At 64.5% G+C, this 56324-nt stretch carries 53 protein-coding genes and 2 tRNA genes (1 of these 55 running past the window's edge); 23 read left to right on the top strand and 32 right to left on the bottom strand.

Annotated elements, in window-relative coordinates; all coding sequences use genetic code 11:
• Positions 1-175, bottom strand: partial view of a hypothetical protein gene (locus tag FG486_RS17790; RefSeq protein ID WP_206678415.1) — the 5' portion only. It extends 830 nt beyond the left edge of the window; 175 of the gene's 1005 nt are visible here — the first part of the coding sequence; the start codon lies at positions 173-175; its stop codon lies beyond the left edge, outside the window.
• Positions 176-466: 291 nt separating this feature from the next.
• On the opposite strand from FG486_RS17790, the gene FG486_RS17785 reads away from it, so the two are divergent.
• Positions 467-2410: an alkyl/aryl-sulfatase gene (locus FG486_RS17785; RefSeq protein ID WP_181268555.1), complete on the top strand. Its 1944-nt coding sequence runs from the start codon at positions 467-469 to the stop codon at positions 2408-2410.
• A gap of 3 nt (positions 2411-2413) precedes the next feature.
• Here the strand turns inward: FG486_RS17785 and FG486_RS17780 are convergent, their stop codons facing one another.
• Positions 2414-3397, bottom strand: coding sequence for an NAD(P)H-dependent glycerol-3-phosphate dehydrogenase (locus tag FG486_RS17780; RefSeq protein WP_181268554.1), 984 nt, complete (start codon positions 3395-3397; stop codon positions 2414-2416).
• Positions 3394-4557 carry a tRNA (adenosine(37)-N6)-threonylcarbamoyltransferase complex transferase subunit TsaD gene (gene tsaD / locus FG486_RS17775; protein WP_181268553.1) on the bottom strand — a complete coding sequence of 388 codons (1164 nt, stop codon included), beginning with the start codon at positions 4555-4557 and terminating at the stop codon, positions 3394-3396. The genes FG486_RS17780 and tsaD overlap by 4 nt, the downstream gene beginning before the upstream one ends.
• A 40-nt stretch (positions 4558-4597) precedes the next feature.
• On the opposite strand from tsaD, the gene hemC reads away from it, so the two are divergent.
• The 5 genes from hemC (at position 4598) to FG486_RS17750 (ending at position 10064) form a co-directional block, all read left to right on the top strand.
• Positions 4598-5578, top strand: a complete 981-nt coding sequence (gene hemC, locus FG486_RS17770) for a hydroxymethylbilane synthase (RefSeq protein WP_181268552.1) — start codon at positions 4598-4600, stop codon at positions 5576-5578.
• Positions 5578-6303, top strand: a complete 726-nt coding sequence (locus FG486_RS17765; protein ID WP_181268551.1) for a uroporphyrinogen-III synthase — start codon at positions 5578-5580, stop codon at positions 6301-6303. The genes hemC and FG486_RS17765 overlap by 1 nt, the downstream gene beginning before the upstream one ends.
• The gene (locus tag FG486_RS17760; RefSeq protein WP_181268550.1) at positions 6300-7205 is read left to right on the top strand and encodes a mitofilin family membrane protein; all 906 of its coding nucleotides are present in this window, start codon (positions 6300-6302) and stop codon (positions 7203-7205) included. Before FG486_RS17765 ends, FG486_RS17760 begins: the two co-directional genes overlap by 4 nt.
• A gap of 9 nt (positions 7206-7214) precedes the next feature.
• Positions 7215-7844 carry a molybdenum cofactor guanylyltransferase gene (gene mobA / locus FG486_RS17755; RefSeq protein ID WP_181268549.1) on the top strand — a complete coding sequence of 210 codons (630 nt, stop codon included), beginning with the start codon at positions 7215-7217 and terminating at the stop codon, positions 7842-7844.
• 84 nt (positions 7845-7928) lie between these two features.
• A complete protein-coding gene (locus FG486_RS17750) occupies positions 7929-10064 on the top strand; it encodes a transglycosylase domain-containing protein (protein WP_181268548.1) in 2136 nt (711 codons plus the stop codon).
• Positions 10065-10147: 83 nt separating this feature from the next.
• Here the strand turns inward: FG486_RS17750 and FG486_RS17745 are convergent, their stop codons facing one another.
• The 4 genes from FG486_RS17745 to petA all read right to left on the bottom strand — a co-directional run bounded on the left by FG486_RS17745 (position 10148) and on the right by petA (position 14564).
• The gene (locus tag FG486_RS17745; RefSeq protein ID WP_181268547.1) at positions 10148-10624 is read right to left on the bottom strand and encodes an FAD dependent oxidoreductase family protein; all 477 of its coding nucleotides are present in this window, start codon (positions 10622-10624) and stop codon (positions 10148-10150) included.
• A 1204-nt stretch (positions 10625-11828) separates the two neighbouring features.
• The gene (locus FG486_RS17740) at positions 11829-12671 is read right to left on the bottom strand and encodes a cytochrome c1 (RefSeq protein ID WP_060979240.1); all 843 of its coding nucleotides are present in this window, start codon (positions 12669-12671) and stop codon (positions 11829-11831) included.
• Between the two features lie 30 nt (positions 12672-12701).
• Positions 12702-13997: a cytochrome b gene (locus FG486_RS17735; RefSeq protein ID WP_066277526.1), complete on the bottom strand. Its 1296-nt coding sequence runs from the start codon at positions 13995-13997 to the stop codon at positions 12702-12704.
• 12 nt (positions 13998-14009) lie between these two features.
• The gene (gene petA / locus FG486_RS17730; protein WP_420542539.1) at positions 14010-14564 is read right to left on the bottom strand and encodes a ubiquinol-cytochrome c reductase iron-sulfur subunit; all 555 of its coding nucleotides are present in this window, start codon (positions 14562-14564) and stop codon (positions 14010-14012) included.
• 271 nt (positions 14565-14835) lie between these two features.
• Between petA and FG486_RS17725 the strand changes: the two genes are divergently transcribed.
• Genes FG486_RS17725 through FG486_RS17715 form a run of 3 tightly spaced genes read left to right on the top strand, consistent with a single transcriptional unit; the run spans position 14836 to position 16582 of the window.
• Positions 14836-15297: a tRNA (cytidine(34)-2'-O)-methyltransferase gene (locus FG486_RS17725; protein WP_181268546.1), complete on the top strand. Its 462-nt coding sequence runs from the start codon at positions 14836-14838 to the stop codon at positions 15295-15297.
• A 27-nt stretch (positions 15298-15324) separates the two neighbouring features.
• Positions 15325-16179: an oxygen-dependent coproporphyrinogen oxidase gene (gene hemF / locus FG486_RS17720; RefSeq protein WP_066277533.1), complete on the top strand. Its 855-nt coding sequence runs from the start codon at positions 15325-15327 to the stop codon at positions 16177-16179.
• 4 nt (positions 16180-16183) lie between these two features.
• Complete coding sequence (locus FG486_RS17715; RefSeq protein WP_181268545.1) at positions 16184-16582, top strand: VOC family protein; 399 nt, start codon at positions 16184-16186, stop codon at positions 16580-16582.
• Between the two features lie 63 nt (positions 16583-16645).
• Here FG486_RS17715 and FG486_RS17710 read toward each other — a convergent pair whose 3' ends face one another.
• Positions 16646-17326, bottom strand: coding sequence for a YiaD family glycine zipper/OmpA-like lipoprotein (locus tag FG486_RS17710; protein ID WP_137775727.1), 681 nt, complete (start codon positions 17324-17326; stop codon positions 16646-16648).
• Between the two features lie 216 nt (positions 17327-17542).
• On the opposite strand from FG486_RS17710, the gene FG486_RS17705 reads away from it, so the two are divergent.
• Positions 17543-18856 (top strand): hemolysin family protein, encoded by a 1314-nt coding sequence (locus FG486_RS17705; protein ID WP_181268544.1) that lies wholly within the window; start codon positions 17543-17545, stop codon positions 18854-18856.
• 15 nt (positions 18857-18871) lie between these two features.
• Here the strand turns inward: FG486_RS17705 and FG486_RS17700 are convergent, their stop codons facing one another.
• Entirely contained in the window at positions 18872-19372 is a 501-nt protein-coding gene (locus FG486_RS17700; protein WP_060979261.1) for an outer membrane protein assembly factor BamE, read from the bottom strand.
• A 175-nt stretch (positions 19373-19547) separates the two neighbouring features.
• Between FG486_RS17700 and FG486_RS17695 the strand changes: the two genes are divergently transcribed.
• Both FG486_RS17695 and FG486_RS17690 read left to right on the top strand, forming a co-directional pair.
• Positions 19548-20075, top strand: a complete 528-nt coding sequence (locus FG486_RS17695; protein WP_137775729.1) for a ubiquinol-cytochrome C chaperone family protein — start codon at positions 19548-19550, stop codon at positions 20073-20075.
• Positions 20075-20617 carry a YceD family protein gene (locus FG486_RS17690; protein ID WP_181268543.1) on the top strand — a complete coding sequence of 181 codons (543 nt, stop codon included), beginning with the start codon at positions 20075-20077 and terminating at the stop codon, positions 20615-20617. The genes FG486_RS17695 and FG486_RS17690 overlap by 1 nt, the downstream gene beginning before the upstream one ends.
• Positions 20618-20680: 63 nt before the next feature.
• Here FG486_RS17690 and FG486_RS17685 read toward each other — a convergent pair whose 3' ends face one another.
• The 4 genes from FG486_RS17685 to FG486_RS17670 form a co-directional block, all read right to left on the bottom strand.
• Positions 20681-21973, bottom strand: a complete 1293-nt coding sequence (locus FG486_RS17685; protein WP_181268542.1) for a YfiM family lipoprotein — start codon at positions 21971-21973, stop codon at positions 20681-20683.
• A gap of 100 nt (positions 21974-22073) precedes the next feature.
• Positions 22074-22436 (bottom strand): 50S ribosomal protein L20, encoded by a 363-nt coding sequence (gene rplT, locus FG486_RS17680; protein ID WP_023837523.1) that lies wholly within the window; start codon positions 22434-22436, stop codon positions 22074-22076.
• Between the two features lie 43 nt (positions 22437-22479).
• Positions 22480-22683 (bottom strand): 50S ribosomal protein L35, encoded by a 204-nt coding sequence (rpmI, locus tag FG486_RS17675; RefSeq protein ID WP_023837522.1) that lies wholly within the window; start codon positions 22681-22683, stop codon positions 22480-22482.
• A gap of 142 nt (positions 22684-22825) precedes the next feature.
• On the bottom strand, positions 22826-23203 hold the full coding sequence (locus tag FG486_RS17670; RefSeq protein WP_181268541.1) for a VOC family protein: 378 nt from the start codon (positions 23201-23203) through the stop codon (positions 22826-22828).
• A 161-nt stretch (positions 23204-23364) separates the two neighbouring features.
• Between FG486_RS17670 and FG486_RS17665 the strand changes: the two genes are divergently transcribed.
• Positions 23365-25500, top strand: coding sequence for a PQQ-dependent dehydrogenase, methanol/ethanol family (locus FG486_RS17665; protein WP_181268540.1), 2136 nt, complete (start codon positions 23365-23367; stop codon positions 25498-25500).
• A gap of 34 nt (positions 25501-25534) precedes the next feature.
• Here FG486_RS17665 and FG486_RS17660 read toward each other — a convergent pair whose 3' ends face one another.
• The 4 genes from FG486_RS17660 to FG486_RS17645 all read right to left on the bottom strand — a co-directional run bounded on the left by FG486_RS17660 (position 25535) and on the right by FG486_RS17645 (position 30361).
• Positions 25535-28312, bottom strand: coding sequence for a bifunctional diguanylate cyclase/phosphodiesterase (locus FG486_RS17660; protein WP_181268539.1), 2778 nt, complete (start codon positions 28310-28312; stop codon positions 25535-25537).
• Between the two features lie 109 nt (positions 28313-28421).
• A tRNA-Ala gene (locus FG486_RS17655) sits at positions 28422-28497 on the bottom strand.
• Between the two features lie 55 nt (positions 28498-28552).
• Complete coding sequence (locus tag FG486_RS17650; protein ID WP_181268538.1) at positions 28553-29359, bottom strand: hypothetical protein; 807 nt, start codon at positions 29357-29359, stop codon at positions 28553-28555.
• Positions 29360-29617: 258 nt separating this feature from the next.
• Positions 29618-30361, bottom strand: a complete 744-nt coding sequence (locus FG486_RS17645; protein ID WP_066274076.1) for a Bax inhibitor-1/YccA family protein — start codon at positions 30359-30361, stop codon at positions 29618-29620.
• 121 nt (positions 30362-30482) lie between these two features.
• Between FG486_RS17645 and thpR the strand changes: the two genes are divergently transcribed.
• Positions 30483-31028: an RNA 2',3'-cyclic phosphodiesterase gene (gene thpR, locus FG486_RS17640; protein WP_181268537.1), complete on the top strand. Its 546-nt coding sequence runs from the start codon at positions 30483-30485 to the stop codon at positions 31026-31028.
• A gap of 4 nt (positions 31029-31032) precedes the next feature.
• On the opposite strand, the gene FG486_RS17635 is transcribed toward thpR, so the two are convergent.
• The 3 genes from FG486_RS17635 to FG486_RS17625 form a co-directional block, all read right to left on the bottom strand.
• A complete protein-coding gene (locus FG486_RS17635; protein ID WP_137775736.1) occupies positions 31033-31425 on the bottom strand; it encodes an acyl-CoA thioesterase in 393 nt (130 codons plus the stop codon).
• A gap of 170 nt (positions 31426-31595) precedes the next feature.
• Entirely contained in the window at positions 31596-33935 is a 2340-nt protein-coding gene (clpA, locus tag FG486_RS17630) for an ATP-dependent Clp protease ATP-binding subunit ClpA (RefSeq protein WP_137775737.1), read from the bottom strand.
• Between the two features lie 271 nt (positions 33936-34206).
• On the bottom strand, positions 34207-34407 hold the full coding sequence (locus FG486_RS17625; protein ID WP_066043999.1) for a DUF1192 domain-containing protein: 201 nt from the start codon (positions 34405-34407) through the stop codon (positions 34207-34209).
• Positions 34408-34498: 91 nt separating this feature from the next.
• Between FG486_RS17625 and FG486_RS17620 the strand changes: the two genes are divergently transcribed.
• From FG486_RS17620 to FG486_RS17585, 8 genes are all read left to right on the top strand, one after another.
• Positions 34499-35521 carry an NAD(P)H-quinone oxidoreductase gene (locus FG486_RS17620; RefSeq protein ID WP_241695897.1) on the top strand — a complete coding sequence of 341 codons (1023 nt, stop codon included), beginning with the start codon at positions 34499-34501 and terminating at the stop codon, positions 35519-35521.
• 108 nt (positions 35522-35629) lie between these two features.
• Positions 35630-36574: a UDP-2,3-diacylglucosamine diphosphatase gene (locus FG486_RS17615; RefSeq protein ID WP_181268536.1), complete on the top strand. Its 945-nt coding sequence runs from the start codon at positions 35630-35632 to the stop codon at positions 36572-36574.
• A gap of 40 nt (positions 36575-36614) precedes the next feature.
• Positions 36615-37640: a glycosyltransferase family 4 protein gene (locus FG486_RS17610; protein ID WP_181268535.1), complete on the top strand. Its 1026-nt coding sequence runs from the start codon at positions 36615-36617 to the stop codon at positions 37638-37640.
• Positions 37641-37720: 80 nt separating this feature from the next.
• Positions 37721-38371: a hypothetical protein gene (locus FG486_RS17605; RefSeq protein ID WP_181268534.1), complete on the top strand. Its 651-nt coding sequence runs from the start codon at positions 37721-37723 to the stop codon at positions 38369-38371.
• Between the two features lie 4 nt (positions 38372-38375).
• Complete coding sequence (locus tag FG486_RS17600; protein WP_181268533.1) at positions 38376-39086, top strand: DUF4331 family protein; 711 nt, start codon at positions 38376-38378, stop codon at positions 39084-39086.
• Positions 39086-40423: a tetratricopeptide repeat protein gene (locus FG486_RS17595; protein WP_241695896.1), complete on the top strand. Its 1338-nt coding sequence runs from the start codon at positions 39086-39088 to the stop codon at positions 40421-40423. The genes FG486_RS17600 and FG486_RS17595 overlap by 1 nt, the downstream gene beginning before the upstream one ends.
• A 109-nt stretch (positions 40424-40532) precedes the next feature.
• A complete protein-coding gene (locus FG486_RS17590) occupies positions 40533-41234 on the top strand; it encodes a DUF1013 domain-containing protein (RefSeq protein ID WP_066274081.1) in 702 nt (233 codons plus the stop codon).
• A complete protein-coding gene (locus FG486_RS17585; RefSeq protein ID WP_181268532.1) occupies positions 41234-42370 on the top strand; it encodes an MBL fold metallo-hydrolase in 1137 nt (378 codons plus the stop codon). Before FG486_RS17590 ends, FG486_RS17585 begins: the two co-directional genes overlap by 1 nt.
• 18 nt (positions 42371-42388) lie before the next feature.
• Here the strand turns inward: FG486_RS17585 and FG486_RS17580 are convergent, their stop codons facing one another.
• Genes FG486_RS17580 through FG486_RS17570 form a run of 3 tightly spaced genes read right to left on the bottom strand, consistent with a single transcriptional unit; the run spans position 42389 to position 45274 of the window.
• Complete coding sequence (locus tag FG486_RS17580) at positions 42389-43618, bottom strand: SAM-dependent methyltransferase (RefSeq protein ID WP_181268531.1); 1230 nt, start codon at positions 43616-43618, stop codon at positions 42389-42391.
• A gap of 25 nt (positions 43619-43643) precedes the next feature.
• A complete protein-coding gene (locus tag FG486_RS17575; RefSeq protein WP_181268530.1) occupies positions 43644-44420 on the bottom strand; it encodes a molybdopterin-dependent oxidoreductase in 777 nt (258 codons plus the stop codon).
• Positions 44417-45274 (bottom strand): cytochrome b/b6 domain-containing protein, encoded by an 858-nt coding sequence (locus FG486_RS17570; protein ID WP_181268529.1) that lies wholly within the window; start codon positions 45272-45274, stop codon positions 44417-44419. Before FG486_RS17570 ends, FG486_RS17575 begins: the two co-directional genes overlap by 4 nt.
• Before the next feature lie 76 nt (positions 45275-45350).
• On the opposite strand from FG486_RS17570, the gene FG486_RS17565 reads away from it, so the two are divergent.
• Positions 45351-45749, top strand: a complete 399-nt coding sequence (locus FG486_RS17565) for a RidA family protein (protein ID WP_181268528.1) — start codon at positions 45351-45353, stop codon at positions 45747-45749.
• Between the two features lie 7 nt (positions 45750-45756).
• Here FG486_RS17565 and FG486_RS17560 read toward each other — a convergent pair whose 3' ends face one another.
• From FG486_RS17560 to FG486_RS17520, 9 genes are all read right to left on the bottom strand, one after another.
• Positions 45757-46842, bottom strand: a complete 1086-nt coding sequence (locus FG486_RS17560; protein ID WP_181268527.1) for a helix-turn-helix transcriptional regulator — start codon at positions 46840-46842, stop codon at positions 45757-45759.
• A gap of 7 nt (positions 46843-46849) precedes the next feature.
• Positions 46850-47194, bottom strand: coding sequence for a hypothetical protein (locus FG486_RS17555; RefSeq protein ID WP_181268526.1), 345 nt, complete (start codon positions 47192-47194; stop codon positions 46850-46852).
• 37 nt (positions 47195-47231) lie between these two features.
• Positions 47232-47990, bottom strand: a complete 759-nt coding sequence (locus FG486_RS17550) for a hypothetical protein (protein ID WP_181268525.1) — start codon at positions 47988-47990, stop codon at positions 47232-47234.
• A 1-nt stretch (position 47991) separates the two neighbouring features.
• Complete coding sequence (locus FG486_RS17545) at positions 47992-48684, bottom strand: hypothetical protein (RefSeq protein WP_181268524.1); 693 nt, start codon at positions 48682-48684, stop codon at positions 47992-47994.
• A gap of 69 nt (positions 48685-48753) precedes the next feature.
• Entirely contained in the window at positions 48754-50499 is a 1746-nt protein-coding gene (locus tag FG486_RS17540; RefSeq protein WP_181268523.1) for a hypothetical protein, read from the bottom strand.
• Between the two features lie 74 nt (positions 50500-50573).
• Positions 50574-53141: a beta strand repeat-containing protein gene (locus FG486_RS17535; RefSeq protein WP_181268522.1), complete on the bottom strand. Its 2568-nt coding sequence runs from the start codon at positions 53139-53141 to the stop codon at positions 50574-50576.
• Positions 53142-53432: 291 nt separating this feature from the next.
• Positions 53433-54422 (bottom strand): CsgG/HfaB family protein, encoded by a 990-nt coding sequence (locus FG486_RS17530; protein ID WP_206678414.1) that lies wholly within the window; start codon positions 54420-54422, stop codon positions 53433-53435.
• 3 nt (positions 54423-54425) lie between these two features.
• Positions 54426-54875: a curli assembly protein CsgF gene (locus FG486_RS17525; protein WP_338401639.1), complete on the bottom strand. Its 450-nt coding sequence runs from the start codon at positions 54873-54875 to the stop codon at positions 54426-54428.
• 1362 nt (positions 54876-56237) lie between these two features.
• Positions 56238-56314 (bottom strand) — tRNA-Met (locus tag FG486_RS17520).
• Positions 56315-56324: the final 10 nt, after the last annotated feature.

Genomic DNA, 56324 nt, shown 5'->3' with positions numbered 1-56324 from the left:
AGCCCACCGCGAACGATCCGATCACCGCCTGACGAATCCCGGCGAGCGCTGCCGGGTTCTTCACCGACACCGGCGACTTGGCCTTTTTCGCGGCCAGAACCGGCGAAGGCAGCGCAGCGAGCGCGGCAGCGCTCGCCGAAGCGATCAGAAAATGGCGGCGGTCGATCGTCATCATGTCCCCCTTGAGCGAAGCGACGATCCCGGCGGGCGCTGAACCCGCCGGGATCGCCTTTTCATCACCTGTCACCGGCCAGCAGGGTCGCGGTTTGCTGAATGTTCGGTGGCCGATGATGAAAAGCGGATGCTTCGTTGAAGACAGGCTTAAGCCGCTGTTTCCCATCGCCACACCCCGATTGGGGGGGATTTGATGTCGGGTGCGATCAATGGCTGACAGCGCATGGAGAATATGGCAGCATGACTGCCAATAATTCGCCGGACGCAAGGCGATCGAAACAGGAGGGTGCAGATGAAACGGGTTTTGAAAGCGGGCGCGATGGGGATCGCGCTGATCAGCGGCGCGGCCGCGCAGGCGCAGCTCAGCGATGCCGAGCGCGCGGCGGTGCTCGCGCGGCTTCCTGCCGACGACGGCAGCGACATGACCGACGCGACGCGCGGCAAGATCGCCGAAATTCCGGGCGGCGTGATCAAGACCACCGACGGCAAGACCGTGTGGGACGCATCCGCCTTCGACTTCCTCAACGCCGAGGCTGCGCCTGCGACGGTCCACCCTTCGCTCTGGCGGCAGGCGCGGCTCAATCATATCCACGGGCTGTTCGAGATCGTCCCCGGCAAGGTCTGGCAGCTGCGCGGCTATGACATTGCGGTGATGACGATCATCTCAGGCAAGACCGGCTGGATCGTGGTCGATCCGCTGCTGACCGAAGAGGCCGCCGCCGCCGCGATGCAGCTGGCCGAGAGCAAGATCGGCAAGCGCCCGATTTCCGCCGTGCTGTTCAGCCACAGCCATGCCGATCATTTCGGCGGGGTGGGCGGCATCCTTTCACCCGACGACGCAAAGAAGCGCAAGGTGCAGATCGTCGCGCCGCACGGCTTTGCCGAAGAGGCGGTGAGCGAGAATGTGCTCGCGGGCAACGCGATGACCCGCCGGTCGAGTTACATGTTCGGCACCGCGCTCGCGCCGGGGGCGCAAGGCCGGGTCGACAACGGCCTGGGCACCGGGCTGTCGATCGGCACCACCGGTTACATGGCCCCGACGATGCTGATCGGCCCCGAAGGCGGGCTCAAGGTGATCGACGGGGTGCGCTTCGATTTTCTGGACGCGGCAGGCACCGAGGCTCCGGCCGAATTCCTGTTCTACCTCCCCGATTTCAAGGTGCTGCACACCACCGAGGTTGCGGTGAAGACGCTGCACAACATCCTGACGCTGCGCGGCGCGCAGGTGCGCGATGCGCTGCGCTGGTCGAAGATCATCGACAAGGCGCTGGTAAAATGGGGGGGCGAGGCCGAGGTCCAGATCGCCTCGCACAACTGGCCGACCTGGGGCCAGGCGCGGGTGGCGGCCTATCTGGAAAACCAGCGCGATGCCTATCGCTATGTCCATGACCGCACCCTGGGACGGGCGAATGCGGGCATGACGCTGCACGAGGTCGCCGATGGCATTGCCGAACCGGCGGCGCAGCAGGCGGCTTATGCCGCGCGCGGCTATTACGGCACGATCAACCACAATATGAAGGCGACCTATCAGCGCTATTACGGCTGGTGGGACGGCGTTCCCGCGAATTTCAACCCGTTGCCCCCGGTCGCCGCCGGCAAGGGCTATGTCGAACTGGCGGGTGGCGCGGACAAGCTGCTCGAAGCGGGCAAAAAGGCGCAAGCGGCGGGCAACCATCGCTGGGCCGCCGAGCTCTTGAACCATCTGGTCTTTGCCGAACCGGGCAACGCCGCCGCCAAGGCCGCATTGGCCGACAGCTACGAGGCGCTCGGCTTTGCGGCCGAATCGGGCATCTGGCGCAATTACTATCTGGCGGGCGCGGCGACGCTGCGCGGGACCGAATTGCCGCGCAAGGGGGCAAGCACGCAGAGCCGCAGCTTCATCAGCGCCATCCCCACGGCGGAATTCTTCGATGCGCTGGCGACGCGCTTTGCCGCCGAGCGCGCGGGCAACATGCGCGCGCGCATCAACTTCATCCTGCCCGACACCAAGGAAACGCTCGGCATCATGGTCAATGGCGATGTCGAGGTGCCGCGCTATGGCGCGACGCTCGCCGATGCCAATGCCACGGTGACGCTCAATCGCAAGGATTTCGACGCGATCGTGATCGGCGAGACCGATTTCCCGACGCTGATGCGATCGGGCGCGATGAAGATCGACGGCGATTCGGGGCTGTTCCTGCGCTGGCTGATGCTGCACCCGCCGTTTGACCCGGCCTTCGCGGTGGTGACGCCCTGATCCCTATTCGGCAGTCAGCGGGCGGGCGAGCAGCGCGGCGACGGCATCGCCTGCCGCGACCTGGCCCGCGAGCAGCGCGCACACGGTATCGACGATCGGCATCGCGACGCCACGCGCTTTCGCCACGCGCTGCAGCACCGGCGCGGTGAACGCGCCTTCGGCCACCGTCGCGCGGTCGGCGAGCACGTCGGCGGCCTTGCGTCCCTCGCCCAGCGCCTTGCCGAGCGAGAAATTGCGCGAGCTCATCGACGAGCAGGTAAGCACCAGATCGCCGAGGCCCGACAGGCCCGAGAGCGTCTCGGCCTGCGCCCCGCAGGCGAGGCCGAAGCGCGTCATTTCGGCAAAGCCGCGCGCGATCAGGGCGGCGCGGGCGTTCTGGCCGAGGCGGAGCCCCTCGACCACGCCGCAAGCGATCGCGAGCACGTTCTTGACCGCGCCGCCGATTTCCGCGCCGATGATGTCGGTGCTGAAATACGGGCGGAAGGCAGGTCGCCAGATCAGCGGCGCGATCCGGTCCCATTGTGCTTCGCTTTCGCATGCCAGCGTCACGGCGGTCGGCTGGCCGTTTGCCACCTCATGCGCGAAGGTGGGGCCGGACAACACGGCAAGCGGGCGTCCCGGCGCAGCGGCGCGCGCGGCATCCACCATCAGCTCGCCGGTCGCTTCCTCGATGCCCTTGCAGCAGAGCACCAGATCCCCCTCGCCCTGCGGCAGCCCGGCGAGCACGCGGCGCATGTGCTGCGCGGGCGTGACCACCAGCAGCATCGGCAGATCGGCAAGGTCGGCCAGATCGGTGGTGGCGCGGATGCCGGGATTGAGGTCAATCCCGGCGAGATAAGGCGTATTGCGGTGCTGCGCGTTGACCTCTTCGACCACCGGCGCTTCGAACGCCCAGAGCCGCACCGCGCGCCCGTCGCTCGCCAGCATCTGCGCCAGCGCGGTGCCCCAGGCACCGCCGCCGATCACGCCCACCGCCTGCTTGCTCATGCCTTCACCCCCGCGCCGCGCGCGGCTTCTGCTTCGGGATCGAGCGGCCAGCGCGGACGTGCGGGCAGATCGAGCGGATCGGTCAGCCCCAGCGCGAACCGCTCCGCCCCTGCCCAGCCGATCATCGCGGCATTGTCGGTGCACAGCCAGAGCGGCGGGGCGACAAAACCCATATCGTGCCGGGCGGCGAGGGATTCGAGCGCGGCACGGATCGCGCCGTTCGCCGCGACTCCGCCTGCGACGACGAGGGTCTTGGGTTTGCCTGGCGTGGCACCAGCAAATGCGGTCTCAACATTCTCCGCGTTCCCGAGCGAAGTCGAGGGACGCATGCGCGACCCTTTGCGATCACGTCCCTCGACTTCGCTCGGGACAAACGGGGAATGGGTTGAACTGGACTGGGAAAGCGCTCGCTCCAGCCGATCGACCAGGCAATCCACGACCGCCTGCTGAAACCCCGCCGCAATGTCCTCGGGCCGGTGCGTGCCGCTCTGCACCGCGCGCAGCACTGCACTCTTCAGGCCCGCGAACGAGAAATGCGGCTCGGCGCTGCCCAGCAGCGGGCGTGGCAACGGCACTGCCTTCGGATCGCCCTGCCTGGCCAGCGCCTCGACGCGCGGCCCGCCCGGATAGCCCAGCCCCAGTATCTTGGCCGTCTTGTCGAACGCCTCTCCCGCCGCATCATCGATCGTCGTCGCCAGCCTGCGATACTGGCCCACGCCATCGACGCGCAGGATCTGGCAATGCCCGCCCGAGACGAGCAGCAGCAGATAGGGGAATTCAAGGCTCGCGTCGGCGAGGCGCGGCGAGAGCGCATGGCCTTCGAGATGGTTGACCGCGATCAGCGGCTTGCCCGCCGCCATCGCCAGCGCCTTGGCAGTGACCAGGCCGACCATCACCCCGCCGATCAGCCCCGGCCCTGCGGTCGCGGCGATCGCGTCGACATCGTCAAGCACCAGCCCGGCATCCTTGAGCGCGGCTTCGATCAGCGGGGTCAGCACCTGCACATGCGCGCGCGCCGCGATCTCGGGCACCACGCCGCCATAGGGCTTGTGCGCCTCTTCCTGCCCCGCCAGCCGGTGCGCCAGCACCGTGCGGTCCGACCCGATCAGCGCCGCCGCGCTCTCGTCGCAGCTCGATTCGATGCCCAGGATGATTGCCATAAGGCTTCCCCTTATCGGCATACGCCGCTAGCACAAGGGCATGGGTAACGAGACACATGCGGGCCTGCCCGAGGGGATAGCGGAAATTCTGGAACAAAGGCCGATCCGGCTGGGCACGCGCGCCTCGCCGCTGGCCATGGCGCAGGCGCGGATGACCGCCGCTGCGCTTCGCGAGCGTTGGGGCTTGACCGAGGATCAGGTCGAACTCTCCCCCGTGGTGGCGAGCGGGGACCGCATCACCGACCGCCCGCTTGCCGATGTCGGCGGCAAGGCCTTGTGGACGCGCGAGCTCGACTGGTCATTGGGCGGCGGCGCGATCGACCTGTCGGTGCATTCGATGAAGGATGTCGAGACCGTCCGGCCCGATGCTTTCCACATCGCCGCAATGCTGCCGCGCGCCGATGTGCGCGACGTGCTGCTGGGCGCGACCAGCATCGAGGCGTTGCCGCAAGGTGCGCGCTTCGGCACCAGCTCGCCGCGCCGCGCCGCGCAGATCCGCAGCATTCGCCCGGACATCACCACCGTGCTGTTCCGCGGCAATGTCGCCACGCGCATCGGCAAGCTGCAGGCGGGCGAGGCCGATGCGACGCTGCTCGCCGCCGCCGGGCTCGATCGCCTCGGCGAAACGCTCGATGGGCTCGTCTCGGCGCGGCTCGACAGCGATACCTGGTTGCCTGCCCCCTCGCAGGGCGCGGTCGGCGTGGAGGTGCGCGCCGATGACGCTCCGATGCGCGCGCTGATCGGCGGCATCGACAACGCCCCCACCTCGATCTGCGTGCGCGCCGAACGCGCGCTGCTGTTCGCGCTGGGCGGCGATTGCCATTCGGCGGTGGCGGCACTCGCGCGGATGGATGGCGAGACGGTCCACCTGCGCGCGATGCTCTATTCGGAAGATGGTGCCGAGCACGTCGCGGGCGAGGCGCGCTTTGCCCCTGGCGATGCGCAGGGCCCGGCCAGCCTTGCTGCCGAACTGCTCGCCCGCGCCCCCGAGACGATCACCCGGCTGTTCAACCCCGCGTGATGGCAGGCGCGCGCATCATCGTGCTGCGCCCGCAGCCCGGCGCGACCGCGACCGCACAGGCGCTGCGCGCCAACGGTCACGACCCGCTGGTGACCCCGCTGTTCGCGATCGAGCCGGTCGCCTGGACGCCCGCCGACCCGCAAGCCTATGACGCGCTGCTCGTGGGCAGCGCCAATGTGTTCCGCCATGGCGGCCCGGCCCTCGCCGACCTCAAGGGCCTGCCGGTCTATGCCGTTGGCGGCAAGACCGCGCGCATGGCGAGCGATCTGGGCTTCCGCGTGCGCGGCCAGGGCACGGGAGGCCTTGCCGCGATGCTGCCGATGCTGGTCGAGGACGGGCATCTGCACGTGCTGCGGCTGGCGGGCGAGGACCGGGTCGATCTCCCCGCGTCGCGCCTGGCGATCGATACGCGCATCGTCTATCGCTCGCGCGCGCTGCCGATGCCCGATGCCCTTCGCGAGGCGCTGACGGGACCTGCGATCGTGCTGCTCCATTCGGCGCGCGCGGCACAGCATTTCGGCACGCTGGTCGACAGCGCAGGCATTGATCGTGGCCATATCAGCCTTGCGCTGTTCGCTCCGGCGCTGGTCGATGCAGCGGGCGACGGCTGGGCCAGCGTGCGCATCGCTGCCGCCGCTGACGACCGCGCCTTGCTGGACGTCGTCGCCACGCTGTGCCAGCATGAGGCGGGACGCCAACGGGCGAAAAAGCCGGAGACCGAATGAACGTGGATACACCCCGCCAGGCAAGCCCCAGCCAGGGGCAGGGGGCGAGCGGGCGCTCGCTGCTGATCCTGCTGCTGCTTGCCTTTGTCGGTGGAGCGGTGCTCTCCGGCTGGATCATCACCCGGTCCGGCTGGTTCGAAACGCCAGCCCCGCCCCAGGCTGCGATCGACCGCAACGTGATCACCGCAGATCCAGCCAGCCCGGCCCCTGCAGCGGTCCCGCCGTCGATGGCGACAGGGATGCTCAGCGGCCCGGTGCCACCCGGCGCGCTCGACCAGCGCGTGGCGGAGCTGGAAAACCGGCTGTCGCTGATCAACGTCCAGGCCCAGGCGGCGTCGGGCAATGCCGGGCGCGCCGAAGGGTTGCTGATCGCCTTTGCCGCGCGCCGCGCGCTCGACCGGGCATCGGCGCTGGGCTATCTGGAAGGCCAGTTGCAGCTGCGCTTCGGCACGGCGCAGCCCAATGCCGTGGCCACCATCATCCGCGCCTCGAAAAATCCGGTGACGATGGACCAGCTGCGCGCGCAGCTCGACGAGATCGGCCCCTCGCTGGGATCGGGCCGCGCTGCCAATGAGAGCTTCTGGGCGGCTCTGCATCGCGAGGCGAGCGAACTGTTCGTGATCGAACAGGCGGGCAAGGAATCGCAGACCCCGACCCAGCGCGTGCAGCGCGCGCGGCGCTATCTTGAGGCGGGCCGGGTCGAGGCCGCGCTCGGCGAGATCGAGAAGCTTCCCGGTCGCGCCAAGGCTGCGGACTGGATCGCCAAGGCGCGCAGCTATGCCGAGGCACGGCGCGCGCTCGACATCATCGAAAGCGCCGCGATCCTGGAGCCGCGCGGCCTGCGCGATGCGACCGGCCAGCCGATCGAGCAGCCATCGCCGCTGGCTCCGCCCGCAGGCTGAGGCCTGCCGATGCCTGAACCATTGCAAGACCCCGTGATCGTGCTGCTCGCAGGCGGGCAGTCGCGGCGGATGCAGGGACAGGACAAGGCGCTCGCCGAGATCGACGGGCAGCGCATGATCGACCGGGTGCTGGCCCGGCTCGCACGCCAGGCAGGCACGCTCTGGCTGTCGGCCGCGCACGATTATGCCACGGGCCTTGCCGTCATCCGCGACGAGGCCCGTGCACCCGCAGGCCCGGTCGGCGCGATCCGATCGATCGCGAGCGCGCTGCGCGCCCGGGGCGGCGACGCGTTCGTCACCTGTCCGGTCGATGCGCCGTTCGTCCCCGACGATCTGGCCGCGCGGCTGATGGTCGAGGCCCCGCTCGCCATGGCCGAGGCAGATGGCGCGCTGCAACCGGTGTTCGCGCTGTGGAGCGCACGCGCAGTGCTGCAGGCGCTGCCGCCCGATCGATGCCAGGAACGCTGGTCGCTGCAGCGGCTGGGCGAGGCCATCGGCATGCGCGCGGTGTGCTTTCCAGACGCCGGTGCCCTGATGAACGTCAATACGCCGCAAGATCTTGAAATCGCGCGCCGCCATGCGCTCGATACGCGTGGGAAACGGCTTGGCGAGGCCGGGTCAACGCGATATTCAGCATAGCGAAAGCCGAAAACCATATAGAGCGGCGCTTTGCCGCCGACACGCGACGCGGCACGCAGCAGGGAACACAGGGGCCAATCTGGCATGGCGGTGAAAGACAAGGGCGGCACGGCCGCACCCAGAAGCGGGGCCCGCCTCTGGTTCTGGCGCATCGTCAAGATCGGTGCCGCGACCAGCTTTTTCGGGCTGATCGCGCTGGTTGTCGCGGTGGCGACGGTGATGGGATCGCTGCCCAGCTTCAACGATCTCAAGTCCTCGCCCAACGGCCAGATGATCCTGGTCAAGGCCGCCGACGGCACCGAGATCATGCAGCTCGGCCCCAGTTTCGGCGAGTGGCTCGACATCGAGGACATCCCGCAGGTGATGAAGGATGCGATGATCTCGGTCGAGGACCGGCGCTTCGCCTATCATCCCGGCGTCGACGTGATCGGCATCGGCCGCGCGATCTTCACCACCGCGAGCGGCGGCGGACGGCTGCGCGCGACCTCGACCATCACCCAGCAGCTGGCGCGCAACATCTTCCTCAGCAACAGCCGCTCGTATACCCGCAAGATCCGCGAGGGCATCCTCGCGCTCGCGCTCGAGCAGAAGTTCAGCAAGGACCAGATTCTCGAGCTGTATCTCAACAAGGTCTATTTCGGCGGCGGCGCCTATGGCGTCGATTCCGCCTCACGCAAGTTCTTCAACCACGATGCGACCACGCTCTCGCTCGCCGAGGCAGCGATCATCGCCGGGCTGGTCAAGGCCCCGTCGCGCTATTCGCCCACCGCCGACAGCGAGGCAGCGATCGGCCGCGCCGGGGTGGTGCTGCAGGTGATGCAGGATGTCGGCACCATCACGCCCGCGCAAGCCGCCGAGGCCGATCTGGACGCGGTGAAGTTCGCGCCGGAAAAGGGCCAGAATTCGGTGCGCTATTTCACCGACTGGGCGCTGCCACAGCTCGATACGCTGATCGAGGGGAATGACGAGCCGATCGTGGTGTGGACGACGCTCGACCTCAATATGCAGCGTGCAGGGACCGCAGCAATCCAGGCCTATGTCCCCGGAGGCGCACAGGGAGCACTGGTCGCGCTCGACCGCGATGGCGCGGTGCGCGCGATGGTCGGCGGCACCGATTACGTCACCTCGAACTATAACCGCGCCGTCAGCGCCTTGCGTCAGCCGGGATCGGCGTGGAAGCTGTTCGTCTACATGGCCGCGCTCGAGGCGGGCTACAAGCCCGAGGACATCGTCACCGACGCGCCGATCACCATCGGCGGCTGGACCCCGCGCAACAGCGGCGGCAGCTATGCCGGCGACATCTCGCTGCGCACCGCCTTTGCCTATTCGAAGAACACCGTCGCCGCGCGTATCGGCGAGGATGTCGGCACCAGCACGATCGCCAACATGGCGCGCCGCTTCGGGATCACCACGCCGATCACCACCCTGCCCTCGATGGTGCTGGGATCGTCCGAAGTGCGCGTGATCGACATGGTGCGCGCCTTTGCCGGGGTCAGCTCGGGCGGCGTGGCCATCGCGCCCTATGGCATCACCAAGGTGACGACGAGCAAGGGCGAGCTGCTCTACCAGCACGAGGCGGACATGAGCCAGGTGCTGGTGCCCCCCTATGTCACGGCGGGCATGACCGACCTGCTGCAGACCGCAGTCAATGTCGGCACCGGCCGCGCCGCACAGATCGGCCGGCCCGTCGCGGGCAAGACCGGCACGACGAACAGCAACAAGGACGGCTGGTTCCTCGGCTTTTCGAGCGGCATCACCACCGGCGTGTGGATGGGCCGCGACGATGCCCGGCCCGTGGGCGGCCTCCAGGGCGGCACCGCGCCCGCGCGCGCCTTTGCCGCTTTCATGAAGGTCGCGGTAGCCAAGCGCAAGATCGAGCCGTTCGAGACCGAGCTCAAGCTTCCCGAATCCGAGCTGGAGCCCGATGACGAGGCCTATTTCGGCTCGCCCGACGACGTGATCTTCATCGACGAGAACGGCAATCCGGTCGGCCAGGGCGAAGGCATCAGCCCGCCCCAGAACGGCGGCGGCATCCCGGGCGAGGCGCAACAGCCCGAACGGCTCGACGAGAATTTCATCGACCGCGCTCTGGGCCGCGACACTCAGCCGCAACGCCCGCAGGTCCGCCAGGCCGAACCGCGCCCGCCAGTGCGCAGACCGCCGCCGAACCCGCAGGACGACCGGGTCGCGCCGAGATTGCGCGAGGAAGAGGGGCAGTAGGGCGGTACGGCGGGCGTCCAATTTCGGGCGTGAGCATTGCGATCAGTTATAGCAGACACCGCCTGATTTGCGGCTGATCGCAATTATTCTTGCTCAGACTTCTCCAGCCAGCCTTGGAAGTCGGGCGCGGTACCGAGCCGAGTTGCAACATGCAGCACCATATCGCCCGTCTTCACTACCCAGTGACTGGCTGTTTCAGCTGACCAACTCCCGTTTCGTATGGAAAGCCGCTCAAGCCATGAAGAACGATGCATCTGGATCAAGCCCCATGTCCCGCCATAGGGCACGCTTTCAGTGAGCAAAGGGACATCATCACCTGCAGCATAGATAGGGTCGGCGTACTCCTCATAGGCCTTGAACGCTTCGACGTTATTGAAAGCAATCGTCAGCCCACGAATGTGCGGCTCAAACTGGGGGAGGCCAGCTGCGGATAAGTCCCGAAAATATACATGGGCCGTAAGAAGGTTTTGCGACGCGTCGTATGAAAGGTCCAAAGCTGCAAGAGGAAGCTCGGGCAAATCGTCAGTCGGCACCCAGCGAACTGCTTGATCTTTGCGCATATGGCATTGTGACCCAATTTACGGACGGCAGCAATGGCGTCGCAAAACGAACGCAGGTCTTAGCATACCCCAGCTCCGCTCAGCCTGAGCTCGTCGAAGGCCCCGCTATGACTTCGGCGTGGGTGCATGGCCCCCTCTCCCAGCTTCGCCTAATTCGCTTCGCTCATAAGGCTTCGCAACCCTCTCCCTCGGAGGGGAGAGGGGGCTGCTCGCACAATCTCTCGAACGCAATCCTTGTCATTTATGCAAGACCAGGGACCATGATGTGAGGCGGCTGCATCATCGTAGCCTGACGGTGCCCCGCGATCGGGCTCCGGTGCGCGACAGTCGTCGCTTGTCTCGACATCCAGAAACGGGCGCTCGATGCAACGGGCTGCTCGCGCCAAGACAGCTGCATTTGTCACGTTGCCCTCGCCACTTGCTGCTATCAACGCATCCCGCGCGCGTTCCAGAGTAGCGCGATCGCCAGTAAGGTAGGCGGTAAACCCAGTAACATATGTGTTCCAATCAAGCGCGGCATCTGGAGCCTGATCCGCTCGTCGGGATGCAGCCGCTAGCAGCGCTGCGGCTGCACGCGTACCTGCATCTGCTCCGGAACGCGCGAGATTGCGCGACATGTGGAAGGTCGTGATCGCGTGCTGGCGGGTTGTCAGCAGCGGCCCTGTGGCGAGATAATCGCGGGCAGCCTCAACGGCTTGGACATAACAGCCTCGAGAGTTGTACCACATTGGCCCGCCAAGCTTCTGGGTATCAAACTCAAAGTCGTTCCATGAGCGAGCAGCATTACTGGTGCGGATCGCCAAGTCATAGCGACAAGCACTTGATGGCTGCGCCTCATCATTGGTGGGCGCGCCCTCACTTTGCGTATCGACCGTTGCCGCCGTAACGAGAGCAAAGAACAGAACTAGGAATGCCATAAGGCATCTTTCTCTGAATCGACCTGCTTTCGCAAGCGGTGTCTGGGATGTTGCTTGGAGCCAAGGTTGATGGACTGGGCGTCAACTCGGTGCCGCCGTTACAAGCTAGCGAGCGAGCGTCCGGAAGGGCAAGCTTGCGATTAGCCGGTAGAAACAGAAACGGGGTCGCTTCCCGAACGGCCAGCTTGTTCGAGGACAGCTTGAACGCCGCACCCCAAACGCAATCCGGCCCGGAAGCTTGCGCTGCCGGGCCGGATCGGTTTTCGGTTCTGTGCGGCGTCAGAAGCTTAGTGCTTCACGCCCGCCCAGACGTTGCGATAGGCCATATAGCCGAGGCCCGTCGCGATGATCAGGAAGATCAGCACGGCCCAGCCGGTCTGGTGGCGCTTTTCCAGCGTGGGCTCTGCGGTCCACACCAGGAACGCGGCGACGTCCTTGGCCATCTGTTCGCGGGTGGCGTTGGTGCCGTCCGAATAGGTGACGATGCCGTCGCTACCCAGCGGGTTGGCCATCGCGATGTTCAGGTTCGCGAAATAGGGGTTATAGTTGAGGCCCGGTCCCGGCATCGCGTCGGGGAACTTCTTGGCGAGTTCCGCCGGCGGATCCTGATAGCCGGTCAGCAGCGAATAGACATAGGCCGCACCGCCGTGACGCGCCTTGGTGATCAGCGAAAGATCAGGCGGCAGGGCGTTGTTGTTGGCGGCTCGGGCGGCGGTTTCGTTGGCGTGCGGCGAGGGGATATAGTCCTGCGGCAGCGGCTTGCGCGTGGTCGGCTCGCCCGTGGCCGGATCGATCGACGGGGTCTGCGTCGCCCAGTTGGCAGCGATCGCCTTCACTTCGTCCTCGGTATAGCCCAGCTCGGTCAGGTTGCGGAACGCGACCAGACGCATCGAGTGGCAGGCCGAGCAGACTTCCTTGTACACCTGGAAACCGCGCTGCAGCTGCTGGCGATCGAACTTGCCCATCGGACCATCGCTGCTCAGCGCCAGCTTCTTGGGGTGGAGGTGGAATTCATGTTCTGCCGTCGGCTGGGGCGGCTCGCTGATATAGGCGGCCGCGCCAACTCCGAAGGACACCAGCAGCCAGCCGCTGAAGAACAGCCCGACCAAAAATGCACCAATGCGAATCATGTCGAATGACTTTCCTTTTAGCGTCAGGGCTTATTCGGCGGGCTGCAGCGCAGGGCCACCAACCGAGCCGGAGCTGTCCTTGCCGAGCACCGCTTCGGTGATCGAGAAGGGCAGCGGCTTGGGCTTTTCGATCTTCGAGATGATCGGCAGGATGATCAGGAAGTGTGCGAAATAATAAGCCGAAGCCAGCTGGCTGAGCATCACATAGGGTTCTTCAGCCGGTGCGCCGCCGAGATAGCCGAGCAGCAGCACGTCCAGCACCAGGATGATGAAGAAGGTGCGGAACAGCGGACGATAGTTGCCCGAACGGACGGGCGAGCGATCGAGCCAAGGCAGGAAGAACAGCAGCAGGATCGATGCGAACATCGCCAGCACGCCGAGCAGCTTGGCCGGCACGATGAAGAAGTCGAAGGTGAAGGCGCGCAGGATCGCGTAGAACGGCCAGAAATACCATTCGGGAACGATGTGCGCCGGGGTCGAGAGCGGGTTGGCCGGGATGTAGTTGTCCGGGTGACCCAGTGCGTTCGGCGCAAAGAACAGCACCGAGCAGAACAGGATCAGGAACACGCCCAGGCCGAAACCGTCCTTCGCGGTGTAATAGGGATGGAACGGCACGGTGTCCGATTCCGACTTCACTTCCACGCCGGTCGGGTTCGACGAGCCCGGGATGTGCAGCGCCCAGATGTGCAGGATGACGACACCGGCGATGACGAACGGCAGCAGATAGTGCAGCGAGAAGAAGCGGTTCAGCGCGGCGTTATCGGGGGCGAAACCACCGAGCAGCCAGGTCTGGATCGGTTCGCCGACCAGCGGAATGGCGCCGAACAGGCCGGTGATCACCTTGGCACCCCAGAAGCTCATCTGGCCCCAGGGAAGCACATAGCCCATGAAGGCGGTCGCCATCATCAGCAGGAAGATGACCAGGCCGAGCAGCCAGATCATTTCGCGCGGCGCCTTGTACGAGCTGAAATAGAGGCCGCGGAAGATATGGATATAGACGACGATGAAGAAGAAGCTGGCGCCGTTGGCGTGCGCATAGCGCAGCATCCAGCCCCAGTTCACGTCGCGCATGATATGTTCGGTCGAATCGAAGGCGACCAGCGCGTTGGGCGCATAGTGCATCGCCATGATGATGCCGGTGACGATCTGGATGACCAGCGCGATGCCGGCGAGCACGCCGAAATTCCAGAAATAATTGAGATTGCGCGGCACAGGATAGCCGCCGCCGATCGCACCATAGACCAGACGGGGGAGCGGCAGGCGCTCATCCAGCCATTTGGTCAGATCGGACTTGGGTTCGTAGTGCTTGGCCCAGGAAAAGCTCATGATCTATGCTCCTCAACCGATCTTGATGACAGTGTCTGACAGGAATTCATATTCCGGCACTTCAAGGTTCTTCGGCGCCGGACCCTTGCGGATGCGCGCGGCGGTATCATAATGCGAACCATGGCACGGGCAGAAATAGCCGCCGAATTCGCCCTTCACCTCACCGGCGGCCGCGCCCAGCGGCACGCAGCCGAGATGCGTGCAGACGCCCAGCGTCACCAGCCAGTTGGTCTTGCCCGGCAGCGTGCGATCGGCAAGCGACTGCGGATCGCGCAGCGACGCCACGTCGACCTTGTCGGCTGCGGAAATTTCTTCCGGCGTCAGGTTGCGGATAAACATGGGCTGTTTTCGCCACACGGTCTTGATCGCCTGGCCCGGCTGCACCGCCGAGACATCGACCTCGGTCGAGGCCTGCGCCAGCACGTCCTTGCTGGGCGCCATCTGCGTAATCAGCGGGATCAGCACCGATGCGCCACCGACGCCAGCAAAGCTGACCGCGGCGATGTTGATGAAATCGCGGCGACGCACGCCATCGGATTCGACGGCAGCGGTGCCATCTTGATTCATCGTGACTTGTTCTGCCATGTCGCTAACCTGACCCTCAAGTTATTGAAAAGGATACGTTTTTTATCGATATAGGAAGCGGCATGGCACGGCTTCGCCCCTGGCCCGTCCGCATGATTGCGGGCCTGATAGACGCAAAATCGTCATCTTGCCAACAGGGAAATTGGCGCGCCGCAGCATCATTCCGCCGATTCTGCGCCGTTATGCCGTGCCGTGCACGCGCCGGACCGAGCAGGACAGGTGACAGCCGCGCCGCGCGCGCTATGAAGGGGCGATGCGCATTGCCCTGTACCAACCCGAAATCGCCGGAAATGTGGGAGCCATTCTCCGCCTGGCCGCTTGCCTGGCGGTGCCGGTGGAGATCATCGAGCCTTGCGGCTTCGTGTTCGACGACAAGCGGCTGAAGCGCGCGGCGATGGATTACGGTCCGCTCGCCGAGATGACGCGTCATGCCGACTGGCCAAGCTTTCGGGCGTTCGCGCGCGACAGCGGCGCGCGGCTCGTGCTGATGAGCAGCAAGGCCAGCACAAGCATCTACCGCACCGCGTTCCAGGACAATGACATCCTGCTGATGGGCTCGGAAAGCGCAGGCGTTCCGGATCATGTGCGCGACGCCTGCGACCTGCAGACCACCATTCCGATGACCGCGGGTGTCCGATCGCTGAACATATCGGTTGCCACCGGGATTGCGCTGGGCGAGGCGCTGCGGCAGACACGAAGACTGGGTGAGGCATGATCGGCCATCACCATATAGGGGAGCGCGATGACTGACTGGACCGAACAGAAGCCCAAGGCCCGCGCGTGGTTTGAAAGCCTGCGCGACGCGATCTGCGCCGAATTCACCGCGATCGAACGCGAGGCGGGAAGCGATGCGAGCTTCGAATATACCCCCTGGGAGCGGACCGAGGCGGACGGATCGCCCGGCGGCGGCGGCGTTCGCGGGCTGATCAAGGGCAAGGTGTTCGAAAAGGCCGGCGTCAACGTGTCGACCGTCGAGGGCCGGTTCAGCGAGGAATTCGCCAAATCGATCCACGGCGCGGGCGAGGACCCGCGCTTCTTTGCGACCGGAATAAGCCTGGTCGCCCATATGTCGAATCCGCACGTGCCTGCGGTGCATATGAACACCCGTTTTCTTGTGACCACCAAGGCATGGTTCGGCGGTGGAGCCGATCTCAACCCGCCGCTGCCCTACGCGCAAGATACGGACGATTTTCACAGCCGGATGCAGGCGGCGTGCGACGCGCACAATCCGGACTATCATGCGAAGTTCAAGGCCTGGGCCGACGACTATTTCTATATCCCCCACAGAGGCGTGCACCGCGGCGTCGGCGGCATCTTCTACGATCATCTCGAATGCCCGGACGAGGCCGCGTTCGATGCGAATTTCGCCTTCACCCAGGATGTCGGCCGCGCGTTTCTGGACATTTTCCCCGCGCTGGTGCGCCGGCGGATGGGCCAGGAATTTTCGCCTGCCGAAAAGCACCAGCAGCTGGTCTGGCGCGGCCGCTATGCCGAATTCAACCTGATCCACGATCGCGGCACATTGTTCGGCCTCAAGACCGGCGGCAATATCGACGCCATCCTGATGAGCCTGCCGCCCGAAGCGGTCTGGGAATGAGCCGATGACGATCGAGCGGCTCGACCATGTCAACATCATCACCGATGATCTCATGGGCACCGCACGCTTCTATGCCGAGCTGCTCCAGCTCGAGATCCGCCTCGCGCCGCCGCCGCTGACGCCCGACAATGCCCGCTGGGCGTACGATGCGGCGGGCAACGCGGTGGTGCATATCAACAGCACCGACTGCCCGCGCACCTATGACCGCGCGGTCACCCCCGGGCCGACCGGATCGATCCACCACGTCGCCTTCCGTTGCCGGGATTATCCCGCGATGGTCGCCCGGCTCGAGGCGCGCGGAGCGGACTATCGCGTCAACGAGGTCGAGGCGATCGGCCTCAAGCAGCTGTTCACGCTCGACCCGAACGGGGTATTGCTCGAGCTCAATTTCTTCGCGGGGTAAACGCAAAAAGGGGTGCGGCCGCTGGTGCAGCGCGCGCCCCTCTTGCGGGAATGGAGCTGGCTATCAGCCGTTCACATCGGCCTGGGTCACCGGGACGATGCGGATCTCGACGCGGCGGTTCTGGGCGCGTCCATCCTCGGTGGTGTTCGATGCGACGGGCTGCGATTCGCCGAAGCCGCGCGTGGCCAGGCGCGCCGACTGGACGCCGCGCGTGGTCAGATAGCTCGCCACCGACTGCGCACGGCGTTCGGACAGGGTCTGGTTGTACGCATCGCTGCCGGTCGAATCGGTATGGCCGTATACGTCGATATAGGTGCTCTCGTACTGGACCAGGGTCGACGCGACATCATTCAGCGTGTTGCGGAATTCGGGCTTCACCGCCGAGCTGTCGACATCAAAGGTCACCTGGCTCGGCATGTTGAGCAGCAGGCTGTCGCCGTCGCGGACGACGTCGATGCCGGTGCCAGCGGTCTTCTGGCGCAGTTCGCGCTCCTGCTGGTCGAGATAATAGCCGATGCCTGCACCGGCCACCGCGCCAATGCCCGCGCCCACGATCTTCTCGGTCCGGTCGCGGCGACCACCGACGATATCGCCCAGCAGATAGCCGCCGAGCGCGCCGCCGATGCCGCCGATCGCGGACTTGCTGATGCGCTGCTGGCCGGTTTCCGGATCGGTGACGCAGGCACTGAGTGCCAGGCTGGCCAGGCCCGCAAGGGCGGCGATACGGATGGTCTTGCTGTTCATCATTAGCTCCCGCGAAATGTCTTTCATCGTGCAGACGCATCGCTGCGTCTCATCCGCTTATTCGGTTTCGCGGCTGAATGGTTCCCGAACCCGAATGTAACATCGTTTAATTTCCGGGAACGCGCAGCCCGTTTGCGGGTCTGGTTGCAGGTGCGAAAGCACGTGACACCGCGCGCCCGCACGATATAGGGTGCACGCTTAACCCTGTAAGGCCCGATGGACCCTCTTCCCCCCTTTCCCTGGCTCGATGTCGTCATCATCCTGGCGCTGATCGTGCTCAATGGCGTCTTTGCGATGTCCGAGCTTGCGATCGTCTCGGCGCGCAACGCCAAGCTGGAAGCGATGGCGCGCGATGGCAGCAACGGCGCGCGCACCGCGCTCAAGCTGGGGTCCGATCCGGGCAAGTTCCTTTCCACCGTGCAGATCGGCATCACCCTGATCGGCATTCTGGCGGGGGCCTATTCGGGCGCGAGCCTCGGCGCTCCGGTCGGCGAGCGGCTGGCGCTGGTCGGCGTGCCAGCCGATATTGCCGACAGCGTGGGCTTTGCGCTGGTCATCGGCGTGACCACCTATCTGTCGCTGGTGATCGGCGAGCTGGTGCCCAAGCAGTTCGCGCTGCGCAAGGCCGAGGAACTGGCCGTCATCATGGCGATCCCGATGGACCTGATGGCGCGCGGCGCCGCGCCGCTGGTCTGGGTGCTCGACCGGTCGAGCGCGCTCATCTTCCGCCTGCTCGGGCTGAACCGCGAATCGGAAAACATCGTCACTGCCGAAGAGCTGCAGATGATCTTTGCCGAGGCGACCAAATCGGGGGTGATCGAGGAATCCGAACGCGCGATCATCTCGGGCGTGGTCCGCCTCGCCGACCGTCCGGTGCGCGAGGTGATGACGCCGCGCACCGAGGTCGACTGGCTGCCCGCCGATGCCGGGCTCGACGATCTTCGCCGGATCATGGCGGATTCGCCGCACAGCCGCCTGCCGGTCGCCAATGGTTCGGTCGACGCGATTATCGGCATCGTCACCGTGCGCGACCTGCTGACCGCGATCATCGAGGGCGCGCCGCTCGACCTTGCCGCTTTGGCCCGCACAGCACCGATCGTGCCCGACCGCGTCGATGCGATGGATGCGCTGAAAGTGTTGCAGAAGGGCGAGGTGCCGATGGCGCTCGTCCATGACGAATATGGCCATTTCGAAGGGCTGGTGACGCCGGCAGACCTGTTGCAGGCGCTGGTCGGCGATTTTGCCTCGGACCAGGGCGAAGGCGATTCGCCGATGGTGGTCGAGCGCGCCGACGGGAGCCTGCTGATCTCGGGCGGGCTGCCCGCAGACGCGATGGCCGAGCGGCTTGGGATTTCGCTGCCCGAGGACCGCGATTATGCGACGGCAGCCGGTCATGTGCTGCACTGCCTGCGCCACCTGCCCAAGGAGGGCGAGGTGTTCAACGATCAGGGCTGGCGGTTCGAGATTGTCGACATGGACAATCGCAAGGTCGACAAGCTGCTGGTCAGCCGGATCGCCGAGAGCGACTGACCGGCGGCGACGCGCTTATTGCGGCGCGCCTGCGCCCGCGCCCGGGGCACCCACCGCGCCGATATTGCCGAACAGATCCTGGAAGAAGGTGCGCTTGCGGCCGAGCGTCGGCGTCTTTTCGCCTTCGGGATCGATCTTCGCGACCTGATCGAGCCCGGTGAAATCGACCGCCGCGACATTGCCGGCGGCATCGAACTTGACGCGCATCACCTGCTGCGCGGTCGGGCGCGGATTGGCAAAGGCGAGCTGGCGCGTGTCGCGCGCGAAATAATACCATTCGCTGTCGCTGAACTGGCCGGTAAAGGTCGGGCGGCCCAGTGTGCGCTCGACCGATTGGCGATTGTCGACCCCGGGCAGGATCTGACCCGCCAGCGTCTGGTCATAGATGAAACCCTGATGCCCGCGCAGCTGGCCGCATCCCGCCAGCAGCGGCAGCGCTGCCATCGCCACCAGCAAAGCAGCGCGGGGGCGCGAAAACCGGGTCGCGCGAGAGGTCGGAGCTTTGCTGGTCATCATCATTCCTTGGCGGTCTATCCGCGATGTCTGCGGCGCGATGCTGTCAGGCGCAAGCCATGCCGCATGTCTTGCAACTTGCCGTTGGCGCCTCAATATGCACTAAGCCGCTGCATCACAAGTGGCCAATGAATTGTGGCTTAACGCCGCGATTTCCCTGCAGGATATCACACGCCCCATGTCCGTCCTCTCCCGCCTGTTCAGCCGCAAGGACCCGCGCGAGATCGCGCGCGCAGCCTATGACCGCATCATCGCCATGGGCCGCGACCCCTATTGGTATCTCGACGGAAAGGTCGAGGACAGCGTCGACGGCCGGTTCGAGGCGGTGACGATGGTGCTCGCCGCGGTGCTGCTGCGGCTGGAGCATGACGATACCGACCCGCAGGTTCGCCAGTTCTCGGTTTTCCTTGCCGAACTGTTCGTCGACGACATGGACGGGCAGCTGCGCCAGAACGGCGTCGGCGATCTCGTGGTCGGCAAGCATATCGGCAAGATGATGAGCGCCCTGGGCGGCCGGCTGGGGGCATATCGCGAGGCGCTGGCCAGCGGCAATGGCGACCAGCTCGCCCAGGCGCTGCGCCGCAACCTCTATCGCGACGCCCCGGTCGACGACGCCGCCGTCACCGCCACGGCCGATCATCTGGCGCAGCTTTATGCGCGGCTTCGCGTCCTTCCGGCGACAACGATCATGCAGGGGAGCTTCTGATGCAGGAGCCGACCGAATTTTCGCGCCCCGTCGACCTTCGCGCGATTCCCCGGCAGATTGTCGAACTGAGCGCCGACGAGGCAGAGCGTGCCGCGCTCGCACGCCGGTTCGATATCGTCTCGATCGGTTCGCTGACGGCGACCGCCAGCATCGAGGAGCGCGCCTCGGGTGTCGATGTCTCGGGACGGATCGAGGCGGCGCTGGTCCAGTCCTGCGCGATTTCGGGCGAGGATTTCCCGGTGCACATTGCCTCCGACTATCGGCTGCGCTTCGTGCCCGAAGCTGAATATGAGGCCGCGCTGGCCGATGCCGGAGAGGAAATCGAGCTCAGCAGCGACGATCTCGATACCATTGCCTATTCGGGCAGCAGCATCGATCTGGGCGAGGCGATCGCGCAGACGCTGGCGCTCGAGATCGACCCTTATGCCGAAGGGCCGAATGCCGAAGCCGCGCGCGCCGAATACGGCCTCTCCACGCCCGAAGCGAGCGGGCCTTTCGCGGCGCTGCAGGCGTTGAAAAAAGGCCAGGACACCAAGAGCTAGAGCCCTTTCCGACCAATCTGGATCACCCGGACGGAGCCCCTTCGGGGTTGCCGCATGAGGGCTCTAGGGCTTGGGTACGCCGATATTGTCGAGCAGCCGATCGATCGCGGCCACAGCGGCCACATATTCGGGCGAATCGATGCTGCTATAGGTGCGCTCGAACAGCCCGGCATCCAGGCCCTCGGGTCTGTCCAGCGCCTCGCCCGGCAACAGCTGATCGTCGGTCACCGCCGCCAGCCGGGTCTGGAGGAAGCGGGCCAGCTGCGGGTTGGTCGCGGCGCGGGCGAAGCGTTCGCCCGAGCGGTCGGCGGCAAGATCGACGAACGAAAAGCCCGATCCGCCCTTGAGGCTGTCCGACAGCTCCTTGAACACACCCAGCGACTGCGCCGCCTGACCACCCAGGCTCGCCCCCAGCGCGGCGGAGAGCGCCCAGTGCTTGGCGAGATCGCCGCGCCCTGCCAGCGCGACCGGGTCGTCGGGCGGGGAGCATGCGCTCACCAGCGGCAGCGATGCCCCGGCGAGGCGATCGCGATATTCGGGCACCGTCCGCATCGCGACCGCAAGGAGCAGGCCGCGATTCTGTTCGGCCGGGCCGAGCTCCGCCGGACGCTCCAGCTGCCATGCGCGGCGGACGATGACGGCCAGATCAGGATCGGCATGGCGCGACAGCGCGCAATAGGCGCGCGCCACCCAGCGCGGATCGCTGGCCGTGCCGCCCAGCTGCGCAAGGCCCGCAAGCGCCGCGTTGCGCCCGGGATTGATCAGCACGACACGCGCGGCTTTCGGCGCGATCTGCACCTGCAGCAATGTCTCCTCGAGCGTCGGCGGATCGGGCATGTCGGGCTGGGCGATCGACCAGGCCTGACCGATCAGCCACCGCATCAGCCAGGCCGGAACGGGCAGATGGCCGATGCTGGCGCGCACGGTAGGCAGTCCCCGGCCTGCGCCGGTGCTGTGCGCCCTCGCCTCGAGATTCAGCCACGCGCCCAGCGGCAGGCTGCGGCTCAGCCGCAGCACGAGTTCGGGCGGCGCAGCGGCGCGTCCCGGGGGTGCGATCAGCCGCGCCTCGGCCCGGCTCGGCGCGATTACCTGGCTCGCCATGGCCGAAAAGCCGTCGAGCTCGCTCTGCCGCAGGACGATCGTTTCGCGCGCGCCCGCGACGGCATTCTGCCCCGCGACCTGCTTGGCGATGCCGCGCGCCAGAGCGATGCTGCGCGCATCGGGCGGGACCGGCGGCCCGACCAGCGGTTCGCCATCGATCGCCAGAAAGGCCGCGACCAGCATCGCCAGCGCCAGCAGGCGCAGCAGCAGCGTCCAGCGGGAGCGCGTGCGCGGTTTCGGTGCTGCGGGGGTCATCGTGCGGCCTTGTGGGCGCGACTGGGCCCTGCGCAAGCAAAAAGCGCCGAAATCGCGAGGACTTCGGCGCTTATTGCGTTGAACCGATAAAGGTACCGGATCAGGCGGCGGGCAGAGCTGCCTGTGCCTGCTTGACCAGACCCTTGAACACTTCGCCCTCGTTCATCGCGAGATCGGCCAGGACCTTGCGGTCCAGTTCGATTCCGGCGAGCTTCAGGCCATGCATGAAGCGGCCATAGGTCAGGCCTTCCATGCGGGTCGCAGCGTTGATGCGCTGGATCCACAGAGCGCGGAAGTTGCGCTTCTTGGCCTTGCGGTCGCGATAGGCATACTGACCTGCCTTTTCGACGGCCTGACGGGCGATGCGGATGGTGTTCTTGCGACGGCCATAATAGCCCTTCGCCTGTGCGAGAATGCGCTTGTGCTTGGCGCGGGTGGTAACACCCCGTTTGATGCGTGCCATGAGTTATATCCTTGTGAAAATCGAGAGAAGGGGTCCGGCGGGATCAACCCAGGCCGTAGGGCGCCCATTTCTTGATGGTCTTGGCATCGGCGTCCGAAATGACGCTGGTGCCGCGATTCTGGCGGATATACTTGGCATTGTGGCTGATCAGCCGGTGGCGCTTGCCAGCGACGCCGTGCTTCACCTTGCCGGTGGCGGTGAGCTTGAAGCGCTTCTTGACGCCGCTCTTGGTCTTCAGCTTGGGCATTTTGGTCTCCTTTTTGGAAATCCGCATCAAGCGAACATGGCAGCCCATAACCAGCCAGCCCGCTTATTCGGAAGCGTGCGCGCCTAGCGGGATTCTGCGCCAATTGCAAGGCACAGAATCCCACGCGGCGGCTATGATCCGATCAGAGCCGGTGCATCGCGCAGATCTTGTTGCCGGCAGGGTCGCGCAGATAGGCGAGATACAGCTTCATGCCCGCGCCTTCGCGCACGCCCGGCGGGTCCTCGATCGCGGTGCCGCCATGCGCCAGGCCGGCCGCGTGCCATGCATCGCAGGCCTCGGTAGAGCTGGCTGCAAAGCCGATGGTGCTGCCATTGCCGCAGCTCGCCGGCTGGCCGTCGATCGGCTTGGTCAGCAGGAACAGCCCGCCATTGTTCATGTAGATGACGCGGCCCTTGGGGTCGACCATTCCGGGCTTGCCGCCCAGCGCAACCATGGTCGCATCGTAGAACGCCTTGGACGCGTCGATATCGTCCGCGCCCAGCATGACGTGTGAAAACATGGAACTCTCCTGTTGTTGATCGGCCAGCTCTTAACCGAGTGGTTAAATCACCATGGACAAGCCGTCTGGCCCCCGTCAATATCCGGTTGCGCAAAGACAGCCATTGACCGCCAAAGGTCAAGACAAAACGGGCTGGGCACATGGAGAGAGGAACGAGGGCGATGAAGCTGAAAGCGGCTGTGGGGGCGGCGCTGGCGCTGCTGATGGCATCCTGTTCGGGCGGAGGCGCGGACAACAAGGCGACCGACACCACCGGCATCGATGGCGCGCGGATCATCAAGGCCAGCGGCGAGGAATGGCTGAGCTATGGCCGCACCTATGACGAGCAGCGCTTCAGCCCGCTCGACCAGATCAATACCGGCAATGTCGGCGAGCTGGGCCTCGCCTGGTATGCCGATCTCGATACCGCGCGCGGCCAGGAGGCGACGCCGCTGGTGATCGACGGCAAGATCTACGTCACCACCGCCTGGTCGAAGGTCAAGGCGTTCGACGCCACCACCGGCAAGCCGCTGTGGGACTATGACCCCAAGGTGCCCGGCGAAACCGGGGTCAAGGCGTGCTGCGACGTCGTCAATCGCGGCCTCGCCGCCTGGGGCAACATGCTGTTCCTCGGCACGCTCGACGGCCGCCTGATCGCGCTCGACCGCGGCACCGGCCGCGAGATCTGGAGCAAGGTGACGGTCGATCAGGACAAGTCGTACACCATCACCGGTGCGCCGCGCGTGATCGACGGCATGGTCATCATCGGCAATGGCGGCGCGGAATTCGGCGTGCGCGGTTTCGTCGCCGCCTATGATGCCGCGACCGGCAAGCAGCTGTGGAAATTCTACACCGTGCCCGACCGGCCCGGCGCGAACGAAGCGGAATATCTGAAAGCCGCTGAGACCAGCTGGAAGGGCGAATACTGGAATATCGGCGGCGGCGGCACCGTCTGGGACGCAATGGCCTATGATCCCGAACTTGGCCTGCTCTATGTCGGCGTCGGCAACGGATCGCCTTGGAACCAGGCCTATCGCAGCCCCGGCGGCGGCGACAACCTGTACCTGTCGTCGATCGTCGCGATCAAGGTGAAGACCGGCGAATATGCCTGGCACTACCAGACCACGCCGGGCGAGACCTGGGACTATACCGCGACCCAGCATATCATGCTCGCCGACCTGGAAATCGGCGGCAAGACGCGCAAGGTGCTGATGCAGGCGCCCAAGAACGGCTTTTTCTACGTGATCGACCGCACGACCGGCGAGTTCATCTCCGCCAACAATTTCGTGCCGGTCAACTGGGCGACGGGCATCGATCAGAAAACCGGCCGCCCGATCGAGAACCCGGCCGCGCGCGTCGACAAGACAGGCAAGCCCTTCATCGTCTCGCCCGGCCCGCTGGGCGCGCACAACTGGCACCCGATGGCCTATGACGCCAAGCAGAAGCTCGTGTTCATCCCGGCGCAGATCACCAGCTATCCCTATATCCCGGCGGCCGGCTGGAAGCCCTCCAAGATCGGCTTCAATGTCGGGATGGACACCGCGAACAACGCGATGCCCGCCGACAATGCCGTGCGCGAGGCCGCGAAAAAGGCGACCAAGGGCGTGCTTATCGCCTGGGACCCGGTGGCGCAGAAGGAACGCTGGCGCGTGACCCTGGGCGGTCCGTGGAACGGCGGCGTGCTGGCCACCGCTGGCGGCCTTGTCTTCCAGGGCAATGCGATGGGGAATTTCGTCGCCTATGATTCGGCCAGCGGCAAGAATCTGTGGAGCTTCGAGGCACAGACCGGCGTGGTCGCAGCACCGATGACCTACAGCATCAATGGCGAGCAGTATGTCGCGGTGCTCGCCGGGTGGGGCGGCGCCTGGCCGATCACCGCCGGCGTGCTCAGCGACATGTCGGGCCCGGTGCGCAACATCTCGCGTCTGCTGGTGTTCAAGCTGGGCGGCAAGGGCAAGCTGCCCGCGATGCCCGCTGCCGACGCGCTGCCGCTCGATCCGCCTGGCCTCACGGCTGCAGCCGATGTCGTGCAGGGCGGCGCGCAGCTCTATGGCCGCTATTGCACTGTCTGCCATGGCGATGCGGCGGTCCAGGCCTCGGGCCGTGGCGGCATCATCCCCGATCTGCGCTATTCGGGCACGCTCTCCAGCGCCGAGAACTGGCAGATGATCGTCCATGACGGTGCGCTCAAGGACAATGGCATGGTCAGCTTCGCGCCGGTCATGTCGAAGCCCGAGATAGACAGCATCCGGCAATATGTCATCGCGCGCGCCAACGAGGACAAGGCCCTGATGACGAAGAAGGTCGCGATGAAGTGACGCGGCGGCGGGGCGTCAGGCCCCGCTGTCTGCATCACGCACGCAGCGCGGCCTGTTCGGCCGGTTCCGCCTGCATCGGCGAAGGACGACCGAACAGATAGCCCTGCGCCTCGTCGCAACCTTCATCGACCAGCAGCTTGAGCTGGTCGAGCGTCTCGACACCTTCGGCCAGCACCGGAATGCCGAGCGAGCGCCCGAGTGCCAGCACCGCGCGGATGATCGCCTGCGCCTGCGGGCTCTCGCCCGATTGCAGCAGGAAGGACTTGTCGATCTTGATCTTGTCGAACGGGAAGGAATGCAGCGTATCGAGCGACGAATAGCCGGTGCCGAAATCGTCCATCGCGACCGAGACGCCCAGTGCCTTGATCCGCCGCAGACTGTGCAGCGCGCGCGCCTTTTCGGTGATCAGCGCGGTCTCGGTGATTTCCAGTTCCAGCCGGCGCGGTGCCAGCCCGGTTTCCAGCAGGATCGACGTGACCATTTCGGGCAGGTCCGGCTGGAGCAGCTGCACGGGTGAGAGGTTCACCGCGACCTTGTCCTGGCTGGTCCAGCTCGCTGCCTCCCGGCAGGCCGCCCGCAGCACCCATTCGCCGATCCGGAGGATCTCGCCGGTCTGTTCGGCGATGGGAATGAACTCCATCGGCGAGATATGGCCCAGCCGCGGATGCTTCCAGCGCAGCAGCGCCTCATAGCCACTGATCTGGTGTGTGCGCAGCGAACGCTGCGGCTGGTAGAGCAGCCGGAACTCGTCGCGCGCCAGCGCGTGGCGCAGTTCGTTGGCGATCTGGCGGCGATGCCGCGCGTCCTCGTCCATGCCGGCCTGATAATAGCAGATCGTCTCGCCGGGGCTGGCCTTGGCGCGGTACATGGCGAGGTCGGCATTGTTGAGTAGCGATTCGCGCCCCTGCGCATCGCCCGGATAGGTGGCGATGCCGAAACTCGCGCCGACGCTCGCCGCCTCCCCCTCGCCGGGCGAAAGCGCACCGCTGATCCGGGCGACAAAGCCCTCGAGCTCTGCCGGTTCGTCATAATGCTTGGCCACCGCGAACTCGTCCCCGCCCACGCGCGCGGCAATCTCGCCCCGCTCGAGCACCTCGGCCAGACCGGTGCCGATCTGCTGCAGCACCCGGTCGCCCGCCGCATGGCCATGGGTGTCGTTGATCTCCTTGAACCGGTCGAGATCGATCGCGATCACCGCCACCTGACCCCGCTGCACCGCTGCCTGGGCCAGTTCGCCATCGAGCCACTGGTTGAAGCTGGTGCGGTTGGGCAGGCCGGTCAGCCCGTCGTGCAGCGCCATGTGCACGATCTGCTCTTCGGAACGCCGCCGTGCGGTAATATCCTCGATCGTGGTCACCCAGCCGCCATCGGCCATGCTGCGGCTCGACATCGCGACGATCAGGTCTTCGTCGAGCTCGAGCACGAAGGGCGGCAGGCTGGGATTGCGCAGCGAATCTTCCAGCCGCGCCCAGATCCTGGCCAGCTGCGATTCGGCGGTCACCTCGCCGGTGCGCGCGGCCAGCGCGGTGCGCAGAACGTCGAGCGCACCGGTTCCGGACGGGCATTGGCCGTCGCCCAGGCCCCACATTTCGGCAAAGCGCCGGTTGGCCAGCACCAGCCGCCCCTTGGCGTCGAACAGGCACAGCCCCTGGTGCATATGGTCGAGCGCGGCATCGCGATGGCGGCGCGCTTCGGCAATGTGGTCCTGGTCTTCCTTGAGCCGGGTGATGTCGCGGGTGATCTTGGCAAAGCCGAGCAGCTTGCCCGATTCGTCGCAGAAACGCTCGATGGTCACCTGCGCCCAGAAACGCGTTCCGTCCTTGCGCACGCGCCAGCCTTCGCCACTGAACTTGCCCGTCTCGCGCGCGGTGACGAGCGCTCGTTCGGGCACGCCTTCCGCGCGTTCCTCGGGCAGGTAGAAGCTCGCCAGTGGCTTGCCGACAATCTCTTCCGGCCGATAGCCCTTGAGCCGTTGCGCACCGGCATTCCAGTTGGCGACCCGGCCTTCGGCATCGAGCATGTAGATCGCACAGTCCGAAATGCCCTTGATCAGCGCGCCGAACTGCATCTCGCTCGCGCGGATCGCCGCCCGGGTGCGCCGCGCGATGACGAGGCCGCTGAGACACAGCGCCAGCAGACAGGCGGAGGCCAGCGTGATGAGGATCGACATGGTGGTCGGCGAGAGCAGCGCGCGCGAACCCTCGATCCGCGAGGGCACCAGATCGATCGCGGTCATGCCCGAAAAATGCAGCCCGACGATCGCGCCGGTCATGATCAGCGCCGCGGAAAGGCCCGAAGCCAGGGTGGTGCGGCGACGCGCAAGCGCCAGCGCCGGATAGAGCGGCACGATGGCAAGAGCGACCGACAGCGCCAGATAGCCCATGTTCCAGCGGATGAGCGCAGGCATTTCGAGCGCCGCCATGCCGACATAGTGCATCACGGCAAAGCCCGATCCGGCGAGCACGCTCGCGGTGGCCAGCGCCCTTGCCCCCTGCCCGCGCGTTGCGATGAGCATCGCGGCAATGGTGGTTGCCAGAACGACCAGCAGCGACCCTGCGGTCCGCGCGATCTCGTAGCCGACGATGATGCCCGGGTCATAGCCGAGCATCGCGACGAAATGCGTCGACCAGATGCCGAAGCCAGTGGCGAACCCGCCCGCCACCGCCCAGCCCAGCCGCGCCCGCGCCGAAGCGGACCGGCCCTGCCGGATCATCAGCACCGCGGTGATCGTGGACAGCAGGCAGATCGCGGCGGCCAGTCCGACAAAGCGGATGTCATGATCGTCGCGGATGCAGAAAAGGATATCGAACAAGGGCCTAGCTCCGGGGAAAAAGCTAGTCTCTCCTATTCCGGAACTGGTTAACAAACCGCACGCCACGGTGTCGGTAATGCAAGTCTGCGCACTCGGGCGCAATCGGACCTGGTGGAGCCGAGGGGAATCGAACCCCTGACCTCGTCATTGCGAACGACGCGCTCTCCCAACTGAGCTACGGCCCCACATCCGGTGACGCGTGGCTATAATGGTTCGCCCCGCGCCTATCCAGAGGAAAAATCAGTCGCCGCTGCTCGGCAATATCGTCGGCAGCACCGGAGGGTTGCTGGCCGGGGTTGCAGCGCCAGGAGCGGTGTTCAAGGCCGGCTGGATGGCAGGCTGGGCCTGTCCCATCTGTGCGGCCTGCGCGGCCCGCATTTCGGGGCTGCCATAAAGCGCGATCCATTTCTGCAGGTCGCTCTGATAGCTTTCATAGGACGCATAGAAACGGTCGAACACGCCCTCCAGCGTCGGCAGCGCGCGGACCGAGAAGGCGATCAGGTCCTTGGAGGGCAGCGCGACGGCTTCCTGGCCCAGGATCAGCGCGGCATTGCAGAAATCGCTCTTCACCGGCGGGAAAGCGAAGAAATTGTAGACCTGGGTATTCTCGGTATCGCGGATGCGCGCATAGCCGGTGCCGTAGCGCTTGCGATATTTCTCCTCGACCACCTTGTTGATCCGGTCGAGCTCGCGCTTGTGCGTCTTCAGGAACTGGTTGTAATCGTCCGCGATCCGGAAATGCTCGGCATTCTGGCAGTTGAGCGCGGCGACGTTGAACGCGGCGCGGAAATACCAGAGCTTCTCATTGTCATCGATGTCGCGCATCGGCGTGTCGCGCAGGCCGTCGGCGCGCAGGCCCGGAATCGCCATCGCCGTGACCGCATTCGATGGCGGGGTCGGCATGCGCGGCGGCGCGACCGGCACCGGCGGCGGCGGCGGGGCGACGGCAACCGGCGCGGGCTTGGCCCCGCCACAGGCCGCGACGAGCGTGGTGAGGCCGGCCGTTGCGGCCAGCAGGATTGCACGGCTGAGGGCCATACGCGCCATGTTCAGTATCTCCCGGTGCACGCGCGGGGCCTTGGCTCTCTCGCACGCGTTCTCATGGGCATGGTTTATGCCCGCCAAGCGATGATCTCAACACCAAAACGGTGAACCGTTAAAGGCTGGGGTACGACAGACCCCCAAAAGCCGGGATGAGCGGAGTCGCTCGAGCGGCGAGCCGAATGAACCTTTAATGCGCAAAAGAAAAGCCCGGCGGAAGGGGATCCGCCGGGCTGTCAGGGTTCCAGTGCTTTTCCGGACAGATCAGTCGCGACTGCCCATGATGCTCAGCAGCGCCTGGAACATATTGATGAAATCAAGATACAGGTTCAGCGCGCCCATGATCACGACCTTGCCCATCATGTCGCTGCCCGCGACCTGCCAGTACAAGCTCTTGAGCTTCTGCGTGTCATAGGCGGTCAGGCCCGCAAAGATCAGGACGGCGGCATAGCTGATCACCAGGCCCATGACCGACGACTTGAGGAAGATGTTGAGCACGCTCGCCACGATCAGGCCGACCAGGCCCATGATCAGGAAACTGCCCCAGCCGGTCAGGTCCTTCTTGGTCGTGTAGCCGAACAGGCTAAGGCCCGCGAACGCCGCAGCGGTCGAGAAGAAGGCCAGCGCGATACTCTCACCGGTATAGACCAGGAAGATCGTCGACATGCTGAGGCCCATCAGCGTCGCAAAGCCCCAGAACATTGCCTGGAGCGCGGGCGTCGAGAAGCGGTTCATGCCGAAGCTCATCGCGAAGATGATCAGCAGCGGCGAGAAGATGATGACGTACTTGAGCAAGCCCGGACCGAACATGATCTGCGCCGCCATGCCCGACTGGGCGAAGAGCAGCGCGACGATGCCGGTCAGCAGGATGCCGCTGGTCATGTAATTGTAGATGGACAGCATGTACTTGCGCAGGCCCTCGTCACGGGCCGCGCTGATACCGCCGGGCGCATTGATCGAACCGGCGCGCATGCGCTCCGCCGTGCGAGGATCAAAACGGTCAGCCATCGAAAAAGTCTCCTTTGCCCGGCATTGTTGCCGGATAGCCACAATATCGCCCCTTGATGGGAAATTTTCAAGCGAAACCGGTTTTCCGTTCGTCGCGCCTTGCTACGATACAAACATTACCATGCGATTGTTCCTGTCCCTTGTGCCTCCGATTGCCATTCGCGCGCTGCTGCTCGACCGGATGCAGGGGCTGGTCGCGGCACGCTGGCAGAGCGACGCGCAGCTGCATGTGACCTTGCGCTTCGTGGGCGAGACCGACCGGCACGGGGCAGAGGCGCTGCTGCTCGCGCTCGGCGCGGAACGCTTCACGCCGATCGAGGCGCGGCTTGACGGCTTTGGCTGGTTCGACCGCAAGGGCCGGGTCGATCAGCTCTGGGCAGGGCTAGCCCCGCGCGAACCGCTGGCGGCATTGCACGCGCGGCTCGACCGGCTGTGCGTGCGCGCCGGCTTCGAGCCCGAAGCGCGCAAATATGTGCCGCATGTCACGATCGCCCGTTTCGCGCGCAGCACCGCGCCCGATCCGGCTGGGGTCACCGCCTGGATGGCATCGCAGCCACCGCTGCCGGGCGACCCGTTCGGCTTTGACGCGCTGCGGCTGATGCAGAGCCATGTCGGCCGTGACGGAAGCGTCTACGAGACGATCGCCGCGTTCCCGTTGCGCGGCTGACGCATCAGGGCTGGAACGCGGCGGCAATATCGGCGGTGACGCGCGCCGGCCTGCCGGTCGCCTTGTCGAGCATCGCCCAGGTCGAGATCGCGGTGACGATGTCGCGTCCATTCGCATCGGCAAAGGCGGCATGGCGCGCAAAGCGCGCGCCCTTGGGCGTTCCGGGCACCCAGGTCCGGCCGATCGCGGTCTCTCCCAAACCGATATTGCCGCGATAATCGATCTCGTGCCGGACGATCACCCAGAAATAGGCGGCCACATGCGCGGGGTCCGCCGCCGCATTCCAGTGCGCGACCGACAGTTCCTGCAGCCACTGCACCCAGACGGCATTGTTGACATGACCGAGCTCGTCGATGTGGTGCGACTGCGCGGTAAAGGGGAGAGAGAAGGTGGTCATGGGGGGCTTCAAACTACTGGGCACCCATCTCCGTTTGTCCCGAGCGTGTCGAGGGACCTCGCACAACCCTGCGGGATTACGTCCCTCGACTTCGCTCGGGACATACGGAATTGGGGTAGAGGTTCAGCAAAAAAAGGCCCGGCTGACATCTCGCCAGCCGGGCCCATCGTTCAATCCGCGTTGGTATCGCTTTCCTTCTTCGCCGATCCGCGCGCCTTTTTGGGCTTGCCCGCCTTGGGCGGTGCGGGGACGATCTCGAAGGCCATGGCGCCGTCCTTCATATGGACGTTGACCTCGCCACCTTGGACCAGCTTGCCGAACAGCAGTTCTTCGGCCAGCGGCTGCTTGATCTTCTCCTGGATGAGCCGCGCCATCGGGCGGGCACCATAGAGCCGATCATAGCCGCGCTCGCACAGCCAGTCGCGCGCTTCCTGATCGAGCCGGATGTGCACGTTCTGGTCGGCCAGCTGCAGTTCGAGCTGGAGGATGAACTTGTCGACCACGCGGGCGACAACCTCGGTTCCCAGATAGCCGAACGGCACGATGGCATCGAGACGGTTGCGGAATTCGGGGGTGAACATCTTCTTCACCGCCTCGTCCGACGCATCCTCGCGGCTGACATCGCCAAATCCGATGCCTTCACGCGCCATGTCCGCTGCGCCCGCATTGGTCGTCATGATCAGCACGACATTGCGGAAATCGACGGTCTTGCCGTGGTGATCGGTCAGCTTGCCATTGTCCATCACCTGCAACAGGATGTTGAACAGGTCCGGATGCGCCTTCTCGATCTCGTCGAGCAGCAGCACGCAATGCGGCTGCTGGTCGATCGCATCGGTGAGCAGGCCGCCCTGGTCATAGCCGACATAGCCCGGAGGCGCGCCGATCAGCCGGCTGACCGAATGACGCTCCATATATTCGGACATGTCGAACCGCTGCAGCGGAATGCCCATGATGTTGGCGAGCTGGCGTGCAACCTCGGTCTTGCCAACGCCGGTGGGGCCGGAGAACAGATAGTTGCCGATCGGCTTGTCCGGATCGCGCAGGCCTGCGCGGCTCAGCTTGATCGCGCTCGAGAGCACCTCGATCGCCTTGTTCTGGCCGAAGACGACGCGCTTCAGGTCGCGCTCGAGATGTTCGAGCACCTTCTTGTCGTCCTTCGACACCGACTTGGGTGGGATGCGCGCCATCGTCGCGATCACGCTCTCGATCTCGCGCGCGGTGATGATCTTGCGCCGCTTGGCGGGCGGCACCAGCATCTGCATCGCGCCGACCTCGTCGATCACGTCGATCGCCTTGTCGGGCAGCTTGCGGTCGTTGATATACCGCGCCGACAGCTCGACCGCGGTCTTGATCGCATCGGGCGTGTACTTGACCTTGTGATGGTCCTCGAACGCGGTGCGCAGACCCTTCAGGATCTTGATCGTGTCCTCGATCGTCGGCTCGTTCACGTCGATCTTCTGGAACCGGCGCAGCAGCGCGCGGTCCTTCTCGAAGTGATTGCGGAACTCCTTGTAGGTGGTCGATCCGATGCAACGGATGGTGCCGCTCGACAGCGCAGGCTTCAAGAGGTTCGACGCATCCATCGCGCCGCCACTGGTCGCCCCAGCGCCGATCACGGTGTGAATCTCGTCGATGAAAAGCACCGCGTGCGGCATCTTCTCGAGCTCCGAGACGACCTGCTTGAGCCGCTCCTCGAAATCGCCGCGATAGCGCGTGCCGGCGAGCAGCGCACCCATGTCGAGCGAATAGATCACCGCCTTCTGCAGCACCTCGGGAACGTCGCCCTCGACGATCTTGCGCGCCAGGCCTTCGGCGATCGCCGTCTTGCCCACGCCGGGATCACCGACATAGAGCGGATTGTTCTTCGAACGGCGGCACAGGATCTGGATCGTGCGGTCGACTTCGGGCCCGCGTCCGATCAGCGGATCGATCTTGCCGGCCTGGGCGCGCGCGTTGAGGTTGACCGTGAACTGGTCGAGCGCGCTGTCCTTCTTCTGCTTGGCGGCAGCGTCCTGCTTTTCCTCCTGCGGCTCCTCGGTCCCGCGCACGCTGCGCTGTTCGACCGGCTGGCCGCCCTTGCCGATGCCATGGCTGATATAGCTCACCGCATCGAGGCGGCTCATGTCCTGCTGCTGCAGGAAATAGACGGCATAGCTCTCGCGCTCGGAGAACAATGCGACCAGCACGTTCGCGCCGGTGACGACATCCTTGCCCGAGGACTGGACGTGCAGGATGGCGCGCTGGACCACGCGCTGGAAGCCGGAGGTCGGCGCAGGGTCGGTCTTTTCGGCGACCTTGAGCGAATCCAGCTCGTTATCGAGATAATGGGTGACGGCATCGCCCAGCTCGCCGAGGTCCACGCCGCAGGCCTGCATCACCTGCGCGGCATCGGCATCGTCGATCAGCGCGAGCAGCAGATGTTCGAGCGTAGCATATTCATGACGCCGGTCGGCGGCATTGTGCAGCGCCTGATGCAGCGTCTTTTCCAGCGATTCGGCAAAGGATGGCATATTGCGATACTCCGCGGCGGGCGAGATACCCGCCTTCTCAATCATTCCGCCCGGAAAAAAGGGCCGGGCCCCTTATCGTCAAGCGCCTCTTTGCCATTGCCCCTATCCACTCCGGGGCGCTCCACGTGCACCAATATAGGACGGCATTCGGGCAAATCCAGCAGGCTCAAAGCCACTCGTCGCGAATAATCGCAGCAAGAGCCGTGCCAGATGAACGGCACCTGCATGCAGGTCGGATGCGCCGTTCGGGCTCAAAGCCTGCAGGCGCTGCTCAGCTCTTGCGAAACAGCGCTTCCGCGCTCAGCCGGTGCTGCGCGGCAAAGGCCTTGCGCGCTTCGCACCGGGCGATCTCGGCCCGGCACAGCGCGATCCGCGCGTCCAGTTCGTCCAGCGAATAGGCATCGATATCCTCGCCGCCCAGTTTCTGGGCAGCATCTGCGCGCAACCGCGCGAGGCTTTCGTCGGGCTCCATGGGACTTATTGTTGACCCCGGTGCCTTAGCTGTCAATATGGGGTTTACAGATGTTGACGGTTTGGTCCGTGAACGGGGGGAGCACCAGGTCATGACGACCCTGGAAATGGCGAAAGTAATTCCGGCGACCATGCGTGCCATCGATTATGCCGAGCCGGGCGGGCCGGAAGTACTGGTGGCCGGCGAGACACAAGTTCCGGTGCCAGCAGCTGGCGAGCTATTGATCCGCGTCGCCGCCGCCGGCGTCAACCGGCCCGATGTCATCCAGCGCCAGGGCTTCTATCCGCCGCCGCCGGGTGCTCCGCACATCCCCGGACTGGAAATTGCCGGAACGGTGGTGGCCGCTGGCCCCAATACCGACGATGCGCTGATCGGCCAGCCGGTCTGCGCATTGGTCGCAGGCGGCGGCTATGCCGAATATTGCCTCGCTCGCGCAGACCACTGCCTGGTCGTGCCCTCGGGCATATCGATGGTCGAGGCGGCTGCGTTGCCCGAAACGCTGTTTACCGTGTGGCACAACCTGTTCCAGCGCGCCTATGCCCGCGACGGCGAGACGGTGCTGGTCCATGGCGGCACCAGCGGCATCGGCACGATGGCGATCAAGCTGGGCAAGCTGTTCGACCTCAAGACCATCGTCACCTGCGGCAGCGACGACAAATGCGCCGCAGCGCTGGAGATCGGCGCGACGCACGCCATCAACTACAAGACGCACGATTTCGTCGAGGAGGTCCAGCGGCTGACCGACGGCAAGGGTGTGGAGATCGTGCTCGACATGGTGGGCGGCAGCTATTTGCCGCGCAACATGGCCTGCCTGGCCGATGATGGCCGCAACGTCACGATTGCGGTGCAGGGGGGCATGAAGGCCGAGATTTCGGTGCTCGAGATCATGCGCCGCCGCCTGACGCTCACCGGATCGACGCTGCGCCCGCGCTCGAACGCGTTCAAGGCGCTGCTCGCCGACGAGATCGCGCGCGAAGTCTGGCCTTTGGTCGCGACCGGCGAGCTTTCGCCGATCATCCACAGCCGCTATCCGCTGGCCGAGGCGGCCAAGGCGCATGCGCAGATGGAATCGGGCGATCTGATCGGCAAGATCGTGCTGGAGATCGGCGAATAGTCCGCCGACTGTCATCAAGTCGTCATCGCTAGGCGATTCCAGTTGTCACATTAAACCGCCATTGGCGTGGTCCCGAGGATGCACGATCCGCAGGGAGCACAAGCCATCATGGCCCTCGACGAATTCAGCGATAGCATTGGCAGCCTGCTGGCAAGGGTGGCCGATGGCGATGATCTGGCGGGCAGCGATTTTGCCAATGTCGCCGGCTTTCCGGGTGGCCAGCCCTATGTCCCCGAACCCCCGGCCGATGCGCGCCGCCGCTATCGCACCGTGTGGATTTCCGACGTTCACCTCGGCACGCGCGGCTGCAACGCGCAAATGCTCATCGACTTTCTCGACCATGTCGACAGCGACACCATGTATCTGGTCGGCGACATCATCGATGGCTGGCGGCTGAAGAAGAAATTCTACTGGCCCGCCGCGCACAACGACATCGTCTGGCGCATATTGAAGCGCGCCAAGCGCGGGACGCGGATCGTCTATATCCCCGGGAATCATGACGAGATGTTCCGCCAGTTCAGCGGGCTCAATTTCGGCGGCGTCGAGATCCGGCGCGCCGCATTCCACGAGACCGCAGACGGCAAGCGGCTGATGGTGCTGCACGGCGACGAGTTCGACACGATCATGCTCGCGCATCGCTGGCTCGCGTTCGTCGGCGACACGCTCTACCACCTGCTGATGAGCATGAACATCGGCGTCAACTGGGTGCGCCAGCGTTTCGGCCTGTCCTATTGGTCGCTCTCGAAAATGGCCAAGCACAAGGTCAAGAACGCGGTCGAGTTCATCTCGCGCTTCGAGGAGCTGGTCGCGCGCGCCGCCGCCGAGCGCGGTGTCGACGGCGTGGTCTGCGGGCATATCCACACGGCCGAGATCCGCGAGATCGGCGGCGTGGCCTATTTTAACGACGGCGACTGGGTCGAAGGTTGCACCGCTTTGGTCGAGCATTTCGACGGACGGATGGAAGTGCTGCACTGGGCCGAGATCATGAAGGAGCGCCAGGCGGCCGAGGCCGAGGCGCGCATGCGGCAGAATCTCGAACCGGTGGCGGCCTGATCCGGTCGGTGCGACAGCGGAGGACGGTATGCAGCCCAGCATGAAGATCGCGATCATCACCGATGCCTGGGCGCCGCAGGTCAACGGTGTCGTGCGGACGCTCACCGCGGTGACCGAGCGTCTGCGCGCGCTGGGCCACGAGTTGCTGGTCATCTCGCCCGACCAATATGCCTCGATCCCCTGCCCGTCCTATCCCGAGATCCGCCTGGCGCTGACCACGCGCTTCGGCATCGGTGCACGGCTGAGCGAGTTTGCGCCCGATGCGGTGCATATCGCCACCGAAGGGCCGCTGGGCATTGCCGCCCGGCGCTTCTGTCTCGATCATGGCTATCCCTTCACCACCGCCTATCATACCCAGTTTCCCGACTATCTCGCGCGGCGCACCGGGCTTCCCGCCGCGATGTTCTGGCCATTCATCCGCTGGTTCCACGCCCCGGCCCATGCGATCCTGGTGTCGACCGAGACCGTGCGGCAGCAGCTGCGAGAGCAGGGGCTGGGCCAGGTGGTGCACTGGGGTCGCGGCGTCGACCTCGGCTGTTTCGGGCCCCACGCCCCCCGGCCCGCGCTCTATGCCGAGCTTGCGGGGCCGATCCAGCTCTATGTCGGCCGCGTCGCGGTCGAGAAGAATATCGAGGCGTTCCTGTCGAGCCGCCATCCGGGGTCCAAGGTGGTGGTCGGCGATGGCCCGGCGCGCGAGGCCTTGTCCCGAGCGTACCCCCAGGCCCATTTCGTCGGCGCGCAATCGGGCGCGACGCTGGCGGGCTATTATGCCGGCGCGGACGTGTTCGTCTTCCCCAGCCGCACCGACACGTTCGGGCTGGTGATGATCGAGGCTCTGGCCTGCGGCACCCCGGTGGCAGCCTATCCGGTTTCGGGCCCCCTTGACGTACTCGTACCCGGTGCAGGCGCGATGGACGACGATCTGGACAGCGCGATTGCCGCTGCGTTGCGCCTGAACCGCGCCGATTGTCTTCGCGCCGGTCGCAGCTTCACCTGGGAGGCAAGCACACGGCAGTTCCTGCAGGCGCTCGTGCCGATCGCCAGCCGGTTGGCGCTTGCCGCCTGAAAGGCTTGGCAATTCTGCCGGATTTCGACTATGTAAAATGCGGGTCGCCCTGGACATCCATAGTAGCATGCAGGGGTGATATGCATTTAGACAGCTTCTTCCGGATCATCCTCCCTTGCGCGGTGGCGCTGGCTGGGGTGACGTTCGCAGGCCATCAGGCGCTCGACGCGGCCGACCATTTCGATCCACCCGCGCGCACCGGATCGGACACCAACACGGTGGGCTTCGATGTCGCAGCGGACATTGCCGATCTCTATGCCTTTCATGATGCGGACAACGTCTATCTTTCGATCGGCTTTGGCGGACCTTCTGCGACCAGCCTGCCGGGCTTCTACGATCCCGATGTGCTCTACATGATCAACGTGTCCAATGCCGGATCGCGCACCGATGTCGAGTTCCCGATCGAGATCCGCTTCGGGCGTGACGGCGTCAATCCCGGCATCGAGGTCCGCAACCTGCCCGGCGCCAGCCTGGTTCGCGGCCCGGTCGAACGCAACCTGACCACGCCCAATGGCATCACGGTGCGCGCCGGGGTGTTCGACGATCCCTTCAACTTCGATCCGCAAGGCCTGCGGGACTCGCGCGCGACGGGCAATCTGTCGTTCAACAATGCCCGCAACCGCTTTGCCAATCTCAACACGACGTTCGTCGTCATCTCGATCCCGCGGCGGCTGCTCGATCAGGGGCAGCCGCTCGACATCTGGTCGACCTCCGCCCGGATCAGGAGCTGACATCATGACCATGCACCGCACTCCGCTCGCACTGGCATCCGCGCTCGCCCTGTCCGCCCTGGTCTCCGCCTGTGGCAGCAATGAGCCGCAGACCAACACTATCGTCATTCCGCCGGTGGCCGTTGCGCCTGCGCCGACCCCGACGCCGCCACCGCCGACGAGCTTCAATGTCAGCCCCTGCCTCAACCAGACCGTGGTCCCGGGTCGCACCGTCGCCAATCTGGTTGTCCCCGATCTCCTGCGGCTCGATCTCAGCCAGCCTGCCGGATTTCCCAATGGGCGCCGCTTCCAGGATCCGGTGGTCGATGTGACGCTGGCGGTCATCTTCCTCGATCTTGCAAGGCATCCGGCAACAACCTTTGCTGCGCTTCCGGTAAACCCGGCCACGTTCGACCAGCCCCTGCTCAGCACTTTCCCGTTTCTGGCGCCGCCGCTCGGCAGTCCGCCGACTTCGGGCGGCGCTGGCAGCAATTTCACCTTCCGCAGCGATCTGCCCTCGGCGTACACGCGGGTCGACCGCGCCGGCATGCCTGCTGTCGCCACGGCACTCGTCTCCGGCAACCCGTTCAAGAACGAGTATAATGACGACACCCCGGCCATCGACGCGACCGGCAAATGGGTGCCTGAACTCACCAGCACCCTGACCATATTGACCAATGCACTGGCCGACGACCTGACCCGGCTGGGCCTGACGCCCTGCGCGCGGCCCAGTTGATGGCATCCGGCACTGCGGTGGAGCCCAGCCTGGCGACGCGGCTGGCCCCCTGGAAATGGTGGATCATGGCGCTGGCCGTCCTTGCCGGAGTCTGGGCGCTCGATGTCTGGAACAATGCCCGCCCCGCCCCCCAGCCGATCGACTGGCAGCCCTCTCCCTTCTCGGGCAGCGGTCCACCGCTGGGCTATGCCGAGGCGATGCGAAGGAGCGATACCGCCATCGGCAATGCACAGGCCGCCGCCAGGGCCGGGGCCGACCAGTGGCTGATGCATGAGATCCATGCCAGCGAACTGATGGCGCGCGCGCAGCTTTCGGGCGACTATCGCGATTATGCGGCTGCAGAGGCCGCGCTTGACCGGGCGTTTGCGGTAGCGGTCAAGGGCAGCGGCCCGCACCTGATGCGCGCGGCGCTCGATTTCAGCATGCACCGCCTCGCTGCGGCCGAAGCGCAGCTTGCTGCCACCGATGCCTATGCCGTTCCTCCCGACCCCGGTGATCGTGCCGAGATTGCCGCGATGCGCGGCGATCTCGCCTTCTATCGCGGCGACTATGACCAGGCCTGGGCGCTTTACGATGCTGCCGACCGGCTGGTGCCCGGCTCTGCCAACTTCCGCCGCGCGATCTTTGCCGCGCGCACCGGGAAGGTCGATCTGGCCGACGCCTATCTCGCCGAGGCGGAGAAGGGCTATCGCTCGCCGACCCCACAGACCCGCTCCTATATGCAGCTCCAGCGCGGCATTCTCGATCTCGATCGCGGGCAGCTCGACAAGGCGCTGGCGCATTTCCGCGAGGCCGACCGGCTGTTCCCCGGCCGCTGGCTGATCGAGGAGCATATTGCCGAGGTGCTCAACCTGCAGGGCAAGACCGCCGAGGCGGAGACGCTCTATCGCGCCATTGTCAGACGAACCGGCCATCCCGAGTTCATCGATGCGCTGGCGGGCATTGCCGAGGCCAAGGGCGACAAGGCCGAAGCCGATCGGCTCTACGCGCGGTCGGCGAAAATCTGGGAAGAGCGGCTCGATCTGTTTCCGCAGGCGACCTATGGCCATGCCATCGATCATTGCATGGCGAAGCGGGACTGGCCCTGCGCGCTGCGGCTTGCCGAAGCCAATCACCAGGCGCGGCCCTATGGCGAGGCGAAGATTAAGCTGGCAGCCGCGCTGCTCGCCAATGGCCGAATCGATGACGCGCGCTCGCTGATCGAGTCCGTCCTCGCCTCGCGCTGGCGCACGCCCGATCTGTACGCAACCGCTGCCGACATCTATGCTGCGAGCGGACTGAGCCGCAAGGCGGAGCACTATCGCGCCATCGCCAAAAGCATGAACCCGCTGGCCTGAATCGCCGCAAATCCCCAAGACGCTTGCTCGCAGGCCAAGTTTCGCTTATGCCGGTACCCAGTATCCGGCCACCCCGCGAGGGGTGGCCATATTTTTTGGAGAAACGCGCATGTCTGCCAACCCCCAGCCGCTGATGCCGCACGCGACCGCATCCTGGATGGTCGACAATACCGGGCTCAGCTTCGAACAGATTGCCGATTTCTGCGGCCTGCACATCCTGGAAGTCCAGGCGATGGCCGACGACCTGGCCAGCAGCAAGTACACGGGCCGCGATCCGGTGCGCGCGGGCGAACTGACCATGGCGGAAATCGAGAAGGGTCAGGCCGATCCCGACTATCGCCTGAAGATCATCGCCGGTCCCGCGCAGGTGCGCCGCACCAAGGGTCCGCGATACACCCCGGTGTCCAAGCGTCAGGACAAGCCCGACGGCATCGCCTGGATCCTGCGCAACCATCCGGAAATCTCGGATGCGCAGATCGGCAAGCTGATCGGCACCACGCGCAACACCATCGCCGCGATCCGCGATCGCAGCCACTGGAACATCTCGAACATCCAGCCCAAGGACCCGGTAACGCTCGGCCTGTGCTCGCAGCGCGAGCTTGACGCGATCGTGAGCAAGGCCGCCAAGAAGGCCGGGATCACCGATCAAGCCCCGACCGACACCCGTCTGGGTGGCGACCGCGAGGCGCTGATCGAGGAACTGCGCGCCGAACGCGATGCCCAGCACCGCGCCGCCGAGGAAGCCGCGCGCGAGGCCGCGATCGAATCGTCGCTGCTCGGCGGCGATGAAACCGAAGACGGGCGCGACTGATGACAGAGGCGGCGGCCCCGCAAGAGCTGGAAACGCGCTCGGGGCCGCCCGCTTATGATGCCTCGCTCGCCGACCACGGGCTCGAGCCCAAGGAATTTCGCGGGCTGACCTATCCGCTGGGCGATCATGCGCCCGGCTATGGCGAATATTTCGCCATCGCGCCGGGGCTCGGCTGGACCCGGCTGCCGGTCCCCGGATCGCTCGACCATATCAATATCTGGCTGCTCGACGACACCGATGACGAGGGCGAAGGCGTCGCGATCGTCGATACCGGGCTGCACATGCCCGCCTCGACCGATGCGTGGAAGAAGCTGTTCGCCGAAGGGTTGCAGGGCCGCCGCATCACCCGCGTGCTCGTCACCCATTTCCATCCCGACCATGTCGGCGCTGCCGGCTGGCTGTGCCGCCGTTTCGGCGTTCGCCTATGGATGAACCGCACCGAATGGCTGATGGCGCGGATGCTGACCGCCGATGTGCGCGAACAGCCTCCCGAGGAAGCCATCGACCAGATGCGCCTGGCGGGATGGGACGACAAGCGCCTCGACGAGATGCGCGCGCGCGGCTGGGGCAATTTCGCGCGCATGGTCGCCCCGCTGCCCATCGGCCATGTCCGCATGGAAGACGGCGGCGAGGTGCAGATCGGCGAGCGGCGCTGGACGGTGATGACCGGCGGCGGGCACACGCCCGAGCACGCTTGCCTGATCGACAAGGCGGGCCAGGTAGTAATCGCGGGCGACCAGATATTGCCGCGCATCACCAGCAATGTCTCGATCATGGCGAGCGAACCGACCGCCGATCCCTTGCGCGAATGGCTCGACAGCATCGCGAAATTCCGCGCCGCGTTGACCGGCGACGAGCTCATCCTGCCCGCGCACGGCTTCCCGTTCACCGGGGTGCATGAACGGCTCGATGCCCTCGCAGCGGGCCATCACGACCGGCTCGATGCGCTCGAGGCGGCGCTCAAGGAGCGCGAGATGCGTGCGGTCGACACGTTCGGCATCCTGTTCGCGCGCAAGGTCGACGACAGCGTCTATGGCATCGCCACCGGCGAGGCGATGGCGCATCTGCGCTATCTGGAATATGCCGGGCGCGCGACCTGCACCGTGCGCGACGGCGTCGCCTGGTATTCGGCCTGAACGCATTCGGCCTGAGCTTCAGCCCGAGCGATATTGCGCTTCGGCTTCCGCCATATAGTCGCGGGTAATCGGCAGCGCGTGACGGCTGCGCGCGAACTGCACCTGATAGTTGCACATGCCGCCATGTTCGAACGCGGCGGTGGCCCCGGCGAGATAGAAGGTCCACATGCGGAAGAAGCGCGCATCGTACAGCGCCTCGATCTCGGCCTGTTTCTCGACCGTACGCTGATACCATAGGCGCAGCGTGTGCCCATAATGCAGCCGTAGCGTCTCGACATCGGTGGCGATCAGCCGCGATGGCTCGCTGGCGCGCACGATCTCGCTGAGCGCCGGAATATAGCCGCCGGGGAAGATGTACTTGGTGGTGAAGGCATCGGTCGCGCCGGGACCGCCCATCCGCCCGATGGTGTGAAGCAGCATCACCCCGTCAAGCGCGAGCAGATTGCGGCACTGGCGGAAGAAGGTCTCGTATTGCGGCACGCCGACATGCTCGAACATGCCGACCGAAACGATGCGGTCGAAGCTGCCGGTGAGCGCGCGATAGTCGATCAGCTCGAACTTCACCCGGTCGGCGACCCCAGCCTCTTCGGCGCGGCGGCGCGCGACCTTGAGCTGTTCCTGCGACAGGGTGATGCCGAGCACGTCGACATCGGCGATGCGGTGGAGATAGAGCGCCATGCCGCCCCAGCCGCAGCCGATATCGAGCACCCTCAGCCCCGGTCGCAGCGCGAGCTTGGCGGCGATATGCGCCTTCTTGTCGTCCTGCGCCTGTTCGAGCGAATTGGCGGGATCGGTGAAATAGGCGCAGCTATACTGCTTGTCGGCATCGAGGAATAGATCGTAGAGCCGGTCGTCGAGATCGTAATGATGCGCGACATTGCGCTGCGAGCGGCCCGCCGGATTGATCTGGTCGATCCGCCCGCCGATCGCCTTGACCAGCTTGCGCAAGGGGCCACGCGGCTTGAGATCGCCGCCCTTGTCCCAGGGCGCGTTGGCGCGCACGAGCTGGATCAGCTGCATGATGTCGCCACGCTCGATGATCAGGCGGCCGTCCATATAGGCCTCGCCCGCCCCCAGGCGCGGGTGGAGCGCGATGAAGCTCGCCACGTCCTTGTCGGCGAGCCGGATCGCGACATCGGGAAAGCCGGGCGTCGCCGTTCCGAAGCTTCGGGTGCGACCCTGATGGTCGGTCAGCTCGAGCGTGCCGTGGCGGATGATCCGGTTCAGGAAACGGTCGATAAGGCTCATGATGACCTAGATAGCGCGGCCAAAGTCAGATGCCAGCATACCATTCATATCCAGCCGCGTCCTCCCAGTAACCGCCGCCCCCGCCATAAGCGAGGCGATAGTCGGCGACCGCCTCTATTCGCCGGACATATTTGGCATGCTTGTAGCCGAGATGCCGTTCGACGCGCAGTCTCAGCGGCGCACCATTGCCGATCGGCAGCAATTCGTCGTTGAGCGCCCAGGCCATCATCGTCTGCGGATGGCGCGCATCTTCCATGTCGATGCTCTCGTAATAGGGCCCGGCGCGCAGCGTATCGGCGCAATGGAACACCAGATAGCGCGCGCTGTCCTTGACCTGCACCTTGTCGAGCAGATGCGCCAGGTTGACCCCGGTCCATTTTCCGATCGCGCTCCAGCCCTCGACGCAGTCGTGCCGGGTGATCTGGGTCTGTTTCGGCATCGACCGGATCTGACCCAGCGCGAACCGCGTGGGCTTTTCGACCAGCCCGTCGATGGCGAGTGTCCAGTCGGAAAAGCCGGTCGCGGCCTGTTTGAGATAATCGGCATCGGTTGGCGCACGCGTCCCGTTGGCGGGGACCGAGCGCCCGATATCGCGCGGCGAATATTCGCGCGCCATCCGCTCGCGCCCCTGGATCGCGCGCTGCAGCGCCATGTTGCCTTTTTCCGCCAGCAGCAGCGTATCGCGCCAGCTCTGGTTGGCGTTGAGCGCATCGCAGCCACTGAGCAGCCCGCCCGAGGCGATGGCGAGCGAGCCGATCAAAGCGCGGCGCGTGACGATCAGGGGGCTCTTCGTCTCGCTCATCGCCGGTGTCCGATCGTCATGCCGCGCAGCAGCGTCAGCGGCTTGTGCACGATCACCAGAGCGACGTGCAGCAGCATGAAGCCGATCAGCGACCAGGCGATGATGAAATGGATCGAGCGCGCGGTCTGCCGCCCGCCGAACATCATGCTGGGGAAATGCAGCGCCGCATCGGTGCCCGGCGACATGGCCAGCCCGGTGACGATCATCAGCGGCAGCATCACGAAGATCACCGCGATATAGCTCAATTTCTGCAGCGGGTTGTACGCCTCGCCCGGCGCGGTGTGGAAATCGAACCTCGCATGATCGACAATGGTTCGCCAGAGCGCGCGCGGATGCCATTCGGCCGCGCGCATCGCGATCATGCCGCGGATATGGCCGTTGAAAAGGCTGAAGGCCATGAAGAACAGCAGGCCGAAGGCGAAGAACCAGGCGAAGAAGAAATGCCAGTGGCGGCCATCGGCGAGGCTGTAGTCGCCGGGGATCGTCGCCCAGCCGGGAAAGGCGCGGCTGCGCATCTGCCCTTCGCCATCGCGATAGACGCCGAGCACGCCGGTGGTATCGATCTGGGTGCTACCAATGCTGAGATAGCCGCGGCTGCCCTGCTGCCCGATCTCTAGCCAGGCGGGTTCGTCGCGATTGCCATATTCGCCCCAGTAGAGCCGGGGATGCGCGTTGAAGATCATGAGGCCGCTCATGAACAACGTGATCAGTGAAACGAGATTGACCCAGTGCCAGATGCGCGTCGTCAGCGCATGGCTGTGATTGGGTTCGCTGGCCGGAGACGCGATCTCGGGCGCGGCCTGGGGCACCGCGACGGGCTCGGCAGGGTCGAGAGCGGCGATCATGTCGGTCATTCGCAATCCAGGCACACAAGGTTACAGTCGTTCCGCGAATCCATGCCCGATGGTACGTCACGAAAGGTCGCCTGTCATGTCCGCCAAGGCCGAAGTCATCACCCTTCATCCCGATCCGCTCGAACCTTATGCGATCTCGCCAGGCTGGAAAGCGGGGGGACTGCTCTTCCTTTCGGGCCAGGCGGCGATCGACGAAACCGGCGCGATCGTCGGCGAGGGCGATTTCGACGCGCAGCTGGAGGCGACCTTCGCGAATATCGACCGGGTGCTCGCTGCGGGCGGCAGCGACCGCAGCCGCATCATCAAGGTGACCATCTATCTGACCGACATGGGCAATTTCCCGGCGATCGTCGCGGCGCGGCGGCGCTATTTCACGCCGCCCTGGCCGGCCGACACGATCGTCGAGGTGCGCGCACTGGCGCTGCCCGAGCTGATGGTCGAGATCGACGTGATCGCGCTCGCCGGCGAGCGCTGAGCCCGGCTCAGGCGAAGCTGCCTGCCAGACGCAGCAGGTCGGCCTTGCGCCGGACGCCGGTGCGCTCGAAGATCTGCGCGAGAAAGACGCGCGCGGTGTTGCGGCTGATCGCCATCAGCGCGGCAGCCTCGTCGAGCGCATCGACTCCGCGCAGCACGTTGAGCAGTTCCGCCTGGCGCTTGGTCAGGCCCAGCGCCCCCATGTACACCTTCACCGGGTCCTGGGCGTGCTTCATATAGGTCACATCGACCCTGACGCTGCGCGGCGTTGTCGAATGAGGCAGCGGAACCACGCGCGCGATGGTATCGGCCAGGCTCGTCTTGAGCGTCAAGTCCATGGTCTGGCAAGGGCCCGGATTCTGCATCATCGTCGTCAGCGCCGACTGGAAATCGGGCAGGACATTGCCCAGCCTTCCGTCTTCGTCCAGGCGCGCCAGGCCGGTCAGCGGCAGCGTGTAGCGGATCATCGGCGAACGCTCGTCGGCGGCCACCTGCATGTCCTCGTCGACGACCAGCGAGAAACAATCGATCTGCTGAAGCTGCGCCAACATCGCCGTCGCCGCTTGCTGCGGCCTGGCGTTGCGGCGAAGCGAGAGGTTGATCGCGCTGAACTTGTCATAGAAACGCTGGTAGAATTCGGAGATATCCGAATGCGATGGCTGCTGGCCGCGCCGCATGACCACCAGGCCGATACGAGCATCGCCGATACAGGGCATGATCAGCATCGACGCATCGCTTGGCGGGTTGTGCGAATCGAACCAAGACCAGAATTCGTCCTGCTCGTCGACATTGTCGGGACGCCGCAGTTCTTCGTGCAGGATGATGCCATGGTCAGCCGGTGGCAGCCCATGGCGGGCGCGCGGTCCGATCCGGTAGAAATGGTCCGCATAGGCATCGACGATCGCCTGGTCGATATTGGCAGTGCCCAACGGCCGGATCATGCGGTTGTCGCCAAAGATGACGCCCATCGACATGGCATCCGCGCCGGCCAGCGGCAGCATGCGGGTGAGCGCATCGGACCATGTGCAATGGCCCAACGCAGCATCAGCAATCAACTCATCCAGCCTGTCGAACCGGTTGGAAAGAAGGATCATAGGCTGGTCATGCGCCAGTACCTGCGGACCGCGTGATGACATAATCGTCGCGTCCGTCGATCGACACCGTCAGGCGGATGCTCCAATCGTCCGACCCGCCGAAACGCACATGGCTCAGCACGCGGCCAGCCTCTTCGATCGCGCCAAAGCTGCTGGTGTTCACCGAATTGTTGGCGCTGCCGGACCGGGATTCGATACGGAACCGGCCGGCGCAGCGGCACGGGGCTGCGGCCATCACCTTGGCATCGACCAGCGCGCCATCCTTGCTGACAACCAGCGTGATCGGCTGGTCCTGTGCAACGCCTGCGGTCATGGCATCATCCGCTGCAGCAGCAGGCAGGGCGGCAGACATGGCTGCGGCCAGAAGCAGGGGGGCGAGCCATCGGGCATCACCGCGGTGGTGGGGCATTGACGATCGCTCCCAGAATTGCATCGATCGCATTGGTGGCATCGGCCGGAATGTCGCTGGTCTCTTCTTCGGTCGGCGGTGCCTGTCCCGCCTGACCCGACGTCACGACCGCAGCGATGGCGAGGTCGTCGTTGCTGAAATCGCTGCTGCGGCCCGTGCCCAGCCTGCGCGCGGCGGCATCGGGCGCGTCGGCCACGGCACCGGTTGCGGCCTGCTGCGCGAGCAGCCTCTGTTCGGCGGAAAGCTGCGGCTGGCGGCGCCCGGCAAATTCGCCGGCCCGGGTCTCGATCGGACGTGCGCAGATATCGGGGCCCGCGCCGGGCTTGGCATCATCGCACGCATCCGCGCCTTCCAGGCGCTGCGTGCCGATCTGGCCGCGATCCTGGCCTGCCGTGCTCAACTGACGCTGCGGCACCGCGTTGCCCGAGGGCGAGGACAGCTGGAATTCGGTCGGCAGTGCGGCGCTGTCTGCCTGGCTGGTCCCGATCGAGGGGACCGTGAGCGACCGGTCGGCAGACGAGGCCTGATCGGTCACGACGGCAGCGCTGCGATCGGCGGCATCGTTCGCTTCGGTCTGCGCATCCACCGCGCCGGCATCCTGAGCCGATGCACCGGGGAGCAGCTGGGTCGATGCGACCGCTGCCAGCACGAGCAGCCCCAGCACCGCATAGCGCACCACCTCTTCGCCGCTGGGCAGACGAAGCGGTGGCAGCGAACGCAGCAGGGGCGGCCGGGGCATCTCAGGTGCCCCCGTTCGACTGGGTGATGGACATGGTCTGGTTGCCGCTCTGCACGATCTGGAGATCGGACAGGCCGTTGCCATTCTGCACCCAGCGGAGCTGGTTGGCGGTTCCGTTCTGCGTTGCGGTCATGGCGTTGTTGTCACCCAGCTGGACAAGCTCGGCGCGGTTGTCCGACCCGTTTTGTCCCAGTTGCATCTGGTTGCCCGAACCCTGTTGGGCAAGCATCGCGGTGTTCACACTACCGGCAGTTGCAGATTGATCAAGCAGGATCGCATTGTCCTCGCCCTGCTGGGCCGCGACCGCGATATTGCCGCCGCCATCGCTGGCATTCTGTTTGGAAATGAAGCTGTTGAGCAGACCCGCCTGATCGATCTCAAGATGGGCGGTGCCCGCACCCTCCTGGGTCACGCGGGCGGTGCCATTGTCGCCATCCTGCCCGATGCGCGCAAACTGCTGGCTGCCATTCTGGCTGATGGTGGCGGAGTTGTTGTCGCCGATCTGCGCGATGAAAGCGCTGGTGCGGACCGGCACGGGCCGCATGAGCTCGATCGGTTCCGAAAGCGTGCCCGCGGTGCAGGCTCCCGCAGAGGCTCGAGCGCACGGATCGCTCGGAGCGGTTTGCGCCTGCACCGTCTGTGCCCCCAGTACCATCATTGCGGCGATGGCCAGCCTGGCAGAATGTGTGCGCATGGAAACTCTCCTGTACTGCCCTTGGGGCAGCCCCGCACGATGCGGAGCTGCCCCTCAGGTCATCGGGTGTCAGTTCGGTGCACCCTGGGTCACGGTGGCGATCATGCCCGTGCCAGACTGCGTAACGAACGATTCGTTGAAGTCCGAATTCTGGGTCACGGTTGCCGAGTTTCCGCTTCCGGTGAGCTGAGTGACGACCGATTCGTTGAAGTCCCCTGCCTGCGTCACGGTCGCCGAATGACCGCTGCCGCCCTGAGTAACCGACGAGGTGTTTTCTTCGCCACTCTGGGTCAGCAGAGCGAACTGGCTGGTACCGCTCTGGGTAATAGTCGATTCGTTACTCGAGCCTGTCTGGTTCACATCGGCATTGAGATTGCGCGAGCCACCGTTTCCGGTCTGCTCGATCCGGCTCCGATGATTGCCATCGCCGCCCTGAACCACCTTTGCAGCCAGGCTTACGCCCTGCTGTTCGATGTAGGCACGGTTCAATCCAGAAAGTTGCTCGATCCGGGCGTCATTGTCGCGACCAGTGATGCCGCCCTGGCGGATTTCAGCGCCATATACCGAACGCGTATTTCCGCCATTGTTGTCGCTACCGACCTGCAAGATGAACGCGGTCTGGTTGTCACCACGCTGCTCGACACGGGCTGTGTTATTGTCACCACCGGTCCTCTGCTCAATGGTGGCAGCTTGGTTATCTCCCCGCAGAAATCCCAGAGCGCTGTCTTCCCCCTGATCGACCAGCGCCAGACCACCGTCACCATTCTGCGTGACATTAGCCGTCTGATTGTTGCCGCGCTGGAGAACATTCGCGCGGTTGTTGTTGCCGCCCTGGGTTACGAAGGCATCATGATCGCGACCGATAGCGCCACCCTGATCGACTTCGGCGATATTGGTTTCACCGGTCTGGCGAATATCGGCATTCTCGTTGAAGCCGCGCTGGGTGACATTGGCCGTGTTGCGGATACCATCCTGGCGAACTGCCGCGGTGTGGTCGGTGCTAAGATTGGCGCCCTGATCGATCGTGGCTAGGTTTCGTTCGCCGCCCTTCTGCTGGATGAATGCTTCGTGCAGACCGCCGGCCTGGCGTACCGTAGCAGTGTTGAAATCGCTGAGCTGCTGGACGCCTGCCGCGGCAGAATTTCCAACGCCATTGCCGGCACCTCCCTGAACGACATCAGAAAGGTTGTTGTTTCCCGACTGCAGAATGTTGGCATCGTTGGCACCGACGCCGGTCTGGGTCAGCTTCGACTCGTTGTCGTTGCCACTCTGGGTCACGATTGCTTCATTGAGGCCGCTGCTCTGGGTGAGTGTCGACTTGTTATCGTTGCCCGACTGCACCACGTTCGCCGTGTTCAGATTTCCACTCTGTTCGAGATCCGAGTCGTTGTCTTGGCCGCTCTGACGAACTTCGGCTACGTCAAGGTCGCCACTCTGCGACACATCCGAGTCGTTGCTGAAGTTCGACTGTGTCACGCGCGCGGTCGAAAAATCGTTGGTCTGCGAAACCTTCGAGATATTTTCGCTGCCAGACTGCACGACGATGGCGGTGTTGCTATCGTCGCTGCTGCCGGTGCCATTGTCCTGCACGATCGAAGAGTCGTTCTTGTTGCCTGCCTGGGTCAGCGTAGCGTTATTGCGGTTGCCGCCCTGGGTGACGACCGAAATGCCGTTGGTGCCGCTCTGACCTACGGTCGCACCGCCATTGGTGCCGGTCTGGGTCACGGTCGAGTTGTTGTTGACCGTCTGTGCCATCGCCGGAGCGAGGGCGAAGATCGCCAGCGATGATGCGCCGGCAAGAAGAAGCTTTTTCATGTCGAATTCCTAAAATTTGAGGAGGGGGACCGGCTGACGTCAGACGTTTCTGAGCCAGCCGGCCTTCCTTCAGATCAGTTCACCGGCGGAATGGCAGGCACGTTCTGCATCACGGTCGCAGTATTGTTGCTACCCGACTGGGTGATGGTCGACTGATTGTCGTTGCCTCCCTGCATCACCGTCGCAACGTTGAGATTGCCGCCTTGCATGATGTCGGACTCGTTGTTGATCCCATCCTGCGAAACATTGGCGAAGTTGTCGGCACCCGTCTGGATGATCGACGAATCTGCAAGGCTCGAACCGCTGGACTGAGTGACCTTGGCCTCGTTGCCGGTACCGCCGGTCTGTTCGACAAGCGACGCACCATCCTGGCCGAGCTGACGGACTTCAACCGCATACGTCATGAAGTTGCCCGGCACGGGGTTGGCTGCCGACTGCAGCACGGTCGAGCTGTTCTTCTGACCGATCTGCTCGACATAGGCGCTGGTGTTGGCAGACTGCGTGATGAGCGAAGTGTTATCTTCGTCAAACGCTCCGATCGTGGCAGGTGTGGTCTCCTGGACAACGACTGCGACAGCCAGATCGGCACCGACATTCTGGTTGATCGTCGAGGTGTTCTGACTTCCCGTCTGCGTCACGGTCGCGCTGGCATCCGCGTTCTGAGTGATCAGCGAACGATTTGTCGGGAAATCAGGTCCAGGGATTTCGCTGCCGTACTGAGTGACGGTGGCCGTTGCACCGCTGGCGGTCTGCTCCACCAGCGAATCATTGTCACCATAGGTGCCCAGCTGGTTGACAGTGGCTACTGCTGCTGCGGTCTGACGGACATCCGAGTTGTTGAAGATACCATCCTGGACCACGGTAGCACTGGCGGTGCCGGGACCGCTATTGCTCTGACGGATGTCCGACCGATTGAGCTGACCGTTCTGGGTAAGGTCGGCAGAGTTCAGGCCCGTCCCGGACTGTGAAACGTTCGAGAAGTTGCCACGAACCAAGTCGTTGTCGCCGTCGAACCGGCTGGCGCGGAGACGGGGGCTCGTCGGATTGAGACCGTCTGCAGTCTGAGTGACAGTTGCCGAAGCACCAGCCGAAGACTGGTTGATGGTGCTGTCATTGCTGGGACCGTTCTGCGTGGTCGTCGAGGTGGCAGCCGCGCTCTGGGTCACGTCCGACACGTTGTCCGTACCAGTCTGGGTAACAAAGGCATCCGCATCAGCCGACTGAGTGACGAGAGACGCATTACGGTCACCCGTCTGAAGGACGTCCGCCTTTGCACCATCTGCTCCGGTGCCCTGCTGAATCGACGAATCGTTGTTGTTGCCGGTCTGGTCAACTTCAGCAAATGCATCGGCGGCCTGGTTCACGATCGAGTCGTTCTGGAAGCCGCTCTGCGTCACATCGGCAAATCCGCCAAGAGGAGCGTTCTGAGTGATCGAAGACGTATTTTCATCACCGGTCTGATCAACCAAGGCCTCACCCTTGTTACCGTTCTGCAGAATGATCGAGGTATTCGTCGGTGCGGAGGTGTTGTTGATGTCCTGCGAACGCTGGGTCACCTGCGCCGACGAACGACCATTCTGCGTAATGCTCGATGCATTGCGGCCGAAATTGCCGGGAGCGACGCTGCCCTGATCGACAATCGCAGTGCCAGCGGCATTCTGGGTCACGACCGAGGTGTTGTAGACGCCGCTTTGCTTGACGTTCGCATCGCCATCTGCAGTCTGGCTGATCGCCGAGCGGTTAAGCGTACCGTCCTGAAGCAGTTCTGCTTTGGCGCCATCAGCCGACTGGGTGATGAGCGACACGTTGTTCGCATACGAAGTGCCCGCCGACGACGGCGGCAAGGTGGCTCCATCCCAGTTCCGCGGGCCGAGGTTGTTAACTCCGCCCTTCTGGGTGACCTTCGCAGAAGCTGCCCCAGACTGGTTGATGTCCGAGAAGTTCGCGTTGCTCTGCTGGGTCACTTCGGCTGTTGCAGCATCAGACTGCAGGATGGTGGAACGGTTGAAATCGCCCAGCTGCGTCACATCTGCGCTCGCACCAGAGGCCGATGCGGTCTGCGTGATGGTCGAGTCATTCTCGTCACCCGTCTGAGACACCGTCGCGGACGCTTCGGAGGTTTGCGTAACCTTGGACTCATTGGCTTCGCCAAACTGCGAGACATCAGCGGTCGCACCAAGACCCGTCGCAGTCTGATCAATATCCGAGATGTTGCGATCGCCGTCCTGATCGACCATCGCGCTATTGGAAGTACCGGTCTGGTCTACATCGGATTCATTGCCCGCCCCACCCTTCTGGGCGACATCGGCATTGTTCAGCGCGCCCGACTGCACAATATCGGATTCGCTGTCACCGTTCTGGTTGACCTTGGCAACGTTACCTGCACCACCCGACTGCTGGACATCCGAGTCCGAGCTGTTGCCAGCCTGGTCTACTTCGACGGTGTTGCGGCTCGAGGTGGTTCCTGCGCCGGTCTGCGTAACAGTCGATGTTCCGTTGGTGCCCAGCTGGGACACATCTGCGCTATTCTGGGCGCCGCGCTGATCAATCGTCGAGCTGTTGTTGACAACGCTCTGTGCGATTGCAGGCATGCCGATCATCAGCGCGAGCGCCGAGACCGAGGTGTAAATGGAGGTCTTCATGGTTGATAATCCTCTGTTCAAGGGTCATAACCATGCTGCTCCGGAAGCAGCATTGCCGCCGGGGTCAGCATGATTGTTTCACACGCACTCATTGTTGTTATGCTCGCGCATCGAAGTTGCAGCTTCGGTGCGCGAGTTTTGTCAGGCCTTTATGTCAGTTCCGAATGCCGCCTGACCGGCTTCGGCTCTCGTCCGCGATCCTGGATCGGTTGAGTATCCCGATTTGGGACCTTTCCGTTCCTGTTTTGCGCCTGCATCCACGCCGCTAGCTGTGATGCAGGACATAGCTGGTCAATTAGTCTCCGAGCTTACCTCGCTTTTCTTCCCGTTCGTGTTCCTGTCCTTCACCTTCATCGGGGCAAGCTGACGCGCGCGTTCTTCTGCGCGCTGGACCTGTCCCGGTGTGAATTTTCCATCGCGCTCCTGCTGATACTGCAGCAGCTTGGCCATTCCGGCGTCGCGGTCGGCGAAATCCCAGAGGCGCAGCTCGACGCCTTCCATGACCAGCGCATAGACCGCCTTTTCGATCGCCTGCTGAAGCGCCAACTGGTCTGGCTCGTTAGTAGTGAACCCCGCCTCGGCCTCGAGCAGCTCCCGGAAGGCGACAAACTTGAACGCGCTCGCCCCAAAGGCCTGCGAGGCGATGGTCTTCGACGCAGTGACCGTGGTCAGCACCTCGCCGGTGCGCACCGATACCGCGCGCAGATACACCGTTACCGTGTCCTGCCGATATTCGGTGCGGCCGCCAATGCCCAGAAAGGCTGCGCCTGCGCCGCCGGTCAGTGTGTTGGTGTCATAACCGATGATCCCGCCTTCGAGCAGTACGCCGGCAAAGAGCAGTGCGGGCAGTGCATCGGGATTGACGACGCGCTCGCCCAGATAGCGCTCGCGCATCTCGCGAATGATCTGGCGCTCGTTGAGCAGGTTCTTCAGGTTCTCGCGCTCGACGATCGTGAACCAGCTGCGATCGCCCACATCCTGCAGCGCTTTGACGAGCACCGAAGCGCCGCCCTGGCTGACAGCGCGCGACAGCGTCTGGCCGGTCGCGCTGGGCTTGAACTGGCCGGTCTGGTCGGTGAAGCTATAGACCGCCACTGCAACCTGGCGCGACGGCTTGGGAATGCCGCGCAGCAGCAGCTGCGTCTGGGTTGCGTTGGGCAGATAGGCATAGCTGGTCGTTTCGGGCAGGAACGCCTTGCCGCTGCCGCCAACGGTGGTGCAGCCACTCGCCATCAGGGCAATCGAAAGGGCTGCTAGGCCAGGAAGGATCGGAAGACGCATGGCTCAGTCGACATCCACAAAGGTCGGAACGACGATGACGGTCTCTTCGCCGGTATCGTCATTGATGATCGTGATCGTCACCTCGGTCAGCGAGCGGATGAATCTGACAGTCTGACCGCCAAAACTGATCGTGCCGCTTTCCTGGGGGTTTTCACCGAAAATCGCGGTAACAATCTGCGACGACAGAGCGGACAGCAGACGAGACTGAAGCTGGCGCGCGAACACGTCGGCCTGGGAGCTGCTGGAACTGGAGGCTGGGTTTGTAAAATCATTCTGGGCGTTCGCAACGCCGAGCAAATGATTGGAATTGAATGGGTTTCCGCCGAAACTGGGGTTCACAGGCTGGTAGACGATGTCCTGTGCAACGGCCTCACTTCCGAGTGGCAAGGTAAGACCAACCACTCCCAGCCAGGCCACCGTCAAGGCCCTGACCGCGTTATTGAACGAGCGCACAACGTATCTCCTGCGGTTTGCCCCCGGAAGCATTCAGCTTCTCTAACGGCATAAAATTCTTGCGACTCGAATTTTGTTAACGGGACCTTAGGGGTGATTAACAGAGTGCAAAATAGTGCAAAGTGATTATAAAATCGTGCTAATCTGGCGCAAATCGGGCCGGTTGCACGCATCGTCAATGGGTTACTGCAGGTCAAAACCCAGCGTTGCGGCGGTTCACGGTGGTTAATGTCACGCGCTTCCCAGAGCCGTCGAAGGCCGCATTAGACATGGTTGGGTACCATGTTTTTGGCTGGATTTTACAATCTGTTCGTTTTCGAGACAGAGTTCGTCGCAATCCCTAACCTGTCTGCTGCTCAATTTGGGGTACAAACCGGTGAATTCGCTGTGATGCCAGGAGCATAAGGCAAGCGCAGGCACTGCAGGCACAAGCTTCGATAGTGTCACGAAGGACCTCAGAAGCGAAGAGTTTATCGGGGGTGTCGCTTCGAAAGACCGTAAACGGGTGCTCAGCTTGATCAGCAGTCGCTTTGACTGCTGGGCCGAAGTGGTCAGTTTCGGGGTACGGACCGATGCCGGGTGGGAGTGCTCGTTCATCGTTCGCCGCGGAAAGGCCATCCACTCGATCGTGACGGGCAACAGGAAGGCGGTGTCGCTGCTTGAAACGTTAAGACCAAAACACCAGCGTTGAGAGTGAAAGTCCGAGCCGCTGAGCGCTGGGAACGCTGGTGTGCGGAACTGGAGAACGCGCATATGCCTCGATCGGCCTAGGCGGCTGGAGGCGTCTGCGGCAGTGGATGAATAACAGACACTACGTGTCTTTACGCAAGCAAGGCCGCATATTGCGCGGCAACCCGAGGTTTGCGGGCAATGGTTGAGCCAATGCGCTGGATGGTCAGCGGCCTGGCGGATGAAACCACTTTTCGTCCTTATCGCCGGCAAGTCGTAGAACATGTTCGTATACGCGGCGATCTCGGCTGGCACGACGAAGCTCGAGCCGCGTAAAGTGGCAAGCGTGAATGAGGGTCCGGTCGAAAGACTGGCGCGGTTGTTCGTATACGGTGCCCAATGCCCAGATCTGAGCCAAGGGGCATAGCCGGTCGAAAATCAAACGACGTGTCAAGGCGCAAGGTGCAGGCTATTTTCCATAGCGTCTTCGGGCCCATCTCTCCAGAGAACAACCGCCTCTAGGCCATCCGGCACGCCAAATTCTCCTATGCAGCCAAATTCTGAAGGGCCCAGGCAAAATACACTAGATCTTTTGGGGTAAACCGCAGGGGAATCGCATCAAATAACCGGTCAACAGCCCTCCAAACGCAAAAAACCCGCCGGAAGGGCGGGCTTTTGCGGGGCATTCCATATTGGTTGCGGGAGCAGGATTTGAACCTGCGACCTTCAGGTTATGAGCCTGACGAGCTACCGGGCTGCTCCATCCCGCGCCACCAATGC

Source organism: Blastomonas ursincola (assembly GCF_013607875.1).
GTDB classification, from domain to species: domain Bacteria; phylum Pseudomonadota; class Alphaproteobacteria; order Sphingomonadales; family Sphingomonadaceae; genus Blastomonas; species Blastomonas ursincola.
The sequence above is the reverse complement of the archived record's forward strand: the minus strand, read 5'-3'. Positions and strand labels throughout refer to the sequence as shown.

Excerpts from the sequence above, each read along its gene's own strand:
- mobA (WP_181268549.1), top strand. The coding sequence starts at position 7,215 with ATGCCTGAACCATTGCAAGACCCCGTGATCGTGCTGCTCGCAGGCGGG.
- FG486_RS17760 (WP_181268550.1), top strand. The coding sequence starts at position 6,300 with ATGAACGTGGATACACCCCGCCAGGCAAGCCCCAGCCAGGGGCAGGGG.
- FG486_RS17550 (WP_181268525.1), bottom strand. The coding sequence starts at position 47,990 with ATGCCCCGGCCGCCCCTGCTGCGTTCGCTGCCACCGCTTCGTCTGCCC.
- FG486_RS17785 (WP_181268555.1), top strand. The coding sequence starts at position 467 with ATGAAACGGGTTTTGAAAGCGGGCGCGATGGGGATCGCGCTGATCAGC.
- FG486_RS17560 (WP_181268527.1), bottom strand. The coding sequence starts at position 46,842 with ATGATCCTTCTTTCCAACCGGTTCGACAGGCTGGATGAGTTGATTGCT.
- FG486_RS17615 (WP_181268536.1), top strand. The coding sequence starts at position 35,630 with ATGGCCCTCGACGAATTCAGCGATAGCATTGGCAGCCTGCTGGCAAGG.
- FG486_RS17610 (WP_181268535.1), top strand. The coding sequence starts at position 36,615 with ATGAAGATCGCGATCATCACCGATGCCTGGGCGCCGCAGGTCAACGGT.
- FG486_RS17575 (WP_181268530.1), bottom strand. The coding sequence starts at position 44,420 with ATGAGCGAGACGAAGAGCCCCCTGATCGTCACGCGCCGCGCTTTGATC.
- tsaD (WP_181268553.1), bottom strand. The coding sequence starts at position 4,557 with ATGGCAATCATCCTGGGCATCGAATCGAGCTGCGACGAGAGCGCGGCG.
- hemF (WP_066277533.1), top strand. The coding sequence starts at position 15,325 with ATGACTGACTGGACCGAACAGAAGCCCAAGGCCCGCGCGTGGTTTGAA.
- FG486_RS17635 (WP_137775736.1), bottom strand. The coding sequence starts at position 31,425 with ATGACCACCTTCTCTCTCCCCTTTACCGCGCAGTCGCACCACATCGAC.
- FG486_RS17580 (WP_181268531.1), bottom strand. The coding sequence starts at position 43,618 with ATGAGCCTTATCGACCGTTTCCTGAACCGGATCATCCGCCACGGCACG.
- FG486_RS17650 (WP_181268538.1), bottom strand. The coding sequence starts at position 29,359 with ATGGCGCGTATGGCCCTCAGCCGTGCAATCCTGCTGGCCGCAACGGCC.
- FG486_RS17600 (WP_181268533.1), top strand. The coding sequence starts at position 38,376 with ATGACCATGCACCGCACTCCGCTCGCACTGGCATCCGCGCTCGCCCTG.
- FG486_RS17695 (WP_137775729.1), top strand. The coding sequence starts at position 19,548 with ATGTCCGTCCTCTCCCGCCTGTTCAGCCGCAAGGACCCGCGCGAGATC.
- FG486_RS17780 (WP_181268554.1), bottom strand. The coding sequence starts at position 3,397 with ATGAGCAAGCAGGCGGTGGGCGTGATCGGCGGCGGTGCCTGGGGCACC.
- FG486_RS17590 (WP_066274081.1), top strand. The coding sequence starts at position 40,533 with ATGTCTGCCAACCCCCAGCCGCTGATGCCGCACGCGACCGCATCCTGG.
- FG486_RS17605 (WP_181268534.1), top strand. The coding sequence starts at position 37,721 with ATGCATTTAGACAGCTTCTTCCGGATCATCCTCCCTTGCGCGGTGGCG.
- clpA (WP_137775737.1), bottom strand. The coding sequence starts at position 33,935 with ATGCCATCCTTTGCCGAATCGCTGGAAAAGACGCTGCATCAGGCGCTG.
- FG486_RS17530 (WP_206678414.1), bottom strand. The coding sequence starts at position 54,422 with ATGCGTCTTCCGATCCTTCCTGGCCTAGCAGCCCTTTCGATTGCCCTG.
- FG486_RS17685 (WP_181268542.1), bottom strand. The coding sequence starts at position 21,973 with ATGACCCCCGCAGCACCGAAACCGCGCACGCGCTCCCGCTGGACGCTG.
- hemC (WP_181268552.1), top strand. The coding sequence starts at position 4,598 with ATGGGTAACGAGACACATGCGGGCCTGCCCGAGGGGATAGCGGAAATT.
- FG486_RS17765 (WP_181268551.1), top strand. The coding sequence starts at position 5,578 with ATGGCAGGCGCGCGCATCATCGTGCTGCGCCCGCAGCCCGGCGCGACC.
- FG486_RS17670 (WP_181268541.1), bottom strand. The coding sequence starts at position 23,203 with ATGTTTTCACACGTCATGCTGGGCGCGGACGATATCGACGCGTCCAAG.
- FG486_RS17595 (WP_241695896.1), top strand. The coding sequence starts at position 39,086 with ATGGCATCCGGCACTGCGGTGGAGCCCAGCCTGGCGACGCGGCTGGCC.
- FG486_RS17665 (WP_181268540.1), top strand. The coding sequence starts at position 23,365 with ATGAAGCTGAAAGCGGCTGTGGGGGCGGCGCTGGCGCTGCTGATGGCA.
- FG486_RS17700 (WP_060979261.1), bottom strand. The coding sequence starts at position 19,372 with ATGATGACCAGCAAAGCTCCGACCTCTCGCGCGACCCGGTTTTCGCGC.
- FG486_RS17705 (WP_181268544.1), top strand. The coding sequence starts at position 17,543 with ATGGACCCTCTTCCCCCCTTTCCCTGGCTCGATGTCGTCATCATCCTG.
- FG486_RS17535 (WP_181268522.1), bottom strand. The coding sequence starts at position 53,141 with ATGAAGACCTCCATTTACACCTCGGTCTCGGCGCTCGCGCTGATGATC.
- thpR (WP_181268537.1), top strand. The coding sequence starts at position 30,483 with ATGCGATTGTTCCTGTCCCTTGTGCCTCCGATTGCCATTCGCGCGCTG.
- FG486_RS17545 (WP_181268524.1), bottom strand. The coding sequence starts at position 48,684 with ATGCGCACACATTCTGCCAGGCTGGCCATCGCCGCAATGATGGTACTG.
- FG486_RS17585 (WP_181268532.1), top strand. The coding sequence starts at position 41,234 with ATGACAGAGGCGGCGGCCCCGCAAGAGCTGGAAACGCGCTCGGGGCCG.
- FG486_RS17690 (WP_181268543.1), top strand. The coding sequence starts at position 20,075 with ATGCAGGAGCCGACCGAATTTTCGCGCCCCGTCGACCTTCGCGCGATT.
- FG486_RS17715 (WP_181268545.1), top strand. The coding sequence starts at position 16,184 with ATGACGATCGAGCGGCTCGACCATGTCAACATCATCACCGATGATCTC.
- FG486_RS17570 (WP_181268529.1), bottom strand. The coding sequence starts at position 45,274 with ATGACCGACATGATCGCCGCTCTCGACCCTGCCGAGCCCGTCGCGGTG.
- FG486_RS17745 (WP_181268547.1), bottom strand. The coding sequence starts at position 10,624 with ATGCGCAAAGATCAAGCAGTTCGCTGGGTGCCGACTGACGATTTGCCC.
- FG486_RS17725 (WP_181268546.1), top strand. The coding sequence starts at position 14,836 with ATGCGCATTGCCCTGTACCAACCCGAAATCGCCGGAAATGTGGGAGCC.
- FG486_RS17750 (WP_181268548.1), top strand. The coding sequence starts at position 7,929 with ATGGCGGTGAAAGACAAGGGCGGCACGGCCGCACCCAGAAGCGGGGCC.
- petA (WP_420542539.1), bottom strand. The coding sequence starts at position 14,564 with ATGAATCAAGATGGCACCGCTGCCGTCGAATCCGATGGCGTGCGTCGC.
- FG486_RS17645 (WP_066274076.1), bottom strand. The coding sequence starts at position 30,361 with ATGGCTGACCGTTTTGATCCTCGCACGGCGGAGCGCATGCGCGCCGGT.
- FG486_RS17620 (WP_241695897.1), top strand. The coding sequence starts at position 34,499 with ATGACGACCCTGGAAATGGCGAAAGTAATTCCGGCGACCATGCGTGCC.
- rplT (WP_023837523.1), bottom strand. The coding sequence starts at position 22,436 with ATGGCACGCATCAAACGGGGTGTTACCACCCGCGCCAAGCACAAGCGC.
- FG486_RS17740 (WP_060979240.1), bottom strand. The coding sequence starts at position 12,671 with ATGATTCGCATTGGTGCATTTTTGGTCGGGCTGTTCTTCAGCGGCTGG.
- FG486_RS17540 (WP_181268523.1), bottom strand. The coding sequence starts at position 50,499 with ATGAAAAAGCTTCTTCTTGCCGGCGCATCATCGCTGGCGATCTTCGCC.
- FG486_RS17555 (WP_181268526.1), bottom strand. The coding sequence starts at position 47,194 with ATGTCTGCCGCCCTGCCTGCTGCTGCAGCGGATGATGCCATGACCGCA.
- FG486_RS17710 (WP_137775727.1), bottom strand. The coding sequence starts at position 17,326 with ATGAACAGCAAGACCATCCGTATCGCCGCCCTTGCGGGCCTGGCCAGC.
- FG486_RS17625 (WP_066043999.1), bottom strand. The coding sequence starts at position 34,407 with ATGGAGCCCGACGAAAGCCTCGCGCGGTTGCGCGCAGATGCTGCCCAG.
- FG486_RS17565 (WP_181268528.1), top strand. The coding sequence starts at position 45,351 with ATGTCCGCCAAGGCCGAAGTCATCACCCTTCATCCCGATCCGCTCGAA.
- FG486_RS17735 (WP_066277526.1), bottom strand. The coding sequence starts at position 13,997 with ATGAGCTTTTCCTGGGCCAAGCACTACGAACCCAAGTCCGATCTGACC.
- rpmI (WP_023837522.1), bottom strand. The coding sequence starts at position 22,683 with ATGCCCAAGCTGAAGACCAAGAGCGGCGTCAAGAAGCGCTTCAAGCTC.